Annotated in this window: 56 protein-coding genes, 2 tRNA genes and 1 pseudogene (1 of these 59 only partly in view); 32 read left to right on the forward strand and 27 right to left on the reverse strand. The window is 63.1% G+C overall.

Going from position 1 to position 55506, the window contains the following annotated elements; genetic code table 11:
- The coding region (gene hemA, locus AC1DXM_RS25525; RefSeq protein WP_477237379.1) for a 5-aminolevulinate synthase at window positions 1-677 on the reverse strand (677 nt) is incomplete at its 3' end.
- A 277-nt stretch (window positions 678-954) separates the two neighbouring features.
- On the opposite strand from hemA, the gene galE reads away from it, so the two are divergent.
- The 3 genes from galE (at window position 955) to AC1DXM_RS25540 (ending at window position 5146) form a co-directional block, all read left to right on the forward strand.
- Window positions 955-1950: a UDP-glucose 4-epimerase GalE gene (galE, locus tag AC1DXM_RS25530; RefSeq protein WP_477237381.1), complete on the forward strand. Its 996-nt coding sequence runs from the start codon at window positions 955-957 to the stop codon at window positions 1948-1950.
- 116 nt (window positions 1951-2066) lie between these two features.
- Window positions 2067-3317, forward strand: coding sequence for a D-amino acid dehydrogenase (locus AC1DXM_RS25535; protein ID WP_477237383.1), 1251 nt, complete (start codon window positions 2067-2069; stop codon window positions 3315-3317).
- 2 nt (window positions 3318-3319) lie between these two features.
- Window positions 3320-5146, forward strand: a complete 1827-nt coding sequence (locus AC1DXM_RS25540; RefSeq protein ID WP_477237385.1) for an alanine racemase — start codon at window positions 3320-3322, stop codon at window positions 5144-5146.
- Here AC1DXM_RS25540 and AC1DXM_RS25545 read toward each other — a convergent pair whose 3' ends face one another.
- From AC1DXM_RS25545 to AC1DXM_RS25575, 7 genes are all read right to left on the reverse strand, one after another.
- On the reverse strand, window positions 5147-6523 hold the full coding sequence (locus tag AC1DXM_RS25545) for an FGGY-family carbohydrate kinase (protein WP_477237387.1): 1377 nt from the start codon (window positions 6521-6523) through the stop codon (window positions 5147-5149).
- Complete coding sequence (rhaM, locus tag AC1DXM_RS25550; protein ID WP_477237389.1) at window positions 6520-6837, reverse strand: L-rhamnose mutarotase; 318 nt, start codon at window positions 6835-6837, stop codon at window positions 6520-6522. The genes AC1DXM_RS25545 and rhaM overlap by 4 nt, the downstream gene beginning before the upstream one ends.
- Window positions 6837-7832 carry an ABC transporter permease gene (locus AC1DXM_RS25555; RefSeq protein WP_477237391.1) on the reverse strand — a complete coding sequence of 332 codons (996 nt, stop codon included), beginning with the start codon at window positions 7830-7832 and terminating at the stop codon, window positions 6837-6839. The genes rhaM and AC1DXM_RS25555 overlap by 1 nt, the downstream gene beginning before the upstream one ends.
- Complete coding sequence (locus tag AC1DXM_RS25560; protein WP_477237393.1) at window positions 7829-8806, reverse strand: ABC transporter permease; 978 nt, start codon at window positions 8804-8806, stop codon at window positions 7829-7831. Before AC1DXM_RS25560 ends, AC1DXM_RS25555 begins: the two co-directional genes overlap by 4 nt.
- Window positions 8803-10353 carry a sugar ABC transporter ATP-binding protein gene (locus tag AC1DXM_RS25565; RefSeq protein ID WP_477237395.1) on the reverse strand — a complete coding sequence of 517 codons (1551 nt, stop codon included), beginning with the start codon at window positions 10351-10353 and terminating at the stop codon, window positions 8803-8805. The genes AC1DXM_RS25560 and AC1DXM_RS25565 overlap by 4 nt, the downstream gene beginning before the upstream one ends.
- Window positions 10354-10467: 114 nt before the next feature.
- Entirely contained in the window at window positions 10468-11463 is a 996-nt protein-coding gene (gene rhaS, locus AC1DXM_RS25570) for a rhamnose ABC transporter substrate-binding protein (protein WP_477237397.1), read from the reverse strand.
- A 50-nt stretch (window positions 11464-11513) separates the two neighbouring features.
- On the reverse strand, window positions 11514-12317 hold the full coding sequence (locus tag AC1DXM_RS25575; RefSeq protein ID WP_192258893.1) for a DeoR/GlpR family DNA-binding transcription regulator: 804 nt from the start codon (window positions 12315-12317) through the stop codon (window positions 11514-11516).
- Window positions 12318-12501: 184 nt separating this feature from the next.
- On the opposite strand from AC1DXM_RS25575, the gene AC1DXM_RS25580 reads away from it, so the two are divergent.
- The 3 genes from AC1DXM_RS25580 (at window position 12502) to ggt (ending at window position 17887) form a co-directional block, all read left to right on the forward strand.
- A complete protein-coding gene (locus AC1DXM_RS25580; RefSeq protein WP_477237399.1) occupies window positions 12502-14604 on the forward strand; it encodes a bifunctional rhamnulose-1-phosphate aldolase/short-chain dehydrogenase in 2103 nt (700 codons plus the stop codon).
- Between the two features lie 108 nt (window positions 14605-14712).
- Window positions 14713-16005 (forward strand): L-rhamnose catabolism isomerase, encoded by a 1293-nt coding sequence (gene rhaI, locus AC1DXM_RS25585; protein WP_477237401.1) that lies wholly within the window; start codon window positions 14713-14715, stop codon window positions 16003-16005.
- A 142-nt stretch (window positions 16006-16147) separates the two neighbouring features.
- Window positions 16148-17887, forward strand: a complete 1740-nt coding sequence (ggt, locus tag AC1DXM_RS25590; RefSeq protein WP_477237403.1) for a gamma-glutamyltransferase — start codon at window positions 16148-16150, stop codon at window positions 17885-17887.
- A 22-nt stretch (window positions 17888-17909) separates the two neighbouring features.
- Here ggt and AC1DXM_RS25595 read toward each other — a convergent pair whose 3' ends face one another.
- The 3 genes from AC1DXM_RS25595 to AC1DXM_RS25605 form a co-directional block, all read right to left on the reverse strand.
- Window positions 17910-18254 (reverse strand): hypothetical protein, encoded by a 345-nt coding sequence (locus AC1DXM_RS25595; protein ID WP_477237405.1) that lies wholly within the window; start codon window positions 18252-18254, stop codon window positions 17910-17912.
- A 272-nt stretch (window positions 18255-18526) separates the two neighbouring features.
- Window positions 18527-19882 (reverse strand): sigma-54-dependent transcriptional regulator, encoded by a 1356-nt coding sequence (locus tag AC1DXM_RS25600; protein WP_477237407.1) that lies wholly within the window; start codon window positions 19880-19882, stop codon window positions 18527-18529.
- Window positions 19879-21738, reverse strand: coding sequence for a sensor histidine kinase (locus tag AC1DXM_RS25605; RefSeq protein WP_477237409.1), 1860 nt, complete (start codon window positions 21736-21738; stop codon window positions 19879-19881). Before AC1DXM_RS25605 ends, AC1DXM_RS25600 begins: the two co-directional genes overlap by 4 nt.
- A 239-nt stretch (window positions 21739-21977) precedes the next feature.
- On the opposite strand from AC1DXM_RS25605, the gene AC1DXM_RS25610 reads away from it, so the two are divergent.
- Together AC1DXM_RS25610 and AC1DXM_RS25615 are read left to right on the forward strand one after the other, a co-directional pair.
- Complete coding sequence (locus AC1DXM_RS25610) at window positions 21978-23312, forward strand: dicarboxylate/amino acid:cation symporter (RefSeq protein WP_477237411.1); 1335 nt, start codon at window positions 21978-21980, stop codon at window positions 23310-23312.
- Window positions 23313-23453: 141 nt separating this feature from the next.
- Window positions 23454-24035, forward strand: coding sequence for a histidine phosphatase family protein (locus AC1DXM_RS25615; RefSeq protein ID WP_477237412.1), 582 nt, complete (start codon window positions 23454-23456; stop codon window positions 24033-24035).
- Window positions 24036-24213: 178 nt separating this feature from the next.
- On the opposite strand, the gene AC1DXM_RS25620 is transcribed toward AC1DXM_RS25615, so the two are convergent.
- The gene (locus AC1DXM_RS25620; RefSeq protein ID WP_477237414.1) at window positions 24214-24978 is read right to left on the reverse strand and encodes a pseudouridine synthase; all 765 of its coding nucleotides are present in this window, start codon (window positions 24976-24978) and stop codon (window positions 24214-24216) included.
- Here AC1DXM_RS25620 and AC1DXM_RS25625 point away from each other — a divergent pair.
- Together AC1DXM_RS25625 and AC1DXM_RS25630 are read left to right on the forward strand one after the other, a co-directional pair.
- A complete protein-coding gene (locus AC1DXM_RS25625) occupies window positions 24977-25972 on the forward strand; it encodes a hypothetical protein (RefSeq protein ID WP_477237416.1) in 996 nt (331 codons plus the stop codon). The genes AC1DXM_RS25620 and AC1DXM_RS25625 overlap by 2 nt on opposite strands.
- Entirely contained in the window at window positions 25962-27548 is a 1587-nt protein-coding gene (locus AC1DXM_RS25630; protein ID WP_477237418.1) for a GH3 family acyl-acid amido synthetase, read from the forward strand. Before AC1DXM_RS25625 ends, AC1DXM_RS25630 begins: the two co-directional genes overlap by 11 nt.
- A gap of 11 nt (window positions 27549-27559) precedes the next feature.
- Here the strand turns inward: AC1DXM_RS25630 and AC1DXM_RS25635 are convergent, their stop codons facing one another.
- The gene (locus AC1DXM_RS25635; RefSeq protein WP_477237420.1) at window positions 27560-28660 is read right to left on the reverse strand and encodes a cytochrome P450; all 1101 of its coding nucleotides are present in this window, start codon (window positions 28658-28660) and stop codon (window positions 27560-27562) included.
- Window positions 28661-28839: 179 nt separating this feature from the next.
- On the opposite strand from AC1DXM_RS25635, the gene AC1DXM_RS25640 reads away from it, so the two are divergent.
- A complete protein-coding gene (locus AC1DXM_RS25640) occupies window positions 28840-29913 on the forward strand; it encodes a hypothetical protein (RefSeq protein ID WP_477237422.1) in 1074 nt (357 codons plus the stop codon).
- Between the two features lie 274 nt (window positions 29914-30187).
- Window positions 30188-30397 carry a DUF768 domain-containing protein gene (locus AC1DXM_RS25645; protein ID WP_192252188.1) on the forward strand — a complete coding sequence of 70 codons (210 nt, stop codon included), beginning with the start codon at window positions 30188-30190 and terminating at the stop codon, window positions 30395-30397.
- A 78-nt stretch (window positions 30398-30475) separates the two neighbouring features.
- Here AC1DXM_RS25645 and AC1DXM_RS25650 read toward each other — a convergent pair whose 3' ends face one another.
- On the reverse strand, window positions 30476-30934 hold the full coding sequence (locus tag AC1DXM_RS25650; RefSeq protein WP_112561893.1) for a hypothetical protein: 459 nt from the start codon (window positions 30932-30934) through the stop codon (window positions 30476-30478).
- Window positions 30935-31122: 188 nt separating this feature from the next.
- Between AC1DXM_RS25650 and AC1DXM_RS25655 the strand changes: the two genes are divergently transcribed.
- Window positions 31123-31380 (forward strand): DUF982 domain-containing protein, encoded by a 258-nt coding sequence (locus AC1DXM_RS25655; RefSeq protein ID WP_112561894.1) that lies wholly within the window; start codon window positions 31123-31125, stop codon window positions 31378-31380.
- 72 nt (window positions 31381-31452) lie between these two features.
- On the forward strand, window positions 31453-32052 hold the full coding sequence (locus AC1DXM_RS25660) for an SOS response-associated peptidase (RefSeq protein ID WP_477237425.1): 600 nt from the start codon (window positions 31453-31455) through the stop codon (window positions 32050-32052).
- Window positions 32053-32152: 100 nt separating this feature from the next.
- On the opposite strand, the gene AC1DXM_RS25665 is transcribed toward AC1DXM_RS25660, so the two are convergent.
- The 10 genes from AC1DXM_RS25665 to AC1DXM_RS25710 form a co-directional block, all read right to left on the reverse strand.
- A tRNA-Phe gene (locus tag AC1DXM_RS25665) sits at window positions 32153-32228 on the reverse strand.
- 225 nt (window positions 32229-32453) lie between these two features.
- Window positions 32454-32645, reverse strand: a complete 192-nt coding sequence (gene yacG / locus AC1DXM_RS25670) for a DNA gyrase inhibitor YacG (protein WP_436258269.1) — start codon at window positions 32643-32645, stop codon at window positions 32454-32456.
- The gene (locus AC1DXM_RS25675; RefSeq protein ID WP_192252197.1) at window positions 32642-33268 is read right to left on the reverse strand and encodes a Maf-like protein; all 627 of its coding nucleotides are present in this window, start codon (window positions 33266-33268) and stop codon (window positions 32642-32644) included. Before AC1DXM_RS25675 ends, yacG begins: the two co-directional genes overlap by 4 nt.
- Window positions 33269-33287: 19 nt before the next feature.
- Window positions 33288-33506 carry a translation initiation factor IF-1 gene (gene infA / locus AC1DXM_RS25680; protein WP_006200926.1) on the reverse strand — a complete coding sequence of 73 codons (219 nt, stop codon included), beginning with the start codon at window positions 33504-33506 and terminating at the stop codon, window positions 33288-33290.
- Between the two features lie 182 nt (window positions 33507-33688).
- On the reverse strand, window positions 33689-34138 hold the full coding sequence (locus AC1DXM_RS25685; protein WP_477237428.1) for an arsenate-mycothiol transferase ArsC: 450 nt from the start codon (window positions 34136-34138) through the stop codon (window positions 33689-33691).
- A gap of 124 nt (window positions 34139-34262) precedes the next feature.
- Window positions 34263-34748 carry a UPF0262 family protein gene (locus AC1DXM_RS25690; RefSeq protein WP_477237430.1) on the reverse strand — a complete coding sequence of 162 codons (486 nt, stop codon included), beginning with the start codon at window positions 34746-34748 and terminating at the stop codon, window positions 34263-34265.
- Window positions 34749-34754: 6 nt separating this feature from the next.
- A complete protein-coding gene (hisD, locus tag AC1DXM_RS25695) occupies window positions 34755-36047 on the reverse strand; it encodes a histidinol dehydrogenase (protein ID WP_477237432.1) in 1293 nt (430 codons plus the stop codon).
- A gap of 135 nt (window positions 36048-36182) precedes the next feature.
- Window positions 36183-36617 (reverse strand): DUF2948 family protein, encoded by a 435-nt coding sequence (locus tag AC1DXM_RS25700; RefSeq protein ID WP_477237434.1) that lies wholly within the window; start codon window positions 36615-36617, stop codon window positions 36183-36185.
- 156 nt (window positions 36618-36773) lie between these two features.
- Window positions 36774-38066, reverse strand: a complete 1293-nt coding sequence (gene murA / locus AC1DXM_RS25705; RefSeq protein WP_477237436.1) for a UDP-N-acetylglucosamine 1-carboxyvinyltransferase — start codon at window positions 38064-38066, stop codon at window positions 36774-36776.
- Window positions 38067-38207: 141 nt separating this feature from the next.
- Complete coding sequence (locus AC1DXM_RS25710; RefSeq protein WP_477237438.1) at window positions 38208-38450, reverse strand: hypothetical protein; 243 nt, start codon at window positions 38448-38450, stop codon at window positions 38208-38210.
- Window positions 38451-38598: 148 nt separating this feature from the next.
- On the opposite strand from AC1DXM_RS25710, the gene AC1DXM_RS25715 reads away from it, so the two are divergent.
- Together AC1DXM_RS25715 and AC1DXM_RS25720 are read left to right on the forward strand one after the other, a co-directional pair.
- Window positions 38599-38673, forward strand: a tRNA-Thr gene (locus AC1DXM_RS25715).
- Between the two features lie 208 nt (window positions 38674-38881).
- The gene (locus tag AC1DXM_RS25720; protein ID WP_477237440.1) at window positions 38882-39241 is read left to right on the forward strand and encodes a hypothetical protein; all 360 of its coding nucleotides are present in this window, start codon (window positions 38882-38884) and stop codon (window positions 39239-39241) included.
- A gap of 21 nt (window positions 39242-39262) precedes the next feature.
- Here the strand turns inward: AC1DXM_RS25720 and AC1DXM_RS25725 are convergent, their stop codons facing one another.
- Window positions 39263-40240, reverse strand: a complete 978-nt coding sequence (locus tag AC1DXM_RS25725; RefSeq protein WP_477237442.1) for a LysR family transcriptional regulator — start codon at window positions 40238-40240, stop codon at window positions 39263-39265.
- Window positions 40241-40364: 124 nt separating this feature from the next.
- On the opposite strand from AC1DXM_RS25725, the gene AC1DXM_RS25730 reads away from it, so the two are divergent.
- The 6 genes from AC1DXM_RS25730 to AC1DXM_RS25755 all read left to right on the forward strand — a co-directional run bounded on the left by AC1DXM_RS25730 (window position 40365) and on the right by AC1DXM_RS25755 (window position 46122).
- Window positions 40365-40931, forward strand: a complete 567-nt coding sequence (locus tag AC1DXM_RS25730; RefSeq protein WP_477237444.1) for a cupin domain-containing protein — start codon at window positions 40365-40367, stop codon at window positions 40929-40931.
- A gap of 41 nt (window positions 40932-40972) precedes the next feature.
- Complete coding sequence (locus AC1DXM_RS25735) at window positions 40973-42430, forward strand: pyridoxal phosphate-dependent decarboxylase family protein (protein WP_477237679.1); 1458 nt, start codon at window positions 40973-40975, stop codon at window positions 42428-42430.
- A 146-nt stretch (window positions 42431-42576) separates the two neighbouring features.
- Window positions 42577-43494 carry a ketopantoate reductase family protein gene (locus AC1DXM_RS25740; protein ID WP_477237446.1) on the forward strand — a complete coding sequence of 306 codons (918 nt, stop codon included), beginning with the start codon at window positions 42577-42579 and terminating at the stop codon, window positions 43492-43494.
- Between the two features lie 32 nt (window positions 43495-43526).
- Complete coding sequence (locus AC1DXM_RS25745) at window positions 43527-44267, forward strand: class I SAM-dependent methyltransferase (RefSeq protein ID WP_477237448.1); 741 nt, start codon at window positions 43527-43529, stop codon at window positions 44265-44267.
- Between the two features lie 13 nt (window positions 44268-44280).
- Complete coding sequence (locus AC1DXM_RS25750) at window positions 44281-44970, forward strand: GNAT family N-acetyltransferase (RefSeq protein ID WP_477237450.1); 690 nt, start codon at window positions 44281-44283, stop codon at window positions 44968-44970.
- A gap of 144 nt (window positions 44971-45114) precedes the next feature.
- Window positions 45115-46122 carry a pyridoxal phosphate-dependent decarboxylase family protein gene (locus AC1DXM_RS25755; protein ID WP_477237452.1) on the forward strand — a complete coding sequence of 336 codons (1008 nt, stop codon included), beginning with the start codon at window positions 45115-45117 and terminating at the stop codon, window positions 46120-46122.
- Between the two features lie 74 nt (window positions 46123-46196).
- On the opposite strand, the gene AC1DXM_RS25760 is transcribed toward AC1DXM_RS25755, so the two are convergent.
- Window positions 46197-47333: an ATP-grasp domain-containing protein gene (locus AC1DXM_RS25760; protein ID WP_477237454.1), complete on the reverse strand. Its 1137-nt coding sequence runs from the start codon at window positions 47331-47333 to the stop codon at window positions 46197-46199.
- Between the two features lie 241 nt (window positions 47334-47574).
- Here AC1DXM_RS25760 and AC1DXM_RS25765 point away from each other — a divergent pair, with 241 nt between their 5' ends.
- The 10 genes and pseudogenes from AC1DXM_RS25765 (at window position 47575) to AC1DXM_RS25810 (ending at window position 55042) form a co-directional block, all read left to right on the forward strand.
- On the forward strand, window positions 47575-48027 hold the full coding sequence (locus tag AC1DXM_RS25765; RefSeq protein ID WP_477237456.1) for a hypothetical protein: 453 nt from the start codon (window positions 47575-47577) through the stop codon (window positions 48025-48027).
- 161 nt (window positions 48028-48188) lie between these two features.
- Window positions 48189-48800: a CopM family metallochaperone gene (gene copM, locus AC1DXM_RS25770; protein WP_477237458.1), complete on the forward strand. Its 612-nt coding sequence runs from the start codon at window positions 48189-48191 to the stop codon at window positions 48798-48800.
- A 12-nt stretch (window positions 48801-48812) separates the two neighbouring features.
- Window positions 48813-49091 (forward strand): DUF5676 family membrane protein, encoded by a 279-nt coding sequence (locus AC1DXM_RS25775; protein ID WP_477237460.1) that lies wholly within the window; start codon window positions 48813-48815, stop codon window positions 49089-49091.
- Between the two features lie 19 nt (window positions 49092-49110).
- Window positions 49111-49560, forward strand: coding sequence for a hypothetical protein (locus AC1DXM_RS25780; protein WP_477237462.1), 450 nt, complete (start codon window positions 49111-49113; stop codon window positions 49558-49560).
- A 19-nt stretch (window positions 49561-49579) separates the two neighbouring features.
- Entirely contained in the window at window positions 49580-49897 is a 318-nt protein-coding gene (locus tag AC1DXM_RS25785; RefSeq protein WP_477237464.1) for a DUF2933 domain-containing protein, read from the forward strand.
- A 2-nt stretch (window positions 49898-49899) separates the two neighbouring features.
- On the forward strand, window positions 49900-50568 hold the full coding sequence (locus tag AC1DXM_RS25790) for a methyltransferase family protein (RefSeq protein WP_477237466.1): 669 nt from the start codon (window positions 49900-49902) through the stop codon (window positions 50566-50568).
- A gap of 86 nt (window positions 50569-50654) precedes the next feature.
- Window positions 50655-52085: a multicopper oxidase family protein gene (locus tag AC1DXM_RS25795; protein WP_477237468.1), complete on the forward strand. Its 1431-nt coding sequence runs from the start codon at window positions 50655-50657 to the stop codon at window positions 52083-52085.
- A 52-nt stretch (window positions 52086-52137) separates the two neighbouring features.
- Window positions 52138-54570, forward strand: a complete 2433-nt coding sequence (locus AC1DXM_RS25800; RefSeq protein WP_477237470.1) for a heavy metal translocating P-type ATPase — start codon at window positions 52138-52140, stop codon at window positions 54568-54570.
- Window positions 54571-54604: 34 nt separating this feature from the next.
- A pseudogene (locus AC1DXM_RS25805) lies at window positions 54605-54802 on the forward strand (ribose-phosphate diphosphokinase); the annotation flags it as partial.
- Window positions 54803-54808: 6 nt separating this feature from the next.
- Window positions 54809-55042: a hypothetical protein gene (locus tag AC1DXM_RS25810; protein ID WP_477237693.1), complete on the forward strand. Its 234-nt coding sequence runs from the start codon at window positions 54809-54811 to the stop codon at window positions 55040-55042.
- A gap of 59 nt (window positions 55043-55101) precedes the next feature.
- Here AC1DXM_RS25810 and AC1DXM_RS25815 read toward each other — a convergent pair whose 3' ends face one another.
- Window positions 55102-55506, reverse strand: the 3' portion of a protein-coding gene (locus AC1DXM_RS25815; protein WP_477237681.1) for a glucoamylase family protein. The gene runs 957 nt beyond the window's last position; the window shows 405 of its 1362 coding nt (coding positions 958-1362); its start codon lies off the right edge, out of view; it ends in the stop codon at window positions 55102-55104.

Consider the following 55506-nt stretch of genomic DNA (forward strand, 5'->3'; position numbering starts at 1 on the left):
CCGCCGCGCGGTCCGTACATGCCGACGGCATGGACCTCGTCGACATAGGTCATGGCGTTGTAGCGTTCGGCCAGTTCGACGATCTGCTTGATCGGCGCAATGTCGCCATCCATCGAATAGACGCTCTCGAAGACGATCAGCTTGGCGCGTTCGCGACCCGCCGCCTGCAAAAGGCTTTCGAGATGCGCGACGTCATTGTGGCGGAAAATCTTCTTTTCGGCGCCCGAGCGCCGCACGCCCTCGATCATCGAGGCGTGGTTCAACTCGTCCGAGATGATCAGGCAGTTGGGCAACAGACGCGCAATGGTCGAGATCGAGGCTTCGTTGGAGACGAAGCCGGAGGTGAAGACCAGGGCCGCTTCCTTGTCGTGCAGGTCGGCAAGTTCCACTTCGAGCTCGACCAGCGGGTTGCTGGTGCCGGAAATGTTGCGGGTGCCGCCGGCGCCCGAGCCCATCTTGCCGGCCGCGTTCTGGAACGCGGCGATGACATCGGGGTTCTGGCCCATGCCGAGATAGTCGTTGGAACACCAGACGGTGATTTCCTCGGCGCGGCCATTGGAACGCCAGATGGCGCGCGGAAACTTGCCGACGATACGCTCGAGATCGGCGAAGACACGGTAGCGCCGCTCGGCATGGAGCTGGTCGATCGCTTCCTCGAAGAACCGTTGATAGTTCATGTCGCCTTCCCAGTTTTGCGCGGGATCATAATCATTGGCCCATTCGCCGTCCACCGGGCCTGTTTGGTCAAAATGCCACGCCCCGCCACTGTTCCTAACGACCCGGGATCGTGCCTTATTCCCTTGATGTGCATCAACTTTGTTTCACTACGATGCCTTGGGCCGCTGAGACTGTTACGGACTTAACACACCGGTCTTGTATAGCCCTGCGGCGGTCTTTCCAGTAAGGCGGCATTTGGGACAGTTTCCGATAAATCTTGAATAGCGAGGATACGGAATGACGGTTTTGGTGACAGGCGGCGCCGGCTACATCGGCAGCCACATGGTCTGGGAACTGCTGGATGCCGGCGAGAGCGTCGTCGTTCTCGACCGGCTTTCCACCGGCTTCGAATGGGCGGTGGCGCCGGAAGCCAAGCTGGTTGTCGGCGATGTTGCCGATAAGGAACTGGTCGGCCAGATCATCCGGGAGAACAAGGTCGACGCGATCATCCATTTCGCCGGTTCGATCGTGGTGCCGGAATCGGTTGCCGATCCGCTCGCCTATTACGAGAACAACACCTCGAAGACCCGCACGCTGATCGAAACCGCGGTGCGCGAGGGGGTGCCGCATTTCATCTTCTCCTCGACCGCCGCCGTCTATGGCGGCGCAGGCCTCGAGCCGGTGCGCGAGGATGCCCGCCTGGCGCCGGAATCGCCCTACGGCCTGTCCAAGCTGATGAGCGAATGGATGCTGCGCGATGCGGCGCTTGCCCATCCTTTGCGCTACACGGCGTTGCGCTATTTCAACGTCGCCGGCGCCGATCCCAGAGGCCGCACCGGCCAGTCGACCCCGGGCGCCACCCATCTGATCAAGGTCGCCTGCGAGACCGCGCTCGGCAAGCGCCCCTTCATGCAGGTGTTCGGCACCGACTATCCGACCCCGGACGGCACCTGCATGCGTGACTACATCCATGTCAGTGACCTGGCCGCGGCGCATCGCCTGGCGCTGGAGCGGCTGCGCGCAGGCGGCGACAGCCTCGTCGCCAATTGCGGCTACAGCCATGGCTATTCGGTGCTTGAGGTCATCGACAGCGTGCGCCGCGCCTTCGGCCGCGATTTCGAGGTCAAGATGGGCGACCGCCGCCCGGGCGACGCCGCTGCGGTGGTCGCCAATTCCGATCTCGCCCGCGCCGAACTCGGCTGGACCCCACAACGCGACGATCTCGACCAGATCGTTGCCGACGCGCTCGCCTGGGAGCGTATCCTGACCGGCAAGAACTCAGCCCGGGGCTGAGCCGAGAGGCTCCCAACGCCCCCAAAGGGCTCGCAAGGCGCGCGGCGAAGCGCTATTGAAGGCATTCGCAAGCAAAGCGTGGAGGCGCTGCGCCGCGAAGAGCTTGGGGGAACGGCATGAGGATAACGGTGCTCGGGGCCGGCGTTGTCGGTACGGCGGCCGCCTATTATCTGGCCGCCGACGGCCACGAGGTCACCGTGATCGAGCGGCATCCGGCGCCGGCGCGCGGCACCAGCCAGTCCAATGCCGGCCTGGTATCGCCCGGCGACGCCACCGCCTGGGCCTCGCCGGCGGCGCTGAAGACTTTTCTGCGCGCGCTGTGGAATCATGATCTCGGCATCAAGGTCAGGCTGCGCTTCGATCCCTATTTCCTCGCTTGGAGCCTGCGCTTCCTGCGCCAGTGCACGGTGGCGCGCCTGCGCGCCAACAGCCGGGTCAAATTGCGCCTCGCGCTCTATTCGCGAGATTGCATCAACGCCATCTCTGCCGACACCGGCATCCACTATGACGAGCGCAAGAAGGGCATCCTCTATTTCTTCCGCTCGCAGCACAGCCTCGACACCGGCACCGACAATTATCGCTATCTCGCCGAACACGGCCTGCCGATCGAGATCGTCGGCCGCGACCGGCTGATCGAGCTGGAGCCGGGCCTCGCCGGCGTGAAGGAAAAGATCGCCGGCGGTGTCTATTCGCCAATCGACCAGACCGGCGATTCCCGGCAGTTCGTGGAAAAGCTCGCCGCCTATGCCAGCGAAAAGCTCGGCGTCAAATTCCTGTTCGACACCACGGTTGAAGGCCTCGACATCGAAGGCGACCGGGTGCGCGCGGTGATGACCTCGGCCGGTCCGGTCGCAGGCGACGCCGTGGTGATCTCGATGGGGCCGGAAAGCGGCCTGCTCGGCCGCCGCTACGGCATCGACCTGCCGGTCTATCCGGTGAAGGGCTACACGGCGACCATACCGCTCGAGGACGAGAGCAAAGGTCCGACCATGGGCGGGGCCGACGAGGACCAGCTGATCGCCTATTCCAGGCTGGGCAACCGCTTGCGGCTGGCTTCGACCGCCGAATTCACCGGCTTCGACCGCACCCATCGTCCAAGTGACTTCGCCGCCATGTTCCGAACCGGCAAGGACCTGTTCCCCGGCGCCTTCGACGAGAAAAAGGCGGTGCTCTGGGCGGGTCTGCGGCCAATGATGCCAAACTCGGTGCCGGTCATCGGCCAGGCGCGCTACAAAAACCTCTATCTCGACACCGGCCACGGCCATGTCGGCTGGACCATGGCTTGCGGCTCCGGCAAATTCCTGGCCGACCTCGTCGCCGGCCGCAAGCCGGAGATCGACCCGCAAGGTCTGGTCTACGGAGGCTAGGTATGTCGGGACCGCAAGTCGCCATCGACCTTGGCCGCATCGAGCGCAATGCGCGCACCATCGTCGAACGCTGTGCGTTGTCGGGCATCAAGGTCTTCGGCGTCACCAAGGGCACCTGCGGCATGCCGCAAGTGGCGCGCGCCATGCTGCGCGGCGGTGTCGCCGGCATCGCCGAATCGCGTTTCGAAAACATCCGCCGGCTGCGCGACAGCGGCATCAGCGCGCCGATCATGCTGTTGCGCAGCCCGCCAATGGCGCGCGTCGAGGAAGTGGTGCGCACAGTGGACATCAGCCTGCAGTCGGAGCTGACCACGATCCGCGAGATATCGCGCATCGCCGAGCGCATGGGCCGCGTCCACGACATCATGCTGATGATCGATCTCGGCGATCTCCGCGAAGGCATCTGGCCGAGCGACCTGATCCCCACCGTCGAGCAGATCCTGGCGTTCAAGGGCGTGCGCATTGCCGGCATCGGCACCAATCTCGGCTGCTTCGGCGCCATCATGCCGACGCCGGAAAATCTCGGCCAGCTTGTCGCCCATGCCTACAAGACCGAGCGCCTGTCCGGCAAAAGCCTCGACTTCATTTCCGGTGGCGCCTCGTCATCGCTGACGCTGCTGCTCGAAGGCAAGCTGCCGGCCGGCATCAACAATCTCCGGGTGGGCGAGGCGATCCTGCAAGGCGGCATCGAAACCTTCCGCGATGTGCCATGGCCGGAACTCGAACCCGATGCCTGCCGGCTGACCAGCGACATCATCGAGGTCAAGCTCAAGCCGTCGCGGCCGATAGGCGAATCCGGTTACGACGCTTTCGGCAACCAGCCGGTCTTTCCCGACGAAGGCGACCGGCTGCGCGCCATCGCCAATATCGGCCGCGAGGACGTGCTGGTCGAAGGGCTGACGCCGATCGCCAAGGGGGTGAGGGTGCTCGGCGCTTCCAGCGACCATCTGCTGCTCGACGTGCAGGACGCCGATCCACGGCCTGCCGTCGGCGACCGTGTCGCCTTCCGCATGAACTATGGCGCCATGCTTTTGGCGATGACTTCGGAATATGTCGAGAAGGCGCCGATGCACGATGTGGCGGATTTCTCCGGCCGCAAGATGGTGTCGATCTCGGCCGAACAGGCAGCCGCCGGCATCCTGGCTCGCGAAGGCACCGGCGCGCGGCTGGAGGCGATGAATTTCGACGTGGTGGAACTGGCCGACATCGAACGGCCGCCCTCAGGCTTGATCCGGCTCGCCGCCGGCGCCGATCGCCGCATCGCCCACAAGGCGCTGACCGCAACGGCGCGCGCGACGCATTCCTTCGGCCTGATCTGGATCGATTCCATCGCCGCGCTGATGCCCGAGGACGGGGAGGGCACCGATCTGCCCGAAGCCTCGGTGCTGGCGCGCATATTGGGGCTCGACCACAAGGCCGGCGCGCTGCAACCGCAGCTGTCGCCGGAAAATGTCGTCATCATCGGCCTGCGCCATGCCGATCCGGCGGAAGCGCGGGTGCTGAAGGATTCGCGCGTTTCCGCCTTCACCATGACCGACATCGACGCCATGGGCATGCGCGACCTCATGCATGAGGCGATCCGCATCGCGACGTCAGGCACGCAAGGCTTTCACGTCAGCTATTCGCCAACGGCCACCGAATTCGCCGGCTGGGCTGCCGGTTCCGGCGGGCTGACCGTGCGCGAGACACACCAGGCAATGGAGGCGATCGCGCTGTCCGGCGGCTTGCTGTCGATGGATGTCTCGGGCCTGACGGCCGACCTCGAACCCAGGATCGCCACCGACGCCGTCAGCTTCGTCATGTCGGCCTTCGGCAAGCGAATCCTGTGATCAGCCCTGCGCTCTTACGGCCTTGCGCCACGCGCTGACATAGGCCGCCCAGATCGGGTCGGTCTGCGGGTCTATTCGCTCGCCCTTGCCGTGCGCTGTTACCTGATCCGTTGCCAGCAGTGCCGCGCCGATGCTGGTGCCGGTGGCCGCCTCGGAGGCGATGACGGTGCGCGCGGTCGCCGCGGCGAGCATGTCGACGAAAAGCCGGTTGCGGGCAAACGGTCCTTCCACGGTGGTCGAACCGTCGGCGCCGATCAGGTCGAGGCAGGTCGCCGTCATCAGCGCCAGATAGAACGAGATGGCGGCGAAGCGCTCTCCCTTGCTGATGCCGTCGGCACTGAGCCATGCCGCGGCGTGGCGCGGGAACGGTCCCGATCCCCATTGCGTCGACGGCAACAGCAGCATCTTTTTGGTCAGAACCGCGAGCACGTCACTGCCGCCGCAATCCTGCGGCTTGTCTTTGGTCAGCAGGGAAAATTCACGCCCGCCCATGAAGCGCGCCGAGGGCACGGGAGCACCAAGTGCACTGACATTGACCAGCGTATCCCGCGCCGCATCGAGCGCAATCGCTTTGCCGCCGACCGCCATCGACACCACCCAGGTGCCGGTCGAGACGACGGAGAAGGGCGGCGCGTCGGACAGGAGGTGCGGCAGCAGCGAGGCGTTGGAATCGTGCAGGCCGCAGAAGACTGGTGTCTGCGGACCAAGCCCGGTTCGTGCGGCAAGCGAAGGCAGGATCGGGCCGAGCCGATCCCTGGCCGGCCGCACCGGGGCCATCAGGCTGCGCCATTTCAGGCTGTCGACCATCGACGAAAAATCGGCTGTCCACGGGTCCCACAGATCGGTGTGGCAGCCGAGCGAGGTCACCTCGTTGGCGGCGACGCCGGTCAAGCGCAGCGCCCAATATTGTGGATACATCAGCATCGCGGCGGCCTTGGCGAATTCGGCGGGAAAACGCTTCTGCTGCCAGAAGAATTGCGCGCCGAGATTGAGGCCGAGCGGCAGGCGCGGCGTGCCGGTTTCAGTGAACGGCGGACGGATAGCGTCATACTCCGCCGCCAGCCTGTCGGGGCCATCGAATTCATAGTCGAGCACCGGCAGCACCAGTTCACCAGGAGCGTCGACCAGCACGCCTGTTGCGCCATGGGTGGTGATCGAAATGGCGTCGATGCGCTGCTCGCGGTTGAGGCTGGCGAGGCTGTTGAGGATGAACGTCCACAGCCCTTCGACGTCGTGATGCGGGTAGGGCGACTGCCGCAGCGGCGCATTGGCCATCCGGCCCAAAGCCACCTCGCTCAGCGTGACGAGATCGACCAGCGCCACCTTGGCGTTGGTCTTGCCGATGTCGATGACGGCGATATGCCGAAGGGCGCTCATGCCATATGGAACATTGTTTCCAGCGGTATGGCCACCGGCTCGTTGTCGGGTCTGGTCTCCATGATGTCGGCCATATGCGCCCACCAGCGCTGCATCACTGGATGGCTCGGCAGGTCGGCCATGCCATGATCGTCGCGCCGCCACAGTACGCCGAACAGGATGTTGGTCTCATCGTCGAGATGGATCGAATAGTCGGAAACGCCGGCCTGTTGCAGCAGCGCCACCAGTGCCGGCCAGATCTCGTCGTGGCGCTTCTGGTACTCGGCCTTCATGCCGGGCTTGAGCTGCATCTTGAAGGCGTATTTCTCGGCCATCAGCTGACACCACGCAGCCGCCGCCAGACGATCGGCAGCGCGATGACGACAATCAGCAGCAGGCCGATGAAGATCGACATGACGATGCCGGGCACGTTGAGCAGGCCGAGGCCGAAGGTCACTAGGCCCATGATGAAGGCGGCGAGCACGACGCCTAAAATGCTGCCGGAGCCGCCCAGAATGCTGACGCCGCCCAGCACCACCATGGTGATGACTTCGAGCTCATACCCCTGCGCGATCGACGGCCGCGTCGAGCCGAGACGCGAGGTGATCAGCACCGAGGCGATGCCCGCCATCAGCCCGGTCAGGCAAAACAGGATGAATTTGATACGGCCGACGCGCACGCCGGAAAACTGTGCGGCGACCGGATTGTTGCCGATGGCAAAGACCCGACGGCCGAAACTCGTGCGATGCAGCAGGAACCAGTAGACGACGGCCGCTATGAGGAAGAGCACCAGCTCGAACGACACCACCCACCAGACATAGCCCTGGCCGAAGAAAGCAAAACTCCCGGGGTAACCCTTGTAGGCCTGGTCGCCGAGGATGATGAAGGCGATGCCGCGAAACAGGCTCATCGTGCCGATGGTGACGACGATGGAGGGTAGGCCGAGCCTTGTCACCAATAGGCCATTGAAGGCGCCGCAGCCCAACCCGACCACAATGCCGATCGCCACCAGCACGGGAGTATCCGCGCCGGCCTGCACCGCCATCCCCATCAGCGTCGAGGCGAGCGCGATAATGGCGGCCACCGAAAGGTCGATCTCGCCCGAAATAATCAGCAGCGCCATGGCGAAGGCGATCAGGCCTTTCTCGGTGAAATTGAAGGTCAGGTCCGACAGCGAATAGGCGTCGAGGAAATAGGGCGAAGCGAAACTGTTGACGGCGAAGATGGCGATGGCCACCGCGACCAGCAGCGTTTCCCAGGAAAAGATCGCCGAAGAGAGCGGCTTGTCGAGCCGGTCGGGAATGTGGCGCGGGGCAGGAACGTCGCTCATGCCGTCTCCGCTTTCCGCAGGATGATACGGCCCTGCCGGCGTTCGCCGCGCGCGTTGAGCACGACGGCCAGAATGATGGCGCTGCCCGAAATCGCCATCTGCCAGAAGGGCGAGATGTTGATGACCGGCAGCGCGTTGGAAATGATGCCGAGGAACAGCGCGCCCAGCACCGCGCCGCCGACCGAGCCGATGCCGCCGGCGATCGAGATGCCGCCGATGACACAGGCGGCGATGATGTTGAGCTCGTAGCCATTGGCGACCTCGACCGACGCGATGACATAGCGCGAGATCCAGAGATAGCCGGCGAGGCCACCGATCATGCCGGAGATGCAGAAGACGATGAATTTGGTGCGACCGACATCGATGCCGGCATAGACCGACGCCGTCGGGTTGACGCCGATGGCGTAGATCGAGCGGCCGAGCGCGGTTCGCGTCATCAGGATGAAGAACAGTGCGATGACCAGGATGGCGATCCACGACAGAACCGGAATGCCGAGGAAGGCCCCCCGTTGGAAGCCGATGAAGTCAGGGCTCATCTTGTCGGCATTGACCCAGGCGCCACCGGACAGGACGAAAGTGGCGCCGCGATAGATGGTGAGCGTGCCCAGCGTCACCACGATCGAGGGGATGTTCAGCCGCCACACCAGCAGACCGTTGATGGCGCCGAGCACCAGCCCGACGGCGAGCGCTGTCACGATCAGCAGCGGGATCGGGATCGCCGGATGCGCTGCGTTCAGCATCGCCACCACCATGCCGGTGAAGCAGAGATTGGAGGCCATCGACAGGTCTATCGACCGCGTCAGGATGACAACCATCTGTCCCAGCGCCAGGATCATCAGGATCGAGGTGTCGTTGAACACTTGGCCGAGATTGCCGGGGTCGGCAAAGGCAGGGAAGCGCGTCGAGATCAGGCCGATCAAAACGACGATGGCCGCCGCCAGCCAGATCTCGCGGTATTTCAGAAAAGCCTTCATGCCGCGATCCCCGCTGCCGTCCTGACCAGCGTTTCGGCGTCCAGCCCCTTATTGTCGTAGACCGCCGCAACCAGGCCTTCGCGCATGACGACGACGCGGTCGGACATGCCGAGGATTTCGGGCAGTTCCGACGACACCATGATCACCGACAGGCCTTGGGCAACGAGCTCGGCCATGAAACCGTGCACGGCGGCCTTGGAGCCGATATCGATGCCTTTGGTCGGCTCGTCCAGGATGATCACCTTGGGCGCTGTCGCCAGCCATTTGGCGATGACGATCTTCTGCTGGTTGCCGCCCGACAGGGTGCCGACATCCTGGCTGAGTGAGGAGGCGCGCAGGTCCAGCCGCTCGGTGTAGGAGCGGGCGAGCGAAAACTCCTCGGCCAGCCGCAGCAGGCCGGATTTGGAAGTGCGCTTGAGCGAAGGCAGTGAGACATTCTGGAAGATCGGCAGGCCGATCACCACGCCTTGCTTGCCGCGTTCCTCCGGCACGTAGACGATGCCGGCCTCGATCGAATCCGCCGCCGATCTTGGCGCGATCGCCTTGCCTTCGAGTGTGATCGTCCCGCCCGATACGCGGGTGATGCCTGAAATCGCCTGCATCACCTCGCTGCGCCCGGCGCCGACAAGGCCATAGAAGCCGAGGATCTCGCCCTTGTGCAGCTCGAAGCCGATATCGTTGAATTCGGTCGGGTGCGACAGGCCGGAGACCGACAGCACCGGCGCGCCGATCTCGGCCTTGCGCTGCGGAAAGATGTGATCGACGGAGCGGCCGACCATCATGCGCACGATCTGGCTCTGGCCGGCATCCTTGATCAGCCCTTCGCCGACCATCTCGCCATCGCGGAACACCGTGTAGCGGTCGGCGATGCGATAGATCTCGTCGAACTTGTGGCTGATGAACAGGATCGCCTTGCCTTCCTCCTTGAGGAATTCGATGAGAAGGAAAAGCTCCTCGATCTCCTTCATCGAAAGGGCCGCGGTCGGCTCGTCCATGATGACGATCTGCGCGTCGATCGACATGGCGCGCGCCACGGCGACGAGATGCTTGTTGGCGATGCCGAGGTCCTTCAGCCGCGCATCGGCGTCGATATGGCCGGCATGCATGGTGTCGAGCACTTCGCGCGCATTCTTGCGCATCGTGCGCCAGTCGATGGTGCCAAAGCGTGTGCGCGGCGCATGGCCGAGGAAGATGTTTTCGGCGACGCTCAGATCGTCGAACAGCACGGTTTCCTGATGAATGGCGGTGACGCCATGGCCGAAGGCGGCATGTGCGCTGGGCAAGGTCACCCGCTGGCCGTCAATGCTGATCGTGCCGGTGTCGGGCTGGTAGATGCCGGTCATGATCTTGACCAGCGTCGACTTGCCGGCGCCGTTCTCGCCGATCAGCGCGGTCACTTGGCCGGGGTAAAGCGACAGGCTGACATTGTGCAGCGCGCGCACACCGGGAAAGCTTTTGGAGACGCCGGACAGCGTCAGGCGCGGGGTGATCTTACCCTCCCCCTTGTGGGGAGGGTCGCGAACGATGTGAGCGGGGTCTACTAGCATATCAAGGTCCTGGCATATGGAGATGTCGCCACCCCCACCCCGTCTCGCCGGTTTTGCTTCGCAAGACCGCCTCGCCGACCCTCCCCACAAGGGGGAGGGTACTGGCGCTCCGGATCAATAGATCTTGGAGAACTTCTCGATGTTGGTCTTGTCGAACTGGAAGGGCGGAGCCATCGCAGCCGAGTTCGTATCGTCGAGCGTAACCTTGCCGACGCGGCCGATCGACAGTGTCGCGCCGGGCTTGGCCTCTTCCTTCTTCACCGCCAGGTCATGGGCGAGGTAGACGGCGGAGTAGCCGAGGTCGATCGGGTTCCACAGCGCAACTGCCTGGCTGGAGCCGTTATCGATGAACTTCTTGAACTCGGACGGCAGCGCGAGACCCGTGACGTTAACCTTGCCGATCAGGTTTGCGTCGGTGACGACCTGGGCGGCGGCGACGACGCCGACTGTGGTCGGCGCGATGATCGCCTTCAGGTTCGGATAGGACTTCAACAGACCCTTGGCTTCGTCGGTGCTCTTGGCCGAATCGTCATCGCCATAGACGGTGGCGACGAGTTTGATCTTGGGGAATTTCTCCGGCAGCACCTTCTTGGCCGCTTCGATCCAGGCGTTCTGGTTGGTCGCAGTCGACGAAGCCGACAGGATGGCGACTTCGCCGCCTTCCGGCAGATAGTCGGCGGCAAGCTTGATGATGGTCTCGCCGATCAGGCCGGTGTCGGACGGGTTGAGGTGCAGCTGGCGGCCTTCCTTGGCGACGCCCGAATCCCATGAGATGACGGTGATGCCGCGCTCCATGGCCTTCTTCAGCACCGGCACCAGCGCGTCGGCATCATTGGCCGAAATGGCGATGGCGTTGACCTTCTGCGCGATCAGCGAATTGACCACTTCGATCTGCGCTTCGGCGGTCGCCTTGGTCGGGCCAGTGTAGATGATGTCGACATCGCCGAGTTCCTTGGCCGCCTCTTCGGCGCCCTTGTTGGCGGCATCGAAGAAGCCGTTGCCCAGCGACTTCACCACCAGCGCGATCTTGACGTTTTCGGCATAGGCGGCATTCACGAACATGGCGGCCGAGAATGCCGCTGTGACCATCAATTTCTTCAAAAAGCTCATCTGACGTTCCTCCCTAGAGTTGTTGCATTCCATCATCGCTGCGGTTGGCCTCAGGCCTGCAGCGAAGATTCTTCCTTTGCCGACTTGCGGGCGACGATCAGCGTCACACCTGCGGTTTCCAGCATGTTGGCTTCGCGATCCTCGATGCCGTCATCGGTGATGACCGTGGCGATGCGCTTCAGCCCGCACAGGATCAGGCTGGAGCGCTGGCGGAATTTCGAGGAGTCGACCAGCACCACCAGCTCGTCGGCCTGGTCGATCAGCTTCTGCTCCGCCTGGATCAAAAGTGGATCGCCTTCCATCAGGCCGAGCGGCCCGAGCCCTTGAGCGCCCATGAACATGCGGCGCGCATAGAAATTGCGCGTCACGTCATTGTCGAAGGGCGACAGGATGATGTTCTGTTCGCGGTAGATCGTGCCGCCCGACAGCATCACCGTGTTCTTCGAATGCTTGAGCAGATGCTCGGCGATCGGGAACGAATTGGTGAAGATCGGCATGCGGCGTCCGGTCAGGAAATGCACCATCTGGAACGTGGTGGTGCCACCATTGATGATGATCGGCTCGCCGTCTGTGCACAGCTCCACCGCTTCGCGCGCAATCGCCCGCTTCTGCGACGCATTGAGCGTTTCGTTGACGGAAAAGGGCCGGCCGGCGAGGCCGATGAACTGTGGCGGCGAGATCGCCTCGGCGCCGCCGCGCACCCGGCGCAGGCGCTTTTGCACATGGAGCGCCGCGATATCGCGCCGGATCGTCGCCTCGGAGGAGTCCGTCAGGTCGACCATCTCCTGCACCGTCACCACAGGCTTTTCCTGGACGGCGGACAGAATGATCCTGTGGCGCTCTTTCTCGTGCATGGTTCCTCCCTGCACGGTCATGAGGCACTAGAAAACAACCAGTGTCAATCATTTCCGATCATATAATTTCATTGTGCAGTGCAATATGATCGATATTGATCGTTTGTGATTGACAAGCAGCGTGCTTGCGTAGACATTTCCGGCAAAATGGACCGCGCCTTTTTGCGTCCCAGGGAGGATAATTATGCTCGACAAGCGCTCCGGCTCGCGCCTTGCCAATCTGTGGGACGATGCGAAAGCCGAAGGGATGAGCGGGCCTGAGCTTCTGGTCTATCGCTCGAACACGCTCGGCTCCGACAAGCGCGTCACCAACTATGGCGGCGGCAACACCTCCTCGAAAATCTGGCAGAAGGACCCGCTCACCGGCGATGATGTCGAAGTGCTCTGGGTCAAGGGCTCGGGCGGCGATAGCGCCTCGATCAAGCTTGACGGCTTCGCCACCCTCTACATGGACAAGCTCCGCGCGCTTAAAAGCCTCTATCGTGGTGTCGCGCATGAGGACGAGATGGTGGGCTACCTCCCCCACTGCACCTTCAACCTCAACCCGCGCGCGGCCTCGATCGACACGCCGCTGCATGCCTATGTGCCGAAGCCTTATGTCGACCACATGCATCCCGACGCCATCATCGCCGTCGCTGCCGCCAAGGACTCCAAGGCGCTGACCAAGGAGATCTTCGGCGACGCCATCGGCTGGCTGCCGTGGAAGCGGCCGGGCTTCGAACTCGGCCTGTGGCTGGAAAAATTCTGCGTCGAACATCCCGAGGCCAAAGGCGTCATTCTCGAAAGCCACGGCCTGTTCACCTGGGGCGACACGCCCAAGGAATGCTACGAGACGACGATCTCGGTCATCAACCAGGCAATCGAGTGGTTCGAGCGCCGTTCTGAGGGCCTGGCCATCTTCGGCGGCGAAGTCGTCAAATCGCTCGACGGCGCCGAGCGCCGCGCCATCGCGGCAAAGCTGATGCCGAGGATCCGCGGCTTGATCTCGGAAAAGAGCCACAAGCTCGGCCATTTCGACGACCAGCCGGCCGTGCTCGAATTCGTCAACTCGAGGGATTTGCGTCCGCTGGCCGCGCTCGGCACCTCATGCCCAGATCACTTCCTGCGAACAAAAATCCGGCCGCTGGTGATCGAGTTCGATCCGGCCAAGCCTGATGTCGATGCGGTCATCGCGCGCCTTGCCGATGACATTGCCGCTTATCGTGTCGGCTACCAGGCCTATTACGACAGCTGCAAGCACCCGGACTCGCCCGCCATCCGCGATCCCAATGCCGTGGTCTACCTGATGCCCGGCGTCGGCATGTTCACCTTCGCTGGCGACAAGGCGACGGCCCGCATCTCGGGTGAATTCTACGTCAACGCCATCAATGTCATGCGCGGCGCTTCGACCGTCTCGTCCTATGTTGGCCTCCCTGCACAGGAAGCCTTCGACATCGAATACTGGCTGCTCGAGGATCTGAAGCTACAGCGCATGCCGAAGCCGAAGTCGTTAGCCGGCCAGATCGCTTTGGTCACCGGCGGCGCCGGCGGCATCGGTCGCGCCACCGCCAACCGGCTGCTGCGCGAGGGTGCCTGCGTCGTGCTGGCCGACATCGATGAAGCCGCTCTCGCCAGCGCCAACGACGAGCTGGCCAAGGCCTACGGCAAGGATTTCGTCCGCCCGGTGCTGATCAACGTTACTGCCGAAGAGCAGGTCATCTCAGGTTTTGCCGAGACGGCGGTCGAGTTCGGCGGCATCGACATCCTGGTCTCCAACGCCGGCCTGGCGTCCTCGGCACCGATCGAGGAAACCACGCTGGCGCTGTGGAACAAGAACATGGACATCCTGTCGACAGGCTATTTCCTGGTTTCCAGAGAAGCCTTCCGGCTGTTCCGCGCCCAGAAGATCGGCGGCAATGTCGTCTTCGTCGCCTCCAAGAACGGCCTGGCCGCCTCGCCCAACGCCGCCGCCTATTGCACCGCCAAGGCCGCCGAGATCCATCTCGCCCGCTGCCTGGCGCTGGAGGGCGCGGAAGCGCAGATCCGGGTCAATGTCGTCAATCCGGATGCCGTGCTGCGTGGCTCGAAAATCTGGACCGGCGAGTGGAAGGAACAGCGCGCCGCCGCCTACAAGATGTCGACCGACGATCTGGAGGAGCACTACCGCTCGCGCTCGATGCTGAAGCGGTCCGTGTTTCCGGAAGACATCGCTGAAGCGATCTATTTCTTCGCCTCCGACATGTCGGCCAAATCCACCGGCAACATCGTCAATGTCGACGCCGGCAACGCGCAGAGCTTTACGCGCTGAGCTAACGTCGAAGCGCTTCCCTTCTCCCCGTCACTATACGGGGAGAAGGTGGCCCGAAGGGCCGGATGAGGGGCAGCGCTGACCGAACGCATTTGGGAGGAATAGCACTTGTCCGAAACCATCATCTCCGCCGACCTCGTCGCCAGCCACAACGCCGCCCGCAAATCCGACCTCGAACGCGACTACGCCTCGCTCGGCGAACGCCTCGACCGTCGCGGCATCGCCATCGATGCCATCCGCGACAAGGTCGAGAAATTCGCCGTCGCCATTCCGTCCTGGGGCGTCGGCACCGGCGGCACCCGCTTTGCCCGTTTTCCCGGCGCCGGCGAGCCGCGCGACATCTTCGACAAGATTGAGGACTGCGCCGTCATCAGCCAGTTGACGCAGGCGACGCCGACCGTCTCGCTGCACATCCCCTGGGACAAGGCCGACCCGAACCGGCTGAAGCAGGCGGCCTCGCGCTTCGGCCTCGGCTTCGACGCCATGAACTCCAACACCTTCTCCGACGCCAGGGATCAGAAGCTCTCCTACAAATTCGGCTCGCTGTCGCATGCCGATGCCGGCACGCGCCGTCAGGCCGTCGAGCACAATCTCGAATGCATCGACATCGGCAAGACGCTCGGCTCCAGGGCGCTGACGGTATGGATCGGCGACGGTTCGAATTTCCCGGGCCAGGTGAATTTCGCCAAAGCCTTCGAGCGCTATCTCGACGCCATGAAGGAGATCTACGCCGGCCTGCCGGCCGACTGGAAACTGTTCACCGAGCACAAGATGTACGAGCCGGCCTTCTATTCCACCGTCGTGCAGGATTGGGGCACCAACTACCTCATCGCCAGGGAGCTCGGCGACAAGGCCTTCTGCCTGGTCGACCTCGGCCACCATGCACCCAACGTCAACATCGAGATGATCGTGTCGCGGCTGATCCAGTTCAAGAAACTCGGCGGCTTCCACTTCAACGATTCCAAATATGGCGACGACGATCTCGATGCCGGTTCGATCGACCCCTACCGGCTGTTCCTCGTCTTCAACGAACTGGTCGATGCCGAGCTTTCCGGCGCCGAGGGTTTCGATCCCGCCCATATGCTCGACCAGAGCCACAACGTCACCGACCCCATCGAAAGTCTGATGCTGTCGGCGGTCGAGGTCCAGCGCGCCTATGCGCAGGCGCTGCTGGTCGACCGCAAGGCGCTGGAAGGTTTCCAGGACGGCAATGATGCGCTGATGGCGACACAGACGCTCAAAAGCGCCTACCGCACCGATGTCGAGCCGATCCTGGCCATGGCGCGGCTGAAGAGCGGCGGCGCCATTGATCCGGTCGCCGCGTATCGTGCGGCAGGATACAGGGCGAAGGTCGCAGCGGAACGGCCTGTGGTTGCGGGTGGCAGCGGCGGGATTGTTTGAGGTTGGCTGATCTCCCCCTTCGTGGGGGAGATTAGCAACTCCTCGGCGAGCGGGCGAACACCAATATGTGTTCGCTCATATTGATGATGGACTCGGCCGCTCCAAGTAGCTCTTCTAGGCACACTGAACTTGGAGCACCGCCATGCCCTTGACCCGCCGGACGCTGATTGGCGTCACCCTTTCGCTCGCAATAGCGCTGACGCCATCCGCAGCCGTCTTCGCTGCCTCGCCGCAGCCGGCGAAGGGCGGGCACGGCATGGTCGTGACCGCCCAGCATTTCGCGTCGGAAGCCGGCGTCGAGGTGCTGAAGAAGGGCGGCAACGCCGTCGATGCGGCGGTCGCCGTCGGCTATGCGCTCGCGGTCCTCTACCCTAATGCCGGCAATATCGGCGGCGGCGGATTCATGACCATACGCTTCAAGGACGGCAAATCGACGTTCCTCGATTTCCGCGAGCGCGCGCCGCTTGCGGCAACCAAGACCATGTATCTCGACAAGGACGGCAAACCGGTGAAGGGCGCCAGCCTTGATGGCTACCTCGCGGTCGGCGTGCCGGGTTCCGTGGCCGGTTTCGAGATGGCGCGCGAAAAATACGGCACGCTGCCACGCGAGGACTTGATGGCGCCGGCAATTGCCTATGCCAAGGATGGCTTCGTTCTCGACCAGGGTGACGCTGCCTCATTCGCAAGCAATGCCGCGCGGCTGGCGAAGGACCCTGCTGCAGCCGCCATCTTCCTGAAGCCGGACGGCAAGCCCTATGGCGCCGGCGAGCGTCTCCTCCAGCCCGACCTTGCCGCCTCGCTCGCCGCCATTTCCGAAAAAGGCGCCGATGCCTTCTACAAAGGCGCCATCGCCGATGCCATCGTCAAGGCGAGCGGCGCCAAGGGCGGCATTCTCGCAAAGGCCGATTTCGAGCAGTATGCGGTGCGCGAACTGAAGCCGGTGAGCTGCACCTATCGCGGCTACGAGATCATTTCGTCGCCGCCGCCGAGCTCCGGTGGCGTCATCATCTGCGAAATCCTCAACGTGTTGGAAGGTTACCCGCTATCCTATCTCGGCGCCGACTCGGCCGAGACTGTTCATGTCATGGTCGAGGCGATGCGCCACGCCTATGTTGATCGCAACTCGGCCCTTGGCGATCCCGATTTCGTCGACAACCCGGTCTCGAAGCTGCTCGACAAAGGTTACGCCAAGGACATCCGCGACAAGATCGACCCGTTCCGGGCTGGGGTCTCTCAGGACCTGATGCCGAAGGGTTTTGGCGAGTCGAAGGAGACGACGCATTATTCGATCATCGACAATGACGGCAATGCGGTCGCGGTCACCTACACGCTGAACGGCTCGTTCGGCGCCGGCGTTGTCGCCGATGGCACCGGCATCCTGCTCAACAATGAGATGGACGATTTCACCCAGAAGCCCGGCGTGCCCAATCTCTATGGTCTGGTCCAGGGCGAGGCGAATGCCATCCAGCCGAGAAAGACGCCGCTATCATCGATGAGCCCGACCGTCGTGGCCAAGGACGGCAAGCCGTTCATGGTCATCGGCAGCCCCGGCGGCTCGCGCATCATCACCATCACGCTGGAAGCCATCGTCAACGTCATCGACCACGGCATGAACATCCAGGAGGCGATCGACGCGCCGCGCTTCCATCATCAGTGGCTGCCCGATACGATCTACGTCGAACCGTTCGGCCTGTCGCCCGACACCGAAAAACTACTGGCCGGCATGGGCTACCACCTCGATCTCGTTGATTCGACCTGGGGTCAGGCGGCCGGCATTCTTGTCGGCGGCAAGAGCCTTGCGGAAATCGAGAAAGGCGGCGGCGCCCGCTACAACGGCGCCATCGACAGCCGCGCCGCATCCGGCGAGGCCCTGGGATACTAGATCACGATCAAACAAAGATCGATCAAAGGACGAGCGTGAGGGTCGATCCCACCAGCATCAGCGCCGCGATGCCAACAAACAGCGCGTAGATGCGCGGCCGGTCGAGCAGCAGCGCATTGCCCGATATCCAGGCGGCGGTCGCGCCGCCAAGCGCGAACAGGAAGCCGTTGCGATGGCCGAAGGCCATGGAAGCGGCCATCAACCCGCCAATGATCAGCGCGCCGAAGACGATGATCACGGCGACGGCGTATTTCTCGAAGTCGTTGCCGCCACCCATGGCCGGGCCGATCGCGTTCAAATTCGGCAGATCGTCCGGATCGAAGGGACTGGTCGACCCATATTCATCTTGACCGACAGGTTCTCGCATCACTCATTCTCCGCTGACCGGCAACAAATCATCAACATCTGCCGAGCGCAACCGGATCGCGCCTTGCCGAAGGCGGCCGATGCGGTCTTCAACACCTTCTGATGCCGACTTGCCACGGTTTTTTCGGACAGGGTCGCAAAATCCGCCACGCTTTAAAGCAATTCCAGGAAAAGTGTGATCGGTTTTCCGTCCGGAATTGCGCCGAAACAAAGAGATAGAGCGGTTCGCCGTTTCCGTGAAACGGCGAACCGCTCTAGGCTCACACCCCCGAATTATCTGGAAAAATCGCTGCGCACGATGCCGTGCCGCTGCAGCTTGTCGTAGAAGGTCTTGCGCGGGATGCCGAGCGCCTCGATCGTGCGCCGGACGTCGCCGTCATTACGGCCAAGTGTCTCGCGGATCACATCGGCCTCATAGCGCTCCAGCCGTTCCGGCAGCGATCTGGCGTCATCCGTTTCCGCCGAGGTGGAAGGCGGCGCATCACCCGCTTCTTCCAGCCCGAGCACGAAACGCTCGGCGAAATGCGCGAGTTCGCGGACATTGCCCGGCCAGTCATGCTGGCTGAGATAGCGGTGCACCGAAGCAGGCACGGCCGGCATTTGACGGCGAAAGCGGGCTGCCGCGCGTTCGGCGAAGTAGAAGAACAGCAACGCCACGTCGTCGCGGCGCTCGCGCAGCGGCGGGATCGAGATCGTCACCACGTTGAGCCGGTAATAGAGATCCTCGCGGAAGGCGCCGCGTTGGCCGGGATCGCCGAGATCGACCTTGGCAGCGGCGACGACACGCAGATCGACCGGCCGGATCTCATTGGTGCCGAGCGGCGTCACCTCACGCATTTCCAGCACCCTGAGCATCTGCACCTGGGTCGAGGCCGGCATGCTTTCGATCTCGTCGAGGAACAGCGTGCCGCCGCTAGAATGCTCGATGCGGCCGATCCGCTTCTTCTGTGCGCCGGTGAAGGCGCCGGCCTCATGGCCGAACAACTCGCTTTCGATAACCGTGTCCGGCAGCGTGCCGCAATTCAGCGCCACGAAATTTCCGTTGGCGCGCCGGCTCCAGCGATGCAGCAGGCTCGCCACCACCTCCTTGCCGGAGCCGGTCTCTCCGGTCACCAGCACGTCGACATCGGTGTCGGCGATTTGCCTGAGCGTCCGGCGCAGCCGTTCCATCGCCGGCGTCTGGCCGATCAGCGGCAGGCCGTCCTGCGCCTGTTCGGCGCTTTCGCGCAAGGCGCGGTTCTCCATCACCAGGCGGCGCTTTTCCGCTGCGCGCGCCACGCTTTGCGCCAGCCGGTCGGCGGCGAACGGCTTGGTGATGAAGTCGTAGGCGCCGTCCTTGATCGCCTTGACCGCAACCGCGATGTCGCCATGCCCGGTGACCAGGATCACCGGAATGTCAGGATCGAGCCGCAAGACGCGGTCGAAGAGTTGCAGGCCGTCAATGCCGGGCATTCTGATATCGGACACCACCACGCCGGAGAAGTTGGCGTCGAGCCCGGCCAGCGCCTCGGCCGCCACCGCAAAGGCCGACACTGAAAAGCCGGCCAGTTCCAGCGTCTGCCGCGTGGCTCTCAGCAGCTCGCTGTCGTCGTCGATCAGGATGACCGGTGCGGTGTGGTTATCCATCATTGCGCCTTGGCGAGGTGAACGGTGAAGCGCGTGCCGTCTCTGCCGCTCGCCACCTCGATGCGGCCGCCATAATCGGCGACGATGTCCTGCGAGATGACGAGCCCGAGGCCGAGGCCTTTCTCCTTGGAGGTGTTGAACGGCGTGAACAATGACTTGAGGATAGCTGGCGAAATGCCTGGTCCATTGTCGGCGACGCCGAGCGCCACGCCGTCGGCCGTCTCCTCCGCCGACACTTGCACCCTGGCGCCGTCACGGCCGTCCAGCGCCTCCAGCGCGTTCTGGAAAAGATTGATCAGCACCTGCTCCAGCCGCAGCCGGTTGCCCATCACCTTGAGTGTCTGCGGTGGCAGCGTGATGTCAAGCGCGTCCAGCCGGCCGGCAAAGCGGCTCCTGAGCAGCACCACGGCGCCTTCGATGACACCGCGCAACTCGACCGGTTCGGCTGCCGTGCGGCCCTTGCGGGCAAAGACCTTCAACTCTTCGGTGATGCCGCCGATGCGCTCCGTCAGCGCCGCAATCGCGCCAAGGTTCTCCTCGGCCGAGGCGGTCTGCTTGCGCTCCAGGAACACACGCGCATTGTCGGCATAGGCGCGGATCGTCGCCACCGGCTGGTTGATCTCATGCGCGACGCCGGCGGCAACCTGGCCGAGGGTCGCAAGACGGTTGGCCTGCACCAGTTCCTGCTGCATGACCTGCAGCTTGGCCTCCGTGCTGCGGTGATCGGTGATCTCGGCCTGCAGCCGGTCGCGCGCCAGGCTCAGATCATGCGTGCGCTCGACGACGCGACGTTCGAGTTCGATGCGCGCCGCCTGTTCGGCGGCAATGCGCATCTGCGCCGACTGCCGGCGCCACAAGAGATAGCCGGCCAGCGCCAACAGCGGCACCACGACGCCCAGCGCCAGCAGCCGCATTTCACGCACCGCAGCCGCGATCGGCGCTTCGGCCGGGACGAGATAGTCGAGCCGCCATGGCGTCGATTGGACCAGTGTCGAAAGTCTGAGATATTCGGCATCGCTGCCGCCGGGCGTCACCGCATGCACCATCGATACGTCAGGGCTCAATGCCTCAGGGCGGGTGATCGGCAGCGGGATCAGCGGCGCGTTGCCGAATTGCTGGCTGCTCCGGATGGTGGCAGCCAGCGGGCCGGCAAGCGGTGCCGTGGTCATGAAGCGCCAGGACGGCACGCTGGTGATCAGCACGACGCCATGGTCGTCGCTGACATAGGCGGGGCGGTTGGCCTCGTGCCAGTCGGCCTCGAGCTGATCGAACTCCATCTTGACGACGACGACGCCAAGCGGTGCGGCCGCATTGCCGACGCGCCGCGAAATGTAGAGGCCGGGGCGCTTGCTCGTATTGCCGAGGGCGAAATATTCGGCGGTTCCGGATTGCATGGCGCCGGAGAAATAGGCCCGGAAACCATAGTCGTTGCCGACGAAGCTGGTCGCCTCACGCCAGTTGCTGGAAGCGATCGCGAACCCGTCGACGCCGGTGACGTAAAGCACCGACGCCTTGGTGCCGGAGACCAGCCCTTCGAGTTTGCGGTTGAGCACGTCGATCGCGACTGCGCCCTTGTTTTGCAGGGCGTCATGCACCTGCTGGTCTTCCGACAAAAGCAGCGGCAGCGCCCGCGGGCTTTCCAGCACGGCGCGGAGCAGCGCAACCTTCAGGTTGGCATCGGTGCGGCCTTGCGCCGCCAGCGTTGCGACCTCGGCACGGCGCGCATAAAGGCTGGCGCCGGTGAGCGCCGTCGCCACGATCACGAGCGCTATTCCCGCAAACAGCAGCCAGGCACGGCGCGCGCGTTTGCCGAGTTGCTCGGGCGTCGGCGAGAGGACCGCGGCAGGGCGTTGCAGCATCGCCTATTTGTGCATGATTTCGCACAAAGCACAATTCGCTCATGCGGATGTCCGCACTTTCCCTCAGGCCAACACAGCGTTGGTTCTCTAAAATAGTCAATAAAATCAAGGCGTACGACCTCGCCACGCAGTCTGGCACGGCAGTTGCAGTGACCAATTCAGCAGTCGCGAGGCTGCTGGAGGTCAAAACAAATGCCCCGGGAGGTCGAGCTTTCGATCGGGGCGCCATGGAGGACGTCATGCAGCCAGCATCCGCTGCCGCCGAACCGCGCGGCAAAGTACCTTTCTACCGGCATCTTTACGTGCAGGTGCTGACGGCGATCGCCGCCGGCGTTCTGCTCGGTCATTTCTATCCCGAACTCGGTGCTTCGCTGAAGCCGCTCGGAGATGCCTTCATCAAGCTGGTCAAGATGGTGATCGCGCCGGTCATCTTCCTGACGGTGACGACCGGCATTGCCGGCGTCTCCGACCTGAAAAAGGTCGGTCGCGTCGCCGGCAAGGCGATGATCTATTTCCTGGTCTTCTCGACCCTGGCGCTGGTCGTCGGCCTGGTCGTCTCCAACATTGTACAGCCGGGCGCCGGCATGCACATCAATGCGGCAACGCTTGATCCCTCGAAGGTCGCCACCTTCACCGAGAAGGCGCATGATACGACCATCGTCGGCTTCCTCCTCAACATCATCCCCGACACCATCACCGGCGCCTTCGCACAAGGCGACATCCTGCAGGTGCTGTTCTTCTCCGTGCTGTTCGGTATCTCTCTCGCCCTGGTCGGAGACCGCGGCCGCCCGGTCGTCGATTTTCTGCAGGCGCTGACGTCGCCGATCTTCCGCCTCGTCGCCATCCTGATGAAGGCCGCCCCCATCGGCGCTTTCGGCGCCATGGCCTTCACCGTCGGCAAATACGGCATCAGTGCGATCGCCAACCTCGCCTTCCTGATCGGCACCTTCTACCTGACGTCGCTGCTCTTCGTGCTGGTCGTGCTTGGCGCTGTTGCATGGTACAACGGCTTCTCGATCCTGGCGCTGATCCGCTACATCAAGGAAGAGCTGCTTTTGGTGCTCGGCACCTCGTCCTCGGAAGCGGCCTTGCCCGGCCTGATGGCCAAGATGGAGCGCGCCGGCTGCAACCGTTCGGTGGTCGGCCTGGTCATCCCGACCGGTTATTCCTTCAACCTCGACGGCACCAACATCTATATGACGCTGGCCGCTTTGTTCATCGCCCAGGCGACCGATACGCCGCTCACCTATGGCGACCAGATCCTGCTGCTGGCTGTCGCCATGCTGAGCTCCAAGGGTGCCGCCGGCATCACCGGCGCCGGCTTCATTACGCTCGCCGCCACGCTCTCGGTCGTGCCTACGGTGCCGGTCGCCGGCATGGCGCTGATCCTTGGCGTCGACCGCTTCATGTCGGAATGCCGCGCGCTGACCAACTTCGTCGGCAATGCGGTGGCGACCATCGTGGTGGCGCGCTGGGAAGGTGAACTCGACCAGACCAAGTTCGCCGCCGCCATGGCCGGCACATTGTCCGAGGAAGCCGATCTGGCGCTGTCGGGCGACCTGCAGCCCGCCTGATCTCCCGAGGCGTTCGACCTCAAGGCCGCAGCCGCTTCGCCGGCTGCGGCCTTGTTTCTTTAGCAACAGATGCGCGGCGGCTGGCGCCGGCCGCGCCTTCCCGGCTAGGGTGCGGGCGTTTCCAACCCGAAAGGTCCGCGCATGAGCAACGCGTTTCCCGAGATCTACCTGGTACGTCACGGCGAGACCGAATGGAGCGCGTCGGGAAAGCACACGGGCCGCACCGACATCCCGTTGACGGCGGCGGGCGAGGCCGCGGCCCGAGCCGTTGCGGACCGGCTCAAGGGCCTGTCCTTCCAGGCGGTGTGGTCGAGCCCGTCGCAGCGCGCCTTCAACACCTGCACGCTTGCCGGCTTCGGCGCTGCTGCGGTGAAGAAGGACGATCTGCAGGAATGGGACTATGGCGCCTATGAGGGCGTGAAGACGAAAGAGATTCTTGCGCAGCGCCCCGGCTGGCGATTGTTTCGCGACGGCTGCCCTGGCGGCGAGGCTGCGGGAGACGTCGGCGCCAGGGCCGACAGGATCATCGCCGGGCTGCGCGCCATCGAGGGCAGCGTGCTGGTGTTTTCGAGCTCGCATTTCCTCAGAGTACTGGCAGCACGCTGGCTCGGCCTGCCGCCCGAGGGCGGCGCACATTTCGTGCTCGACACAGCCAGCATCAGCATCCTCGGCTACGAGCACGACCTGACCGAGCCCGTCATCCGCAAGTGGAACCAGAAATAGTTTTCGCTGGACTTCTTTCGGCAGAGCCAAGGCCTCCTCATCCGGCCGCTTCGCGGCCACCTTCTCCCCGTGGGGAGAAGAGGCAAGCGTCGGCGCCTGCCCCTCTTCTCCCCTCGGGGAGAGGTCGGATTGCCCCGAATTGCCCTTCGCAATTCGGTTGGCAATCCGGGTGAGGGGGTTACGGCGCTCTCGTAGCCGAAAGCAGCGTCAGTTCCTCTGGTGTCAGATGCCGCGCCTTACCCTTGGGTAGCTCGCCGAGCTGCAAGCCGCCGATCGCCACCCTGACCAGCCTCAGCACCTCGACATCGAAAGCGCCGAACAGGCGGCGGATCTGGCGGTTGCGGCCCTCGTCGAGCACGATTTCCAGCCACGCAGTGCGGCCGCCGCTGCGCAGCAGATCGATCGAGCTTGCGGTCAGCAGTTCCCCGTCGACATCAGCGCCTTTGCGGAACCGCGCCAGCATCGCCTCGTCGGGCGCGGCGCCGATCTGCACGTGATAGGTCTTGGCGACATGCGACGCCGGATCGAGCAGGCCATTGGCCCAATGCGTGTCGTTGCTCATCAGCAACAGGCCTTCGCTGGCCTTGTCGAGGCGCCCGACCGGCGACACGAAAGGCAGGTCGAGCCCGGTGAGGCAGTCATAAACGGTGCCGCGCCCCTCGGGGTCGTCGCGGGTGGTGACCAGCCCGCGCGGCTTGTTGACCATCAGATAGACCTTTGCCTCGGCAGCGATGCGCGCGCCGTCGACGGCAATGCGGTCACGATTGAGATCGACGCAAAGCGACGGATCGCGCACCACCTTGCCGCTGACCCGCACGCGCCCCTCGGCGATCAGCAGCTCGGCCTGCTTGCGCGAACACAGGCCAAGTTTGGAAAGCGCCCGGTTCAGGCTGACGCCTGCCTTGGCGGCGGCTTGTCGGGTGATGTTTGGAGGCCGTGCCATGATCCTGTTTTGCCATCCCAATGATCGACACCGACAAATGCCACGCCCGGCAACGGCATCGCAACCTGCCGCGACGCAAACATCCTTATTTGCCAATGCACAGCCGTTGAGACGTGGCCTGTGTCTTGCCGGGCAGAGCGATCTCGACCAGCGGTTGAGCGGATTGTTCTCCGGTAACCAAAGGCATTTTCAGTTGAAATGGCGGGGTGGTATCCCCTATGTCGGCATGCAGGGCATCGATCAAAGGGGGGAAACCGTGTCGCATAACGCCGGTTCGACCAAATCCGGAACGATACCCGTGCGCGATCTCAGCAAAAGCGATCGCGACGAGATGTTTTGCCTCTATGAAAAATACTACGAGGCCGCAGATCGCGGCCGGTTCGAGCACGATCTCACCGAGAAAGAGGTTGTTGTCGTGATCAGCCGCCAGGATGAGATCATAGGTTTCTCAACCATTTTTGTCGGAAGCCAGAAGATCGACGGCAAGATGGTTCACTATCTTTTCTCAGGCGACACGGTTCTGGATTCCTCGCGCTGGGGCGATCCGGTGCTGCTGCGCGCCTGGTTTCGCGCCGCCGGCACCGTCAAGGCGAGAGTCGGCGAAGGCCGGCTGTTCTGGTTTTCCATCATGATGGGCCATCGCACCTTCCGCATCCTGCCCAATTTTTTCCGCGACTTCTTTCCGTCGATCGAGGGGCAGGACACGAACGATCTGGCGCGGGTACGCAACGAGATCGCGTCGGCGCGCTATGGACGGTACTTCAATCCGGAAACTGGGCTGATCGACTTCGGCCAGTCGCAAGGACATCTGCGGCACGAATGGGCAGGCGTCGAGGAAACAGCGACGCGCAATCGCTACGCGGCCTTCTTCCTCAAAGCCAATCCTGAACATTTTCGCGGTGTCGAACTCGCCTGCGTGGCGGAATTCGATATCACCAACCTGAAGCGCTACGGCGCGATCAGCTTCGCCGAAGGCCTTGCCGATGGTCATTGAGGCCTGGGCGCGGATTGCCGATCTGACCGCGGCCACCGACGCCGGATTCCGCGCTGAGCTGAAGGACGTCGAAACAGCCCAGCGCCGCACCCTGGCGGGCCTGGTCAGCGCCAATCGTTCAACGGTGTTCGGCAAGGACCACCGGTTCGCCGAAATCGGCTCGGCAGAAACGTTTCGCGATTTGGTGCCGATCGCCGACTATGCCACGCTCCTGCCTTACATCAGCCGTGCGATCGGCGGCGGAGACGCGGTGCTGACGACCGAGCCGATCCGGTTCATCGAGCAGACCGGCGGCAGTTCGGGCGGCTCCAAGAGCATTCCCTATACGGATACAGGGCTTAGGGCCTTCACCGACTGCCTCTATCCCTGGCTTGCCGACCTGATCCGCCGACGGCCCAGGGTCACGCGTGGGCGCAGCTATTTTGCGCTCAGCCCCGTCGGCCGCTCGCTCGACCAGCGCATCGGCGCGCACCGGCTCGGCAGTCCCGTGCCTTTCGCCTATTTCGACGCCTTGCGCGACAGCCTGATCGCCCTGTCGGCGGTGCCGATGGAGCTCAGGCTGCTCTCTGATTTCGAGACCTGGCAACGCCAGACCTGCCTGCATCTTCTGGCCGCCGAGGATCTTGCCTTGGTGTGGGTGTGGAGCCCGACCTACTTCACCGAAATCCTGCGTGCGATGCGGCGTGATCGGACCATGCTTTTGCCCGAGCTGAGCTCGATGCTGGCAGCAACTCACCCCGCCGCCGCGGTCCGCGACCGTATCGAGACGCTGGAGAAAGCGCTCTGCGGCCCGCAAGGCGACCTCTCGGCGATCTGGCCGGGGCTCGACATCATCAGTTGCTGGACGGATGCATCGAGCAAAGGCTTCGCGGCCGAACTGCAGGCCTTGTTCCCCCACGCCTTTATCCAGTCGAAAGGTCTGATGTCGACGGAAGCCGCCGTTTCATTTCCCTATGGCGAGGGTCCTGGATCGATCCTGGCATCGCAAAGCGGTTTCTTCGAATTTGTCGACGATGACGGACCCAGTCATTTTGCCTGGCAGTTGGAGGTCGGCCGGACCTATCGGCTGATCGTCACCACCGGCTCCGGCCTTTATCGCTACGACACGCAGGACATGGTGAAAGTCGTCGGCTTCGACGGCGACACGCCGCGCCTGCAATTCGTCGGCCGCGCCGGCATGGTGTCTGATCTGTGCGGTGAGAAGCTGACCGAGGCGTTCGTCGCCCTCTGTCTTGGCAAGATCGGGCTCGGCCAGCAGCAGGCCTATGCGCTGGTCGTTGCGGCAACCGAGCCGCATCCGCACTACCGTCTCTTCATCGAAGCCGGTCCGGCCGGATCAGGCGGGGCGTGGGGAAAAAAGCTCGATGCCCAGCTTGGCGCCAATCCACAATATGAGTATGCCCGCCGGATCGGCCAGCTCGGCCCCGTCCAGGCGACGTCGGTCGAGGATCTCTATGGCCGGCTGAAGCGGCATCGGCTAAAAAGCGGTATAAGCATTGCCGGCATGAAGGCGCCGGTGCTGCTGCGGCAGGCCGACAGCGATCTCATCGCCACGCTGGAAGCGACCGGGCCTTGATCCGTCGCCGGTCAGGCAACCAGCCGCAAGGCCAGCGAGTCCAGTCCGCGGATCGAAGAGTTGTCCATCCATCTTGCTCCGCCCGGCACCGGCTCAATGCTTTTCCAGCGATGGAGCACCGCCTCCAGCAGCCCTTTTCCCTCCATTTCGGCCAGCGCCTTGCCGATGCAGACATGGGCGCCGCGGCCGAAAGCGAGGTTCTGCTTGCCTGGACGGCTGAGGTCGAAGCGCTGCGCCTGCGGGAACTGGGCCGGATCGCGATTGGCCGCGCCGACGAGCAGCACAAGCATCTGCTCCTTGTCGACTGGCTGGCCGTCGAGCGCGGTCGGTCGCAGCGGCCAGCGGCAGATTTTCTGCACCGGGCTTTCAAGCCGAAGCGTCTCGGCAACCGCGTTGGCGACCAGATGCGGGTCGGCCCGCAAGGCAGCCCATTGAGCTGGCGCGTGGGCGAGGTGGAACAGCATGTTGCCAAGCAGATGCACGGTCGTCTCATGACCGGCAAAAGCCAGGAACGCGATGTTGCGGCCGGCGACCGTCAGCCCTACTGCGTCGGCCAGGGCCGGCAAGCCGACCAGCAGCGGCGGCATCTCGCCGGCGACAAGCTGGCCGCGCAACAGCTCGGTGAAATAGGCCGACATGGCGTCGGTAGCGTTCGGCATCGAGCTGAAGGCGTCGTCGAAACCGGTGTCGAGCATGGTACGGATCGCCGCCGACCAGGCGCGCAGCATCGGCATGTCTTCGGCTGGCACGCCAAGCAGGTGGCCGATGACGCGCTCCGGCACCGCGCGGGTGAAAGCGGCGACGACGTCGACCGTGCCGGACAGGTCCGCCTTCGTAACCAGCTGGTCTATGGCCTCGGCGACAACCGGCGCCAGCGCCGCCATGCCGTTGCCGACGAAGGGCTGCTGCAATGCCTGCCGGATTGCGGCATGCGCGCGTCCCTCCTGATACATCAGCCAGTCATTGACGGCTGATCGCTGGGTATCGGCGTCTGCTTCGCCCGGCGGGACATGCGACAACTGCCGGTTGACAAGACAGGACGAAACGAGATCGTATTTTGTTATGTAGACATCGCCCCACGGCGCTTGCCAAACAGGTGCTCGCTGGCGCATCTCGTCGTAAATCGCGTAGATGTCTGTGGAACCATTGAAGCAACCGGCGCGTACTTGTCGCCAGCTGTGGTCGGTTGACGGAAATTCTCCATGCATTTTCTTGTGAATAACCCCCGTTACCCCCGCCAGGGAACCCTGAAACGCCGCCACCTGTCCAACTTCGACCGGTCGGCAGGGTCATGACCACGAGCGTTGCCGCAGGCTTTGGCCCGATCTACTACCTTTGTACCCGCCAGAACGCTTACACGATAGGTGTGTTCCTTGGCTATTACCCGCACGGGCTAGGCGATGTCTTGCGGATAATCCCCTATGAAGAGGCTGGAAATCTTGGTTCGGTTGTGCCTGGGACCTTCGTTTTCACCGATTTCGAAAGGCTGACGCCAGATCAATTGCAGGCCGCCGCTTCCCTGTTCGACAGCATCGCTGCGCAGAATCCCGGCCTGTTGCTACTCAACAATCCCGCCCTTGTGCCTGGCCGCTTCGACCTCCTGAAGCGGTTGAAGCAAGCCGGCCTCAACAGTTTCGACGTCCACCGCCTCGATCGGCGTGACGCCATTTCGCGCTTTCCGGTCTTCGTGCGCTGGGAAAGCCGCCACGATCCGCCGCTGACCGGCCTGCTGGACAGCGCGCAGGCGCTCGAAGGCGCAGTCGCCGCGCTGCCGGATCCAGTTCGGCAGGACCCGGACCTGATGATCGTCGAATATGGCGCCGCGCCCTCGGGCGACGGTCGCTTCCGCAAATATTCCGCTTACAAGGTCGGCCCCACTGTCTACCCGCAGCACTGCTTCATCAACGAAAGCTGGTACATCAAGTTTCCAAGCACCCGATTTACTGAAGCGGACCGGGCCGAAAGCCGCGCCTATGTCGCTGACAATCCGCACGCAGCCGAGATCGAGCGTGTGTTCGCGCTGGCCGAGATCGACTATGGCCGTATTGACTATGGCGTGGTCGACGGCCGCATCCAGACCTTCGAGATCAACAACAACCCGACGGTTCTGGCGCGGCCTCCAGGCTGGGATGCGGGCGTCAATTACGGCCGCTATGCCGATTTGCATGCACAGGCGCTGCGCGGCATCATTCGGCCGGCATCATTCGCCCCGCCCGTGAGGCTTGGTCAGGGAAGCCGCAGCGCCGATGCCATCCACGCCGCTGCCATGCGCAAGGTGCGCCGGCGCATCGCCTGGTTTTCCTTCAGGCGAAGCCTGTCGCTGCGCGGGCTGAAGAAGCGGCTTGCAAACCGTTTCCGGTCTTAGGCTGATTCCGATCCCAGGGAAGAGCAGCATGAAGCCGGGCTTGGCACCGGCTTGCACTGGGGTTGCGTGAAAGCGGCAGTGGAACGCCGGCGCGCCGAAGGCGTTATTTCTTGCGAGCGATCAGTCGCGAAAGGCGCCGCCATGAAGAAAGTCTACGAGAAACCGGTGCTTGTGAAGCGGGGGAAGCTCACCAGGCTGACGGCCCAGATTGTCGCCTCCGGGGTCATTTTGGGAGAGTGATTTCCGATCGAACTGCAGGCAGGAGAACAATTCAATGAGCGAGCGCGGCGTTGATTTTATGCAAGGCTGGATACATGAGCACCTGCCGGGTGAACTGCCTGCCGACAAGGCAACAGCTCGAATCCTGACCACGCTGGCAGCCCTGGATGCTCGGCATTCAGGCCTTGAGGTCAGCGAGATCGAAGAGGACTTCGGTTCGCTGGAACGGGTGATTTACGAGGCGCTCGATCAGCCCGAAATCTAAGCCCGCTGCAGGCGAATGTCGGCCCATCGCCTTCTTGGCGGTGGGCTTTTCTATGATCGCCTCCGTGAGGGCGCAGCCCTATGCGGCACGCATCGATTGCGCTGCTCGGGCTGGCGGCAATTCGAACACAGTGGCGCCGTTCTCCTGGCCGCGCTCGACATAACCGATGACGCGGAACCATTTGGCGACGTCGGCCCGCTGCAGCCAGCTGCGCGAGTGGATGGGAAGGTTGCCGGCGAGCGCCTGGACATGGCGGATGTGGCGCCGGCAGAAGCGGACCGTCGCGGCGCTGAAAAAACCCTCCTGCGCGGCAAACAGCGTGTCGGCGGCGTCGCTGTTCTCATGCCAGGCGATGATCGCCACCGTCTTGTCGCCCTCGACCAGGGCGTGCGCCCGGCCTTCCTTCAAATTCATCATGAGATTGTCGTAGGCGGCCTTGATGTCCTTGCCGGCGGCCGCATACTCGTCCGACATACGCGTGGACAAATCCCGAAAAACACTTTCGAGATCGCCGATCGTAGCTGCGCGTGCTCGCATGTCTCCTCCTGCAGCCCCGGCAGGTAGTTTGCCCTAGGAAGAGTGGATTACCAAGCAAATCAAATCCGCAATCTGGCCCCTGTGCGCAAAGTGATTTCGGCAAGCGGGATTTTTGTGTTGGCAAATCGTGCCTGTGGAACCGAACTGGCTCTCCCGAATTGACTTGCGGTCGCGTTCGGGAGGGAAACATGCAAGACCAGCATTTCGATGAGCCGGTTCGCGTCGCACTCGGCAGGTCCAGAAACACGATCTACAAGGTCGAGCGTGTCGCCCAGGCCGCCGACATCCTCATCAACCGCTGGCCCGTGAAGACGGGCCGATATCATGTCGCGGCCCGCAAAGCCTGCCTTGGCGCTCTCGAAGGCCTGAAAGAGGCCCGCTACGCCCGCGCCGCCTTCGTCAATGCGGCGATCGAGGCCGACATACTGGTTGAGCGTGATGCCTAGAGCGGCCCGTTGCTTTTCATCGCCGCTTCGTTTGCCGTAACGTAGACTTGGCAGTCCGGTCCGGAGCCTTCCATGTGCAACGATTATGAACAGCATATTCTCTGGGCTGAATATTGCCGGATGCTGGAGTCGCTGGCGCTCGAGATCCCCACCCACCAAACCGAACTCGACCTGCCGCAGGCGGACGACATCCACATCAATGATCCGGCCCCGATAATGCGCGTCGCCGGCGACACCGGCGTCGTCGAACTGGCTTCGATGACGTTCGGATTTCCACCGGCCGGACCAAAAGGCGGACCGGTGTTCAACTTCCGCTCCGAAGGTCGGCAATTCGGGAGCAGCAAACGCTGTCTCGTGCCGGCATCCGGCTTCTTCGAGTTCACCGGCACCAAATATCCGAAGGCTAAGCATCGCTTCACCCTCAAGGGCTCTCCGTTCATGGCCATCGCGGGGCTCTGGCGTGAAGCCGTCGGCAACAAGCCGCCCAGCTTCACCATGCTGACGACCGAGCCTGGACCGGATATCGCGCCCTATCACAATCGCCAGGTCGTGGTCCTTCAACCTGATGATTGGTCCGCCTGGCTCAATCTGACAAAGCCGGAAGCCGAACTGCTGCAGCCGCTGCCGGCCGGTTCGCTGGGCGTGGAGACCGTGCGCCCCGAAAGTTCATAGTTCGGTTGCGGAGGCGCACCGGCATATTCAGCGGCCCGGAATCCGGAATCCGCCTGCTGCCGACAAGAGGTCACGCACCTGATTTCTTCGGAGAAAGAGATGGTGCCCAGAGGCGGATTCGAACCACCGACACGCGGATTTTCAGTCCGCTGCTCTACCAACTGAGCTATCTGGGCCTCGCCGGCAAACAAGATATCGTTGACCGGATTTCAGGAAAGCGCCGTGGGCGCCCCTTGAAAGCGCGTGGGTTATAGCACGGGAATCCGGCCTGTCCAGCGCCTAAGCGCCGATTTTCCGGGGCAATTGTCGCGGATAGGTGACGGGGCTCGATAGGCGTCGGCAAAGTAGCAATCGCGCAAGGTCGGCCAAGTGAAATGATCGCGGCCGGCGCCGCGCAAACCCTACTTCGGCTCGTCGCTCTCCTCCTCATCATCACGCGCGGTGATGACATAGGCGCCTTTCAGCCAGCGGTTGAGGTCGATGTCCTTGCAGCGCGTCGAGCAGAAGGGATAGGTCTCGCGCGCCGATGGCTTGCCGCATTCGGGGCAGGGGCGCTTCGGGCGCAGCGGCGTGACCTTGTCGTCCAGGCTCATGGCCGCGCGGTGTGCCAGTTGGTGTGGACCTTGAAGCCTTCGCCGGAAAGCAGCGCTACCGTCTCGTAGAGCGGCAGGCCGACGATGTTGGTGTAGGAGCCGACCAGCTTGACGACGAAGGAGCCGGCGAGACCCTGCACGGCATAGCCGCCGGCCTTGCCGCGCCATTCGCCCGACGCGACATAGGCGTCGATCTCCTCGCGCGGCAGCCGCTTGAAGCGAACCCTGGATTCAACCAGCCTTTGGCGCAGTTTGCCGCCCGGCGTGATCAGGCAGATGCCGGAATAGACCCGGTGCGAACGGCCTGACAACAGCCCAAGGCAATTGGCGGCGTCATCCAGCGTCTCGGCCTTGGGCAGGATGCGGCGCCCGACCGCGACCACCGTATCGGCTGCCAGCACGAACCCCGGCGCGTAGTCTTCCTCACTTTTCAGCGAAGCCAGCGCCTTCTCGGCTTTTTCCGTCGACAGCCGCTTGGCCAGCGAGCGCGGATGTTCGGCGCGCAGCGGCGTCTCGTCGACATCGGCCGGCAGCACGCGATCCGGCTCTATGCCGGCCTGCTGCAAAAGCTCGATCCGGCGCGGTGAACCCGAGGCAAGCACCAGCTTCTGCAAACTGCTCATCGCGGTCCGGATCTAATTCTTACTTGAAACGATAGGTGATGCGGCCCTTGGTCAGGTCATAGGGCGTCATCTCGACCAGGACCTTGTCGCCGGTCAGCACGCGGATGCGGTTCTTGCGCATGCGGCCAGCCGTATGGGCGATGATTTCGTGTTCGTTTTCGAGCTTCACCCTGAACATCGCGTTGGGCAACAATTCCGTCACGACACCCGGAAACTCGAGGACTTCTTCCTTCGGCATTCGATACCTTTGCTTGGATTGCAGTTCCGCGTCCTGGAGTGCCCAGGCCGGAATTTCGGCGGAACCTATATGATAATCGTCCGCTTGTGAACACGCTTAGATCGCGTCATATGCGACGCGATCTAAGCTTTTGTTATGCATGTCGTTGTCTCAAAACCGGGACCACTTTTGAGCGACATCCATTAATCCACCGCGTTTTTTGCTTCTGGAAGCAAAAAACGTCGGCTGATCCGCGCTTTCAGCCGTTCTCTCACGTCGCGATAGCTGGCCATGATCTGCTCGCGCCTGCCGCCAACATCGGTCGGGTCCGGCATCGGCCAGTACTCGACGTCGACGGCAAGCGAGCGGGTGAGTTCGAGCGCGGCATGGTGCGCTTCCGGCGCCAGCGTAACGATCAGGTCGAAATAGTCGTCCTCGAGATCCTCCATTGCTCTCGGCTGGCGCTCGCCCAGCGTCAGCCCTTCTTCGGCCAGCACTGCATCGACAAACGGGTCGCGCTCGCCCCTGTGCACGCCGGCAGAGGCAACGAAAGTGGTCGGCGGCAGCATGCGCCGCGCCAGCTGCTCGGCGATCGGCGAGCGCACGGCGTTCATGCCGCACAAAAACAGGATGGAGCGGGGCAGCGCGGCCACTAGAGCATGATCCCGAAAAGTGGGAACCGGTTTTCTCGGACAAAACGGGAATAGTTTTGTCCCGAGATCATGCTCCAACAAAGAGGCAGATCAGGATGGCCATTCAACGAAGCGTCATCCTGATCTAACCCCGCCAGTGCAGCACGCAGACCAGCGTGAAAAGCCGCCGCGCCGTGTCGAAGTCGATGTCGATCTTGCCGGCAAGCCGGTCCATCAGCGTCTGCGAGCCCTCATTGTGCAGGCCGCGCCGGCCCATGTCGATCGCCTCGATATGGCTCGGCGTCGATGAGCGGATGGCGTCGTAATAGCTTTCGCAGATCAGGTAATAGTCTTTGACGATGCGTCTGAGCGGGGTCAGCGACAGGATGTGGGTGACGACAGCAGCGCCATCCTCGCGGGCGACCGCAAACACCAGCCGGGATTCGGCCAGCGACAGCTTCAGCCGGTAAGGCCCGGCGCCGTCGTCATTGACCGGCTGAAAGCTGTTTTCCTCGATCAGGTCGAAGATCGCCACCGCGCGCTCATGTTCGACGTCGGGCGTCGAACGGCCGATCGATTCGTCGAGTTCGACGTCGATCAGCCTTGCGCGGGTTGGATCGCAGTCCGCCATGTCCGCCTACATGTTCAGCCGGATGGCGACGGAGCGGCCATGCGCGTCGAGGCCTTCCGCCTTGGCCAGCGCGATCGCCGCCGGCGCAAGTGCTCTCAGTTGCTCTGGTCCGAGCTTCAGGATCGAGGTCCGCTTGACGAAATCGAGCACCGACAGGCCCGACGAGAAACGTGCCGAACGCGCCGTCGGCAGCACGTGGTTGGAGCCGCCGACATAGTCGCCGATGACTTCCGGCGTATGGCGGCCCAGAAACACCGCACCTGCATTGCGCATCCTGGCGAGGAAACCCTCGGCGTCGTCGATGGCCAACTCGACATGTTCGGCGGCGATGCGGTCGACCAGCGGCAGCGAGGCCTCGATTGTGTCCACCAGGATCACCGCGCCGAAATCGCGCCAGCTGGCTGCAGCCGTCTCTGCGCGCGGCAAACTTTGCAGCTGGCGCTCAACCGCCTGTTCGACGGCTTTGCCAAACGCGGGATCGTCGGTGATCAGGATCGATTGCGCCGACACGTCATGTTCGGCCTGGGCCAGAAGGTCGGCGGCAATCCAGTCGGGATCGTTGCTGCCGTCGGCCACCACCAGCACCTCCGACGGGCCAGCGATCATGTCGATGCCAACCGTGCCGAACACCTGGCGCTTGGCCGCGGCGACATAGGCATTGCCGGGTCCAACGATCTTGGCGACCGGCTTTATTGTTTCGGTGCCATGGGCAAGCGCCGCGATCGCCTGCGCGCCACCGACGCGGTAGATTTCCGCGACGCCTGAAATGTCGGCCGCCACCAGCACCAGCGGGTTGATGACGCCGCCCGGCGCCGGGACCACGATGACGATGCGCTCGACGCCCGCCACCTTTGCCGGTACGGCGTTCATCAGCACCGAGCTTGGATAGCTGGCTGTGCCGCCCGGCACATAGAGCCCGACCGCCTCGATCGCCGTCCAGCGCGAGCCCAATTCGACGCCGGCGGCATCGGTATAGCGGTCGTCCCTGGGCATTTGCCGTTCGTGATGGGATCGGATGCGGTCACGGGCGAATTTCAGCGCCTCGACCGTCTGCGGATCGGCTTGCTTGTAGGCCTGAGCAATGTCGTCCCTGGAGACGGCGATGCCGAGCTGGCTCAAATCGGCCTTGTCGAACTTCCGGGAATAGTCGATCAGCGCCGCGTCGCCTTCAGCGCGCACGCGGGCGATGATGGCGCGCACGGCGGTGTCGACGTCCTCCGAGACTTCCCGCTTGGTGGTCAGGAAGGCGGCGAAGCGCTGCTCGAAATCGGCATCGGACTGTCGGAGCGTGATAGCCATGGGCTGCGTCTAGATCATGATGAGAGTTGGTTGAAATCTCACCATGATCTAACCCTTTGTTGGAGCATGATCTCTGGACAAAACGATTCCCGTTTTGTCCGACAAAAACCGGTACCCATTTTTTGGGATCATGCCTTAGCCCCTGTGCACCGGACGCGAGGTGGCTTCCCAGGCGCCGCTTATATCGGCAAGCCGCGCCTCGATGCACTCGACGTCGAGCATGATCGTGCCGCCGCCCGAAAAGACCAGTTCGACGATGCCGGCGGGCTTGCTGATCTCGACGAAGCTGATCGCCAGCAGCGACAGCACCTCAGCCGGTCGGTCGCGGGCGATGCCGTTGGTCTTGGCGCCGAGCACGCGATCGAAATGCAGCACCGCCTGGCGCCGTTCATTGTGCTGTCTGAACAGGCCGGACTTCGCCTCCCAGACGAAGCGGTTCATGGTCAGCAGGAAACGCTTGGCCGAAGGCAAATATTCGAGGTCCGAGACCTTCATCACGGCGTCCTGGACGTGGGCCGAGACGATGCTCAGATCCTGATCGTCGAGCGCAATGAGTTTGAGGGCTGCCATGCCGAATGCACACCTGAAAGTTGGTTTCAGCCCTCTGTTAGGCGGTCTTTCCGGTCCGTGCAACCGCGGCCCGGGGCTGGCGCCTCGGGTTTAAGGTGTCATCGGGGAATGAAGGCAGCACCAGACTCCTGTTTGTCTGGAATAACTGCCGCGCAGTTAAGCCGAAATCCGCTCGATCACCGCGCCGCACTTGGACAGCTTTTCTTCCAGCCGCTCAAAACCGCGGTCGAGGTGGTAGACGCGGTTGACCGTGGTCTCGCCTTCGGCAGCAAGGCCTGCGATGACCAGCGACACCGAGGCGCGCAGATCGGTCGCCATGACAGGCGCGCCCTTCAGCTTGGCGACGCCGTCGACGATCGCCGTCTGGCCCGACAGCGTGATGTGGGCGCCGAGGCGGGCCAGTTCCTGCACATGCATGAAGCGGTTTTCGAAGATGGTCTCGGTGATGCGCGACTTGCCCTTGGCCATGGTCATCAGGCCCATGAACTGTGCCTGCAGGTCAGTCGGGAAGGCCGGGAAGGGCGCCGTCGTGACGTCGACCGGCGCAATGCCGGCGCCGTTGCGCCGCACACGAATGCCGGAATTGGTCGGCGTGATCTCGGCGCCGGTCTGCGCAATCACGTCCAGCGCGGTCTGCAGCAGCTCGGGGCGGGCGCCTTCCAGCACCACGTCGCCGCCGGTCATGGCCACCGCCATGGCATAGGTGCCGGTCTCGATGCGGTCCGGGATGACGCGCACGCGCGCGCCTGACAGCGATTCGACGCCGTCAATGGTGATGGTCGGCGTGCCGGCGCCGGAGATCCTGGCGCCCATGGCGTTGAGGCATTCGGCGAGGTTGACGATTTCGGGCTCGCAGGCGGCGTTTTCCAGCACCGTCTCGCCCTTGGCCAGCGACGCCGCCATCATCAGCACATGGGTGGCGCCGACCGAGACTTTCGGGAACACGTAGCGGTTGCCGACAAGGCGGCCATTCTTGGTCTTGGCCAGCACATAGCCGGTGTCGACATCGATGTCGGCGCCCAGCGCCTGCAGGCCTTCGAGGAACAGATCGACCGGCCGCGTGCCGATGGCGCAACCGCCGGGCAGCGACACTTTCGCCTCGCCCATGCGGGCCAGCAGCGGGCCGATCACCCAGAACGACGCCCGCATCCTCGACACCAGCTCGTAAGGCGCGGTCGTATCGACGATGTTGCGGGCCGAGAAATTGATGGTGCGCGAATAGCCCTCATTCTGCTTTTCGCGGCGGCCGTTGACCGAATAATCGACGCCGTGATTGCCGAGGATGCGGATCAGCTGCTCGACATCGGCCAGATGCGGCACATTTTCCAGCGTCAGCGTGTCGTCGGTCAGCAGCGACGCGATCATCAGCGGCAGGGCTGCGTTTTTCGCGCCCGAAATCGGAATGCTTCCGGCGAGCTTGTTGCCGCCGACAATTCTGATGCGATCCATGAGAGAATGTCCCCTCGGCCCGAAAGGCCGGTTTTCGTCAGTTTGAGTATCGGCCCGTCTAGACCATTGGCCGGCTTGGTTCAAGAAATAGGATTTCCTGCCCCTTTGGCCAAGGTGGCGGGCCAGTGTGGCGGCTTTTGGTTAGTCCTTGTGCATTTTTTCAGCAGCCGCCAGGCCTTCCGGCCGCTGCTCGGCGTCGCCGGCGCGCTGCTGGTCGGCGTCGCCGGCGCGCTGCTTGTCAGCGTCGCCGTTGCGCCGTGAACGCGCCTGCGCCTTGCGCTTCATGAGATTGGCGCGCAGCTGCTCTGCCAGGCGGTCCTTGCGGTCCGTTCCGCTCTTTTTTGCCGGATCGGCCCTTTTCGGTGGAATTGTCTTGTCGTTCATCGTCCCGTCCCACCCGTGACTGGCAGGCTTGCCGTTCTGGGATAGCTAGCATTGTGGCGCGGCCATGTCAGCGAAACTTGTCTGGCAAAGCCTTTCACAGATGCCTTGCGCTTGTCGGTTCGATATGGCAGAAGCCCCGCCATCAGCGGCTGCGGTAGCTCAGTGGTAGAGCACTCCCTTGGTAAGGGAGAGGTCGAGAGTTCAATCCTCTCTCGCAGCACCAGCCTACCTCCTTGAAATTGTTGAAGTCATTGACACGCAACGGTTATTGTCCATTCTGACGTTACAAATACCGTAACAGATCGGGTGGAATTTATGACCGGCCGCGTTCGAAATCTCCTGAATCGAGACGGCCGCTATATCGAGACGGCCGCTATTTTGCGCGACTTGTCATTCTCAAAGAGCTGCGGCCGTATATCGGGAAGGCCGAATTGCGAAAAGCGCTCGGCCCTGACTACCGGACAGCCCTGAAGATGTTGCCAGGTGCTGTCGCCGTCCGACAGCACGAGATTGCGCTTGGCGAGCGCCGCGCCGTTGCCGCTGGCGAACAGTCGATTGCTGTCAGCCGCTATCCACTTCTTCCGCCGCAAATAGCCAGCCGAGACTATCAAATGCGGCCGGCCGACGATGCGCTGATCCGGGCGCAACATTATCAATATGCAGGCTTTGAGGTCGACTACGAGGGAGCTCGGCGCTTTCGCGATGGCTACTCGGGAAAGCTCCCCGATGATGAACTTGAACGGCTCGTCGGCGATCGCCTCGAAGAGTTCAAGTCTTCTGCCGATGCGTAGCTACCTCTCTCAGGTAAGATTCTAGTCCGGCAGTTGGGAGGCAGGATCGACATAGTGCGTTTGCACCGCCTCGCAGACCTGCTCAAACATCCATGTCAGGCCGGCATCTGCCATCACCGCTTTCTGGGCGATAACGCAGATCGGGACGTAGCCAGTGTCGAGCGGAAGGTCGACGCTGACCAGGCCGAGACGCGGACCCTGCCTCGCCGCCAGCACGGCCGGCACGGCGGCGATGAGGTCGGACTCGGCGACCGCTGCCAGCGCCATGGTGTAATTGGGCACCGTCAGCACAACACGTCTCGCTAGGCCGCACGCTTCCAGAGTTTCGTCGATCAGCCCCTTCCTTTCGCCGGTGAACGAGACCACCAAATGGCGCATAGTGCAGTAGCGTTCCAGCGTCGGTTCCTCGGCAAAGGGATGACCGGCGTGCATCACGATCACAAAACGCTCCTTGAGCATAGCGCGCCGGGTGAAGCGCGTCGGCACGTCGTCCAGCGGCGCGACGGCGATATCCACTAGGCCGGCGTCGATCTCGGCAAGCACCGGCCGCCAGGTCCGTTCGATAGGCCCGCCTTTGCGATAGGGCAGCATTTGCAGCACCGTGAGATCGATATTGGGCGCGGCCGTGGCCAGCTTTTCGACAAGTGGCGGCAGGAACACCGCCGAAAGCGCGTCGGCGGCGCTGATGGTGAAGCGCCGGTTCGACGTCTCCGGGCGGAAAGGCTCGACCGCCACAACCATTCGCCGGATCTGCGCCAAAATATTGGCGATAGGCTCGGCCACCTCCAGCGCGCGCGGCGTCGGCACGACGCCCTTCGGCGTCTTCAGGAAGAGCGGATCGTCGAGCAGTTTGCGCAGCCTGCGCAGCCCGTGGCTGATCGCCGAGGGAGACAGCCGGAGACGGTCGCCAGCTCTCCCGACATGGCGCTCCTGGAGCACCACCTCGAACAGTTTCAGCAAATTGAGATCGGCGCGCGATAGGTCTATTTCGTTCAGCATGATGCTGAATTGATATCATTGGATTCATCAGAACCCAAGCACGATACTGGCGCCACAAGGGTTCCAGACCCGTTGGAGCATCCATGCAAGAATCGGGTGGCGGGGCGCGACGCACTCTGATGGGATGGCTGATCGGCCGGGAACCGGGCTGGGGCTCGTCCGGCACCTCGGCGAGCGCTGGCTGACGGAGCAACCTTTTTCGGGTGAATTGAGCAGTGTCTCACCCGAAGCGGAGGAGGGGATAAGCGGCATGGCAAGATCATCCGCATACAAGCTCGATGCCGAGCAGGGCGAGCGGCTTCGCTTCAGCGGTGCCGATTTCGTGATCAAAGCCGCGGGCGACACCACCGGCGGCGCCTTCTCTATCATCGAGGAGATTGATCCGCTCGACACGCCCTTGCACAGGCACACCAACGAGGATGAGCTCTTCTACGTCATCGCGGGCGAGCATGTCTTCCGCTGCGGTGACCAGGAATTTCGCGTTGGTCCGGGCGGAATGATGTTCGCGCCGCGTGGTGTGCCGCATGCGCATAGGCGCGTCGTGCCGCGCACCGGCAGGTTTCTCACGATGACCTCGCCGGCCGGCTTCGAAGGCTTCTTCCGTGAGCTATCCGCCGCCGAGGCGAGCGGTGCCGTGATGCCCGAGGCATATGCGGCCGCGTCGCACAAATACAGGATCGACTGGCTATAGGAGATATCGTCATGACACAGGATGCGTTGATCCTCGACCCGATGCTGCAGGCCTTGGCGAGCCAGCGGCCTTCCGCAACGGGGGATACCGGTCTGGGCGAGGCTTCCACAGGCGAACTCTTCCAGCGAGCAGCCGATCACGCCACGCGTTTTCGCGACGCCATTGCCTCAGGGCCGCAGCGGCCGTTGGTGTCGTATCGGCAGGCCTTGGACAGTTTCCGCGAGCCGCTTCCCGAAGGAGGCAGCGCTGGGCTCGGTGTGGTTGACGAGCTTGCCGCGAAGGCTGAGCCCGGCCTGCACAGGATGACAGGTCCGCGCTTCTTCGCCTGGGTCTGCGGCAATTCCCATTCGGTCGGCGTTTGTGCCGATTGGCTGACCAGCACCTGGGGTCAGAACACGGGCAACCATCACGCCACGCCGGCGGCCTCGGCCGTCGAGACGATCGCCGGCGGCTGGCTGCTCGAGCTTCTCGACCTGCCGCGGGAAAGTTCCATCGGCTTCGTCACTGGGGCGACCATGGCCAATTTCGTCTGCCTGGCGGCGGCCCGCGGCGCGGTCCTGCGGCAGGCCGGCTGGGATGTCGAGGCGCAAGGCCTGTTCGGCGCGCCGCCGATCACGGTGCTGATTGGCGACGACGCCCATGCCACGGTTTTCTCGGCACTGCAGTTCCTCGGCCTTGGCCACGACCGCGTCCGGCGTCTGAAGACAGACGACAATGGTCGCATAGCGGTGGCCGATTTTGCCATGGCCGCCGCTCAGGTCTCCGGACCTTGCATCGTCATCCTGCAGGCCGGGCAGATCAACACCGGGGCCTTCGACGATTTCGCCGGCATCGTTCCCATCGCCCGGCGTATCGGTGCCTGGGTGCATGTCGATGGTGCCTTTGGTCTCTGGGCGCGTGCCTGCCCCGAACGCAGCTATCTGGCCGAGGGCGCCGATGCCGCCGACTCTTGGGCAACGGACGGCCACAAATGGCTGCAGACGCCCTATGATTGCGGCTACGCCATCGTGCGCGACGAACAGGCCCATCGCCGTGCCATGACGATCGCAGCGAGCTATCTGCCGTCAACCTTCGAGGACGAGCGCGACCCGAGCCATTACGTGCCCGAACTGTCACGACGCGCGCGCGGGTTCGCCACCTGGGCGATGATCAAGCATCTCGGCCGCGACGGCATCGCCGCGATGGTCGCTCGCCATTGCAAGGTGGCGGAAGCGATGGCGGAAAGGCTGCGCGCTGACAATGCCATTGCCGTGCCCAACGACGTGGTGCTGAATCAGTTCGTCGTGCGTTTCGGCGCCGACCGCCCGGACGAGGAGGCCGACCGGCTGACGCTGCAGACGATTGCCCGCCTGCAGGCCGATGGCGTCTGCTTTGCAGGCGGCGCCAAATGGCACGGCCGCCAGGTCATGCGGGTGTCGGTGATTTCCTGGTCGACCGACGACAGGCAGGGCGAAATTGCCGCCGACGCCATGATCGCGGCGTGGCGGGCGGTAAGGTAGGCGAGGGCTCGTCGCGATCGGCTTGCCGTAGGACGTCTACCTGTCGGCTGGCCTTGTATTCAAGTAACTGCTAATGTTGATCGGGCCGGCGAATGCCATTCCATCTTCGCGCGGCAAATGGCGGCAGCTGGCGTCGAGGGGACGGCATGCGGATCGCAATGATAGGGGCGGGCGGCATCGGCGGCTATCTCGGCGCAAGGCTCGCCGAGGCAGGGGGCGACGTCAGCTTCATCGCTCGCGGTGACCACTTGCACGCAATGCGTCGGGGCGGCCTGCGAATTCAAAGTGATCTCGGCAACGTCTTTCTCCCCAGTGTGTCCGCGAGCGACGCGCCGGCCGACATCGGTCCCGTCGATCTCGCGATTTTTGCGGTCAAGCTCTACGACAGTGAGAAGGCCGCCGCAGCGCTAGGACCGCTCATCGGCAGGAATACGCGCATCGTGACGTTGCAGAATGGCATCGACAGCGTCGAGACGCTCGGTCGTCATGTTCCTCGCGACCAGGTGATTGGCGGAGCCACCTACTTGTCGGCATTCATCAAACAGCCGGGAGAAGTGGTTCATGCTGGCGGACTGCCTCACATCCTCGTCGGCGGGCACCGCGAGCCTCTCATCAAGGACCTTCAGGCGCTCTGCGATCGTGCTGTGGGGGTCGAGCTGAAGCCGGTTGCGGACATCGACGATGTGCTGTGGGAGAAATTCGTGACGCTCGCGGCCTTTTCCGGAGGGACGTCGCTCATGCGCTCTGGCATCGGTCCGATCCTCGACGACCCCGAGGCACGGATTTTCATCGAGCAACTGCGCGACGAGGGAATGGCGGTCGCGGCGGCGGCCGGCCATCCGATGGCCGAGGGGTTCGAAGGGCGCGTCACGACCAGATGGACCGCACTCCCCCCGCACGTAAAACCGTCGATGGCCAACGACCTCGAAAGGGGCAAGCCAATCGAGGTCGCCTGGCTGTCCGGGCGGATGCATGAGTTAGGCATCAAGTTTCGTATTGCGACCCCTGGCCACACGGCGGTCTTCCGCGCCTTGCATCTCTACGCAGCGGGTGCCGCGCCCTAGCGGTGTCCCATAACGTTCCTTGGGAGAATATCATGGCAAGTTCGTCGAGCGAGAGCATGCCGGTGACGACAGCTGACGAGGCAACCGGCACCCAGGACATATTCAACAAGGAGTTGGAGACTTATCGCAAGGTCGTGGCCACCAACCTCATGTTCCACCGCGAGGTCTATGGGCGCCTGCGCGATCTGCTCGTCGAGCATGCTCCAGGGTCGTTTCGATTCCTCGACGTGGCGTGCGGCGATGCCGCTGCCTCGGCCGCGATGCTGAAGACAACCGCCATCGGCGGCTATGTCGGCATCGACCTGTCGGAAGCGTCACTGAGGCTGGCCGATCGCGCGCTCGAGGGGCTCCCTTGCCCGGTCGAGCTGCGCCGCGGCGATTTCGCGGAAGCGATGGCGAACTGGTCGGAGCCCGTCGACGTGATCTGGATCGGCATGTCGCTGCACCACCTGGCGACCGAAGGCAAGGCGAGGCTGATGCGGCACGCCCGCAGGGCCTTGGGCGGCCTGGGCCTATTCGTCATCTGGGAGCCGACGCTGTTCGAGGGAGAGGATCGCGCCGCTTGGCTCGCCCGCTTCTCCTTGCAGCGCGATACATGGTCAACTCTTTCCGACGAGGAGTTCGCTGCCATGAAACGTCATATGCTTATGGCCGATTTCCCCGAAACCGCCGACACATGGCTCGGCATGGGGCGGGATGCCGGGTTTCGCCGCGCGGAGGAGATTTTCATGATGCCGAACAGAATGGGCAGAGTATTCCGCTACTGGAATTAGCCGGCGCGTCGAGATGTCATCAAACCCGAAAGAGGTCCCCCCGAGAGACGCTCCGATCCCCGCCGCCGTCGTGCTGGCCGGTCGCTGGGGAGACCTGCGCCCGCTCGACGCCGAGCGCGACGCATCCTGTCTCTACCCGCTCTCGCATGACGAGCACACGAATGCCACATGGGTCGACATGAAGGTCGGCCCATTCGCAAGTGAGCAAGCTTTCGCTGACCATGTCGCCGAGCTGGTGGCCGACAAGAAACGGGCCTTCTTCGCCGTAGCCGGCCTCGACGACAAGCCGCTGGGATGGCTCTGCCTCATGGAGGCAAGACCCGCCCATCATGTCGTCGAGCTTGGCTATGTGCTCTACACGCCGCCTCTGCAGCGCACACGGTTGGCCACCGAGGCGCTCTACCTGATCCTGCACCATGTCTTCGATGACCTCAGCTACCGGCGTCTTGAATGGACATGCACCTCGACCAACCAGCGATCGCGCAAGGCGGCCGACCGTCTCGGTTTCGTCTATGAGGGCACGCAGCGCCAAGGCCTGTTCCTGAAGGGCAAGCCTTGCGACATCTGCGTCTATTCGATGCTCTCCAGCGAATGGCCAGCCCATCGCTCAGCTTTTGAGGCCTGGCTCGATCCTGGCAATTTCGCGAACGGGCAGCAGCTTCGCTCGGTTGCGGAGATCAGGGCCGGCCTGGGAGTCATTTGAGGATGGCGACACTTGTGTTTTCGATCGATCGGGCTCGTCATGCGGATGCCGAAGCCTTTTGTCTGTCATCGCGGCATGTTTTCGAAATGAAAATGTCGGTCGACGAAACTGAACGCCGGTAACTCGCCGGCAGGGCAGGACTTTGTGAACGCGCTCGAAATCTCCAATCAGCAACTGTCGCGGCTGGCGGACGAGGCGATAGACCTCGCCAGGACCTATTGGGCGTCGCTCGATGAACGTCCGGCCTTTCCATCAACCAGCGGCAAGCAGACGACGGAACTCTTCTCGCCCTGGGCCGAGGAGGGGCGAGGTCCGGACGTCCTGCAGGACTTCAAGTCGATTGCCGAGCATGGGCGGCCATCCACCGGCAGGTTTTTCGGCTATGTCCTCGGTTCGGGCGAGCCGATGGGCGCCCTGGGAGAATTGTTCGCAGCAGTGCTCAATCAGAACGTGACGTCGTGGCGATCGGCTCCGGCGGCGACATCGATCGAACACAGCGTCGTCGGATGGCTGGCGCAAGCAGTCGGTTGCGCGGGGTTCACCGGCAGCCTGTGCGGCGGCGGCTCGGCGGCGAACTTGATGGGGCTGGCAATGGCTCGGGAAGCAAGGTTGCCGGCCAACGAAACAGGGATACGCGGCGGCGTCATCTATGCGTCCGAGCAGGTGCATATGTCCATTCCCAAGGCGGTGGCGCTGCTTGGCATCGGCAGAGCGAACCTTCGCCTAATCCCCGTCGACGACCGGTTTCAGATGCGGCCGGATGCGCTCCAGGCAACCATCGCCGCCGATCGTGAGGCCGGAGACATTCCCATAGCAATCGTCGCCACGGTTGGCACCATCGTCACCGGAGCGATTGATCCGCTGCCGGAGATCGCTGATATCGCCAGCCGCGAGGGGCTGTGGCTGCATGTCGACGGTGCTTATGGGGCTTTGGCGGCGCTGGCATTGCCGGACAAGCTCGATCCATTGGCCCTGGCAGATTCCCTGTCGCTGGACGCGCATAAATGGCTGTATCAACCGCTCGATTGCGGCTGTCTGCTGCATCGCCATCCGGCAATCGCGCGCACGACTTTTTCGCGCAGCGACTTCATGGCCATGCGGGGTCATTTCGACGGCCGTCACAATGTTACAAAGTGTCTCGTAAGTTATTGATTGTATTAATACAACCTAGAGTTCAATCCTCTTTCATTTTTGAGGGGCTCGTTGCCTTTGCCACTGTTGCACGTTCAGATGACTAACACCGGAGCAAAACCGCCGCCTGGTGTGCGGAAATTCGTAGTCTGACCCTGGTAGAGGCGCGCGGCCGCGAGCAGGACCTGGCCATCATAAGTATAAAGCCGCACGTCCATCTTACGCGGTGCAGGTGCGCCGTCGATCTCGATCATGCGTTGCCCCGGTGAGGCAAACGCCTGGGCCACATAGCCGCCACGGGCGATCTCGGCCCACACCCCTTTCGTTACCTTGTCGCCGCGGTAGACCGCCTTGCTGCCGTGGCCTGAGACCGGCTTGAAGAACATGTCCTTACGGGATTGCCAGGCGGCATCCGAATTGTCGGGCGTGACCAGCGTGGTCCGCGGGACACTGGCAAGCCGCGAGCGCATCTCCGGAGGGAGGCCGAATGCTTCGAGTGCTGCCGGATCGGACAACAGTGTCAGATTGCGCTTGCTTGCAAAGAGCGCATGGTTGTGCGGATTGGGTGTGACCACCACGGCGCCGTCCTTATAGGCCGCTCTGAGCGCGGCATGTTCCGGGCGATCAAGTGTGAAATCGACCAGGCGATTATAGACGAGGTCAACCTCCTGCCCGTCGAGGCGAAGCTTGCCGCCATCATATTTCAGCTCGCTCGCATCCCCGATCGTCGCGTCCACGCCGTTCTTCAGCAATAGCTGCCGGGCCAGCACGAATTCAGGATAGAGATACTGGCCCTCAGGCTGATCGTCGACGATCGCGATCCTTCGCGGCGAACCGGCTCCCCGCTGGCGGCGCCATTCGCTCTCGAACATCGCAACGACGTTGGCTTCGAAGTGATCGTTCCCAGCGCCGATCAACGCCCGATCGACCTCGGAACAGCAGGCCTTCTGTGCTCTCGCCAGCAGCGCGTTGAGGAAAGCGCCGCCAGCGTTGGTGTTCACCTCGATCAGCTTGGGACCGTCGTCGTCGAGATGGAAATCGTAGCCCATGAGAGCGCCGACGGGTCCAAAATCCCTCTGCGCAATTTCGGGAGCCCAGGAGAGGGCGGCATCGCGGTAACCCTCAAGCTCGGCTGCCGCTTCGACGGCTACGACGATTGCCTGCATCTCATCGAGGGCGGACGCGGCGAGGAAGACCGGGACATTGGAAAACAGATGCGGCCGCGACGCCATGAAGTTTTCGCAGAAGCCGCGCTCTCCGGCTTCGCGATCCAGCGCGGCCCAAAGCGCTGTCCGGTCGAGCGTTATGCAGAAGCATTTGCGGTTGAGCCGCGTCGACAGGGACGTGCTCAGATCCACCACGCCGGGGGCTTTAAGCATGAGAATATCTCCTCATTGCCAGCTGCCGTTTTGGCCCAAAGTCGAACGACCAGCAAAAGGTATCTGATCCGGATCCCATGAAACCTGACCAGATATGAAATTTCACCGGTTTGTGGACATTGATTTGCGTCAAAGTGCTGGCGGGAAGTTGGGTTATGATGAAACCATGAAAGTCGCGTTGGCTCAGCTTCGGTTATTGCTGTTCGTGATCCTCCTGATCGCGGGCGGTGCCGTTGCTGGTGTCATCGGGCCGGCTTCTGCAAAAGGCTCTGTTGCCGACGTTGCAACGCTCTCGGCGAGCGCCTTGCACAATGTGATAGGTCACGTCGCGTCTACAGACCAGGACAACCATCGCGCCTCATGCGATGGCTGCCTGGATTGCATGCACTCGACCGGCTTCGGCTGTTGTGCTGCAGGCATTTCCGCCAGCGAATGCGGCGTCTTTGATGATGCGCCGGTTGCAATCCGCTTCATGGCGGGCAAGGCGCTGCTGGCAACGGGCATCGACCCCGAGGCCCTCCTGCAACCTCCCCAGACCCTGGCCTGATATCGCGCAGTCGCAGCCCTAGGGACTGTTGAATCCAGCAGTGCCTGTCGAGGCCCATCACGCGCGACCGATCCGCCATAACCAGCAGCGGCGATCTGGGCGACCTTGCGCACCCGTTCAGAGCTCGCCCGTCGGTTCACATCAACGACAAGGAACCAGTCATGAAAACCCACCTTCGATTGATCACGCTTGCCGCATTCGCAACCCTGTCCGGTGCGGCTTTTGCTCAGACGGATCCGCACCATCCGGCGGCCGACGCACCACAAACTACGACAACGGCACCAGCCGTGGAGGCGATGCCGGGCGGGTTGCCCGAGCAGTGCGCGGCGATGATGTCCACGATGCAGAAGATGATGCCCATGATGGAGAAGATGGCTCCCATGATGCAGCAAATGATGCCGATGATGCAGCAGATGATGCAGGGCGGCGGAATGCAGGGCGGGCAAGGCGGCATGCAAGGCGGCATGATGCAGGGCGGCGGCATGACGAACATGCCGATGGACACGGCCAATATGCCCGAGTCCTCCAAGGCTTATATGGAGGCCATGAAGCGAATGGACGGGCCGATGATGCAGGGCATCCAGGCAGGCGATCCCGATGTCGCTTTCGTCCAGGCGATGATCCCTCACCACCAGGGCGCCATCGATATGGCACGGGCGGTCCTGCAATTCGGCAGGGATGATCAGGTCAAGGTTTGGGCCAATCAGATCATCACGGCTCAGCGGTCTGAGATCGCCGCCATGAAGGAATGGCTCAAGCAGCACGCGAAATGACAGGAGGAAGACATGGACAAACTCAGCGTCCTGTCCGTCGGCATTGCGCTGGGCGTGACGTCGGCCCTGATGAGCATGCTCTGCGCTTTGGCCGTCGTTATCTGGCCAGAGGCAACACTCGATTTCTTCGGCGCTATCATGCACGGGCTCGACCTCAGCGCGGTCAGGTCTACGGCGCCGATAAGCCCTGTCCGAGTTCTCTACGGCGTTCTCGGGCTTGGCATCGTCGGGCTGCTGGCGGGTATCGTTTACGCCTCGATCTACAATGTCGTCGCCACGAGGCGGCGGTAAGCAAGTCGAGGGTCAGCCCATGAAAGCCACAGTCAATCCATGGACGATGTCGTCCATCACTCTTGCTCTGGCGGGGATGATCATCGCCGGGATCGGACTGTATTTCATCGCCCTCAGGCCACCATTATTGCCCGAGGATGTCCGCTATATGGACCTTTCGGTCGCCGAGCTCGAAGCCATCGGTCCTCGGCTTGCAATGTGGCTCACCCAGGTTTTCCGGGTGCTCGGCGGCTACGCCCTCGCCACCGGTGTTCTCCTGGTTGCGCTGGCAATCACCGCGTTCCGCGCGCGCCATCCGGTCGCGGTGGCCGGTGTTCTGATCGGAGGAGCGTCGTCCATCGGCTTGATGTCTGTGGTCAACTTCACGATCGGCTCCGACTTCAGGTGGCCATTGTTCGCCTGCGCGCTGGTCTGGGCCGTAAGCCTCATCGCCTATGGGCTCGAAAGCTCCCGCAATGACAATCGATGACAAATAAGGAACCCATCCCATGAATACCAACAACGTTCACCGCATGTCCGATCCGCCGACTGAGTCCGAACCAGAACCGGAGGCAGGCGGATTTTGGACCTCGAAGGCCGGCCTGGCCACGATCGCTTTCCTGCTGATCGCCGCGTTTTTCCTTCTCACGGAGCACCGGGCTCATACCCTCGGTGTCCTTCCCTTTCTGCTGCTGCTCGCCTGTCCTCTGCTTCACATGTTCATGCATGACGGCCACCGCGGGCATGGCGGTCACGGCGGCCATGCCAGGCACAAGGAACCTGAGCCGGACGCGCAAGACGGCACCACCCACCACAAAGGAGCATGACGATGGTCGAGCAATCTCCTGCCTACGGCCTCTGGGGCTTGGTCATAGTCAATTCGGCGGTTTTCATTCTGTTCGCATTCAGCTTCTTCAAGCCGCGAACCGGCCGCGACTGGCGCTCCTTCGGTGCTTTCAGCGCCTTCCTGGTGGCGTTGTTTGCCGAGATGTATGGCTTTCCCCTGACGATTTACTTGTTCTCGGGGTGGCTGCAGTCACGATACCCCAGCATCGACTGGTTCTCGCATGATGCCGGCCACCTCTCGGAGATGATGTTCGGTTGGCGTCTCAATCCACATTTCGGCCCGTTTCACGTTCTCAGCTTCTTCCTGATCGGCGGCGGTTTCATGCTGATCTCGACCGCGTGGCGAGTGCTTTACGACGCGCAGCATCACAATCGCCTCGCAACGCGCGGTCCATATGCCTCCATCCGGCATCCGCAATATGTCGGCTTCGTTCTCGTCATGGCGGGATTTCTCGTGCAATGGCCGACGCTGCTGACGCTGGTGATGTTCCCCATACTGGTCGGCATGTATGTGCGGCTTTCCTTCATCGAAGAGCGTGAAGCCAGAAAGGAATTCGGCGACGCATACGACCGCTACGCGGCCCGCGTGCCCGCCTTTTTTCCGCATCTGGCCAAGCTGTTCGGCTCCGGCGGCGAGCGCCGTGCGCCCTGAAGGGAGGACCCGTTGGGGCCTGGACCTTGTGCGCTGACGAAACAAACGAAGTTCCGAAATCTGAACCCGAAAGCAAGGAAACGACCATGAAACGCCGGGATATTCTGAAGGCCGCAGTGACAGCCGCCGCAGCTTTTGCGATCCCTTCGAGCTATCTTGCGGCAGCCTTCGCCGATCAGTCGGGCGGCCAGCCGCTTGGCATCTCGCGCCGCACGATCGAGGTGAACGGAAAAGCTGCAAGTGTCTTCGGCCTGCAAAGGGCCGACGGCGCGCCTGGCCTGCGCTTGCGGGCGGGCGAAGCCTTCAATGTGCTGCTTCGAAACGATACTGCCGAGCCGACGATCATACATTGGCACGGGTTGACGCCGCCGTGGCCGAGCGACGGCGTCGCCGACGCGCCACTGCCGCTCATCGGCGCCAAGGCCAATCGCAGCTTCGATTTTCCGGTCGGCGGGCCAGGCACGTTCTGGATGCACGCCCATACCTTGCAGGAACAATTGCTGCTCGCGGCTCCGCTCATTGTCGCCGATCCCGCCGATGACGCAAAGGACGAGCAGGAGGTTGTCATCCTGCTCCACGATTTCTCGTTCTCGTCGCCGCAGGAACTGCTGGCCGGGCTGCGGAGTAAGAATACCGGCGGCTCCATGCCGATGGACGGCATGGATATGTCGGGAGCGCAAACCGACGCCATGGCTGGGATGAACGATGGCGGCATGATGACCGATATCAACGACATCGATTATGACGCCTATCTGGCCAATGACCGGTCCCTGAACGACCCCGAGATCGTCCCGGTCGAACGGGGCGGACGCGTGCGGGTGCGGATCATCAACGGCGCCACGGCGACGGCGTTCACAGTCGACTTCGGCGAGCTTGAAGGCGAACTGATCGCGGCCGACGGTCAGCCTGTCGAGCCGGTCAGAGGCCGGCGGTTTCCAATGACGATGGGCCAGCGCATCGATGTGCGCGTGCAACTGCCGCGCGACCTCAGCTCTTCTTTTCCGATCCTGGCGCTGCGCGAGGGAAGCAAGGAACGGACTGGAATTGTCCTGCGTCCGGCGGGGGCGGCCGTGGCCAAGCTCGAGACGGCGGCTGATGTCGACGCTCCGGTATTGGACCTGATGCTTGAGGCGCAACTTCGAGCAATCGCGCCACTTGCGTCGCGCGTCGCGGACAAGACCTTCGAAATGGCGCTGACCGGCGATATGGCTGCCTATCGCTGGGGCCTCGAAACCAGCGCGCCCATCCTCGTGGACAACGGAGATCGTGTCGAAGTCACGCTGCGCAACGACACCATGATGGCTCACCCGATGCACCTTCACGGCCACCATTTCCAGGTGGTCGCGATTGACGGGCAGCGCTTCCAGGGCGCCGTTCGCGACACCGTGCTGGTGCCGCCGATGCGCTCGATCACCATTGCCGTCGATGCCGTCAATCCCGGCAAATGGGCATTCCACTGTCACCATCTCTACCACATGGCGAGCGGCATGATGTCGACCTTTGCCTACCGAAGCTGAGACATCGCGGGCGCAGCGATTGCTGCCACGAACCGCGGCACGGAGAACGATGATGAAAAAGGTCAATCTGGAAGTGCGCGACCTTGTCGGCATGATGGATTTCGCGGCGGTCGAAAAACGTCTCGTGGCTCTGCCGGGTGTCACCAGTGTCGCGATGAACGCGGGATCGACAACCGCGAGCGTCGAATTTGACGAGGGCCAGACGAGTCCGGAAGCCCTTGCGATGGAAATCAAGGCCTGCGGCTTCCATTGCCATGGCGAGGTCGTGCCGCGGCATCTGTGCACTCCTGGCAGCATGACGATTCCGCCGGGGCATCCGCGCGCGACCTCCGGCCACGATCACGCCGAGCACGATCATGGGGGGCACGCCGCCAGGATCGAGCCGGCTCCGGCGGGCGAGAGGACGGTCGCAGCCAAGGCACCGCACGCCGCCATGGCCCACGAGATGGGACACGGCGCCGGCATGGACATGCAGGGCATGGTCAAGGACATGCGCAACCGGTTCTTCATCAGCCTGGTCTTTACCCTGCCGATTTTCGCCATGGAGCCGATGGGCCTGGGAGAGCCCTGGCTGCGCCCGCCCTTCGGTCTCAGCGAAGATCTTGCGATGTTCTTCCTGGCCAGCGCCGCGATCCTCTATCCGGTCTGGCCATTCCTGGTCGCCGCCTGGCGGGCCTTGCGCAACGGCGTCCTCAACATGGCCGTTCTGGTGGTGCTGAGCGTCGGCACCGGCTATCTATTCAGCGTCGGCGCGACCTTCTTCTTCGAGGGGCAGCAATTCTACGAGGCCGCGAGTGTGCTGCTCGTATTCATCCTGCTCGGCCACTGGCTGGAGATGCGCGCCCGCGCCGGAGCCTCGGCCGCGATCAGGGCTCTGCTCGACCTCGCCCCGCCCAGGGCCTCCGTCTTCCGCGATGGCAAGGAGGTCGAGGTTGCGACCGCGGACGTCGTGCTCGGCGACATTGTGGTCCTGCGGCCCGGCAACAAGCTTCCGGTCGACGGCGAAGTGGTCGAGGGCACGTCGACGATCGACGAATCGATGCTGACTGGCGAATCGATGCCGGTGACCAAGAAGGTCGGGGACAAGGTCATCGGCGCGACGATCAACAAGAGCGGCACGCTGCGCTATCGTTCTACCAAGGTGGGCGCCGACACTGCCCTTGCCCAGATCGTCAAGCTGGTCCAGGAGGCCCAGAACTCGAAGGCGCCGGCCCAACTGCTCGCCGATCGCGCTTCACAATGGCTGGTGCTTGCCGCGATCCTCATCGGGCTTGCGACCTTCGCCGTCTGGTTCTGGTGGCTCGGCCAGCCTCTGCTGTTCGCGATGACCTTGACCATAACGGTCTTTGTCATCGCCTGTCCCGATGCGCTCGGCCTCGCTACGCCGATGGCCGTCATGGTTGGCACCGGCCTTGGCGCATCAAACGGGATCCTGTTCAAGAATGCTGCCGCTCTCGAGGAGGCGACCAGGCTCAATGTGATCGTCTTCGACAAGACCGGCACGCTCACGATGGGTCAGCCGAAGGTCGTCGAAATCGTGCCGGCCGCCGGCGTTTCGCTCGACGAGGTTCTGCAAGTCGCGGCCGCCGTGGACCAGGGCTCGGATCACCCGCTGGCCCTCGCCATTGTCGAGCGGGCCAGAGACTTGAAGCTTCCCAAGGTTTCGGGCTTTCTGAATATAGAAGGCAAGGGCGCTAGTGCCGCCATCGGAGGGAGTCCGGTTTTCCTCGGCAACCGACGCCTCATGGACGAGCAGAAGATTGATCTTCTGGCGCTGGGCGAAAAAGCCGAGACGCTCAAGGGCGAAGGCCGCACCGTTATTCATGTCGCGCGGTCCGGCAAGCTGCTCGGACTGATAGCGATCGCCGATACGCCGCGCCCGACGGCCATCGCAACGATTGTCAAATTGCACGACCAGGGTGTTCGTGTGGCGATGCTCACGGGTGACAACGCCGGCACCGCCAAGCGCATCGCTGACGAACTCGGCATCGACATCGTCATGGCCGATGTCTTGCCAGGGCAGAAGGCGGAGAAGATCAAGGAACTGAAAGGGCAAGGCCTCAAGGTCGGTATGGTCGGCGATGGCATCAACGACGCGCCAGCCCTGACGCAAGCCGACGTCGGATTTGCGATCGGTGCAGGCACCGACGTCGCCATTGAGAGCGCCGACATCGTGCTGATGAAGAGCGATCCCTACGATGTGGTCGGTGCGATGACGCTCTCGCGAGCCACGCTGCGCAAGATGCACCAGAACCTTTGGTGGGCTGTCGGCTACAATCTCATCGCCTTCCCGATCGCGGCAGGCGTGTTCTATCCATTTCTTTTGAGTCCCGAGCTTGCAGCGCTGGCAATGTCGGGCAGCTCGGCTCTCGTGGCCGTCAACGCCTTGCTGCTCAAGCGAACCAGGCTCGAAGGCATTCGACCTGCCGCAGCATCGATGACTGAAGGCGTCGCTCATCAGCACCCTACGGGCGCACAGGTATGAGCGTGTCGATGCAGGCTCGCATGCCGACGTCGCGATGGGCCCTGGGCGCAGTTCTCGCCTCGGCCTTTGTCGTTGCGCTCGGCTATCCGACATCGCTCACCGTGCCGGTGTCGTCTTTCAGATCTTGACGAAAATCCGACGAGGTGACCGTGACGTCGACGTGAGTCTCCCTTCGATCGATGCCGCTCGCAGCAGAACCCCGATCATCGTCGATGACATCGCCTCGTCGGGGCGAACCATGATCGAAACCCTGGATCATTTGCGGCAGCTCGGTCTGCCGCCCGCAGTCTGCATCGTCATTCATCCGATATTCGCCCAAGACGCCTACGCGCAACTGTTGGCGGCCGGCGCTGAAAGGGTCGTGAGCACGGACTCCATTCCGCATCCGTCGAATGCGATTTCCCTCGCCGGCTTGCTGGCCGAGGGTAGCGTCGAATTGTTCGGGAACGCTCTTCCAAAGGAAACGTCATAAACGTAACGCCCCCTATTTCTCAGCCTTGGCCGCATCCACGCGAACCCAGTCCATGCCGATCAAGCAGTTGGCGTCGACTCCTGACCGAACTCTCTCAGCCAGCCGCCTTCAAACCCTGCCCGTTGCAGGCCGTTGTGGATATACGGGCACGAGCGCATCAGCCGCCATAGGAAGCCGCTGCGGTCGTTCTCGATCATCAGGACAACCGGGCCTTCGTTGAGGCCGAAATGCCAAGGCGAAATCCACCATCCGAAAGCGCTGTCGGGCGTCCCCGGATGCGTTGGATTGAAGGCCGCCTTGAAGCCATAGGCGTTGGCGGCCTTGAGCTTGGCTTGATGGATGCAGAAGCTGATCGCCGGCCGGACGATTTCCGGCGCGAAGGGCAAGGAGGCGGCAACGGCCCACGGAGCGAGCGTGCCATCGTCGGGACCATAGGGCACACCGCGCCCGACATAGCCCTCGAA

It is taken from the genome of Mesorhizobium sp. P3_A2, assembly GCF_056403115.1.

Bases quoted from the DNA above. Each gene is read 5' to 3' on its own strand.
- AC1DXM_RS25710 (WP_477237438.1), bottom strand. From the start codon at position 38,450: ATGAACGACAAGACAATTCCACCGAAAAGGGCCGATCCGGCAAAAAAG.
- AC1DXM_RS25650 (WP_112561893.1), bottom strand. From the start codon at position 30,934: ATGCGAGCACGCGCAGCTACGATCGGCGATCTCGAAAGTGTTTTTCGG.
- AC1DXM_RS25600 (WP_477237407.1), bottom strand. From the start codon at position 19,882: ATGATGGATAACCACACCGCACCGGTCATCCTGATCGACGACGACAGC.
- AC1DXM_RS25605 (WP_477237409.1), bottom strand. From the start codon at position 21,738: ATGCTGCAACGCCCTGCCGCGGTCCTCTCGCCGACGCCCGAGCAACTC.
- AC1DXM_RS25655 (WP_112561894.1), top strand. From the start codon at position 31,123: ATGCAAGACCAGCATTTCGATGAGCCGGTTCGCGTCGCACTCGGCAGG.
- AC1DXM_RS25775 (WP_477237460.1), top strand. From the start codon at position 48,813: ATGGACAAACTCAGCGTCCTGTCCGTCGGCATTGCGCTGGGCGTGACG.
- AC1DXM_RS25740 (WP_477237446.1), top strand. From the start codon at position 42,577: ATGCGGATCGCAATGATAGGGGCGGGCGGCATCGGCGGCTATCTCGGC.
- AC1DXM_RS25645 (WP_192252188.1), top strand. From the start codon at position 30,188: ATGAGCGAGCGCGGCGTTGATTTTATGCAAGGCTGGATACATGAGCAC.
- AC1DXM_RS25535 (WP_477237383.1), top strand. From the start codon at position 2,067: ATGAGGATAACGGTGCTCGGGGCCGGCGTTGTCGGTACGGCGGCCGCC.
- AC1DXM_RS25730 (WP_477237444.1), top strand. From the start codon at position 40,365: ATGGCTGATCGGCCGGGAACCGGGCTGGGGCTCGTCCGGCACCTCGGC.
- yacG (WP_436258269.1), bottom strand. From the start codon at position 32,645: ATGAGCCTGGACGACAAGGTCACGCCGCTGCGCCCGAAGCGCCCCTGC.
- rhaM (WP_477237389.1), bottom strand. From the start codon at position 6,837: ATGGCCGAGAAATACGCCTTCAAGATGCAGCTCAAGCCCGGCATGAAG.
- AC1DXM_RS25760 (WP_477237454.1), bottom strand. From the start codon at position 47,333: ATGGCGTCGCGGCCGCATCTGTTTTCCAATGTCCCGGTCTTCCTCGCC.
- AC1DXM_RS25795 (WP_477237468.1), top strand. From the start codon at position 50,655: ATGAAACGCCGGGATATTCTGAAGGCCGCAGTGACAGCCGCCGCAGCT.
- AC1DXM_RS25615 (WP_477237412.1), top strand. From the start codon at position 23,454: ATGAGCAACGCGTTTCCCGAGATCTACCTGGTACGTCACGGCGAGACC.
- AC1DXM_RS25675 (WP_192252197.1), bottom strand. From the start codon at position 33,268: ATGAGCAGTTTGCAGAAGCTGGTGCTTGCCTCGGGTTCACCGCGCCGG.
- AC1DXM_RS25700 (WP_477237434.1), bottom strand. From the start codon at position 36,617: ATGGCAGCCCTCAAACTCATTGCGCTCGACGATCAGGATCTGAGCATC.
- AC1DXM_RS25690 (WP_477237430.1), bottom strand. From the start codon at position 34,748: ATGGCGGACTGCGATCCAACCCGCGCAAGGCTGATCGACGTCGAACTC.
- AC1DXM_RS25630 (WP_477237418.1), top strand. From the start codon at position 25,962: ATGGTCATTGAGGCCTGGGCGCGGATTGCCGATCTGACCGCGGCCACC.
- AC1DXM_RS25620 (WP_477237414.1), bottom strand. From the start codon at position 24,978: ATGGCACGGCCTCCAAACATCACCCGACAAGCCGCCGCCAAGGCAGGC.
- AC1DXM_RS25735 (WP_477237679.1), top strand. From the start codon at position 40,973: ATGCTGCAGGCCTTGGCGAGCCAGCGGCCTTCCGCAACGGGGGATACC.
- AC1DXM_RS25785 (WP_477237464.1), top strand. From the start codon at position 49,580: ATGAATACCAACAACGTTCACCGCATGTCCGATCCGCCGACTGAGTCC.
- AC1DXM_RS25635 (WP_477237420.1), bottom strand. From the start codon at position 28,660: ATGCGCCAGCGAGCACCTGTTTGGCAAGCGCCGTGGGGCGATGTCTAC.
- AC1DXM_RS25725 (WP_477237442.1), bottom strand. From the start codon at position 40,240: ATGCTGAACGAAATAGACCTATCGCGCGCCGATCTCAATTTGCTGAAA.
- AC1DXM_RS25565 (WP_477237395.1), bottom strand. From the start codon at position 10,353: ATGCTAGTAGACCCCGCTCACATCGTTCGCGACCCTCCCCACAAGGGG.
- murA (WP_477237436.1), bottom strand. From the start codon at position 38,066: ATGGATCGCATCAGAATTGTCGGCGGCAACAAGCTCGCCGGAAGCATT.
- AC1DXM_RS25575 (WP_192258893.1), bottom strand. From the start codon at position 12,317: ATGCACGAGAAAGAGCGCCACAGGATCATTCTGTCCGCCGTCCAGGAA.
- AC1DXM_RS25780 (WP_477237462.1), top strand. From the start codon at position 49,111: ATGAAAGCCACAGTCAATCCATGGACGATGTCGTCCATCACTCTTGCT.
- rhaS (WP_477237397.1), bottom strand. From the start codon at position 11,463: ATGAGCTTTTTGAAGAAATTGATGGTCACAGCGGCATTCTCGGCCGCC.
- AC1DXM_RS25580 (WP_477237399.1), top strand. From the start codon at position 12,502: ATGCTCGACAAGCGCTCCGGCTCGCGCCTTGCCAATCTGTGGGACGAT.
- infA (WP_006200926.1), bottom strand. From the start codon at position 33,506: ATGCCGAAGGAAGAAGTCCTCGAGTTTCCGGGTGTCGTGACGGAATTG.
- AC1DXM_RS25545 (WP_477237387.1), bottom strand. From the start codon at position 6,523: ATGAGCGCCCTTCGGCATATCGCCGTCATCGACATCGGCAAGACCAAC.
- AC1DXM_RS25625 (WP_477237416.1), top strand. From the start codon at position 24,977: ATGATCCTGTTTTGCCATCCCAATGATCGACACCGACAAATGCCACGC.
- galE (WP_477237381.1), top strand. From the start codon at position 955: ATGACGGTTTTGGTGACAGGCGGCGCCGGCTACATCGGCAGCCACATG.
- ggt (WP_477237403.1), top strand. From the start codon at position 16,148: ATGCCCTTGACCCGCCGGACGCTGATTGGCGTCACCCTTTCGCTCGCA.
- AC1DXM_RS25790 (WP_477237466.1), top strand. From the start codon at position 49,900: ATGGTCGAGCAATCTCCTGCCTACGGCCTCTGGGGCTTGGTCATAGTC.
- AC1DXM_RS25750 (WP_477237450.1), top strand. From the start codon at position 44,281: ATGTCATCAAACCCGAAAGAGGTCCCCCCGAGAGACGCTCCGATCCCC.
- copM (WP_477237458.1), top strand. From the start codon at position 48,189: ATGAAAACCCACCTTCGATTGATCACGCTTGCCGCATTCGCAACCCTG.
- AC1DXM_RS25610 (WP_477237411.1), top strand. From the start codon at position 21,978: ATGCAGCCAGCATCCGCTGCCGCCGAACCGCGCGGCAAAGTACCTTTC.
- AC1DXM_RS25595 (WP_477237405.1), bottom strand. From the start codon at position 18,254: ATGCGAGAACCTGTCGGTCAAGATGAATATGGGTCGACCAGTCCCTTC.
- AC1DXM_RS25660 (WP_477237425.1), top strand. From the start codon at position 31,453: ATGTGCAACGATTATGAACAGCATATTCTCTGGGCTGAATATTGCCGG.
- AC1DXM_RS25765 (WP_477237456.1), top strand. From the start codon at position 47,575: ATGAAATTTCACCGGTTTGTGGACATTGATTTGCGTCAAAGTGCTGGC.
- AC1DXM_RS25745 (WP_477237448.1), top strand. From the start codon at position 43,527: ATGGCAAGTTCGTCGAGCGAGAGCATGCCGGTGACGACAGCTGACGAG.
- AC1DXM_RS25560 (WP_477237393.1), bottom strand. From the start codon at position 8,806: ATGAAGGCTTTTCTGAAATACCGCGAGATCTGGCTGGCGGCGGCCATC.
- AC1DXM_RS25540 (WP_477237385.1), top strand. From the start codon at position 3,320: ATGTCGGGACCGCAAGTCGCCATCGACCTTGGCCGCATCGAGCGCAAT.
- hisD (WP_477237432.1), bottom strand. From the start codon at position 36,047: ATGGCTATCACGCTCCGACAGTCCGATGCCGATTTCGAGCAGCGCTTC.
- AC1DXM_RS25640 (WP_477237422.1), top strand. From the start codon at position 28,840: ATGACCACGAGCGTTGCCGCAGGCTTTGGCCCGATCTACTACCTTTGT.
- AC1DXM_RS25810 (WP_477237693.1), top strand. From the start codon at position 54,809: ATGATCGAAACCCTGGATCATTTGCGGCAGCTCGGTCTGCCGCCCGCA.
- AC1DXM_RS25555 (WP_477237391.1), bottom strand. From the start codon at position 7,832: ATGAGCGACGTTCCTGCCCCGCGCCACATTCCCGACCGGCTCGACAAG.
- AC1DXM_RS25800 (WP_477237470.1), top strand. From the start codon at position 52,138: ATGAAAAAGGTCAATCTGGAAGTGCGCGACCTTGTCGGCATGATGGAT.